At 63.3% G+C, this 56605-nt stretch carries 54 protein-coding genes (2 of these 54 cut by a window edge); 34 read left to right on the top strand and 20 right to left on the bottom strand.

Annotation, left to right across the window (positions count from 1 at the left end; genetic code table 11):
• The 8 genes in view from AAFN55_RS12885 to AAFN55_RS12850 are tightly spaced (at most 41 nt apart) and all read left to right on the top strand, a layout consistent with a single transcriptional unit that may run on beyond the window.
• Positions 1-540 carry the 3' portion of a fumarylacetoacetate hydrolase family protein gene (locus AAFN55_RS12885; protein ID WP_347799233.1) on the top strand. The gene continues 180 nt to the left of window position 1, outside the view, so 540 of the gene's 720 nt are visible here — the last part of the coding sequence; its start codon lies beyond the left edge, outside the window; the stop codon is at positions 538-540.
• A 40-nt stretch (positions 541-580) separates the two neighbouring features.
• Positions 581-964 (top strand): VOC family protein, encoded by a 384-nt coding sequence (locus AAFN55_RS12880; RefSeq protein WP_347799232.1) that lies wholly within the window; start codon positions 581-583, stop codon positions 962-964.
• 27 nt (positions 965-991) lie between these two features.
• A complete protein-coding gene (locus AAFN55_RS12875; protein ID WP_347799231.1) occupies positions 992-1969 on the top strand; it encodes an ABC transporter ATP-binding protein in 978 nt (325 codons plus the stop codon).
• Positions 1962-2987 (top strand): dipeptide ABC transporter ATP-binding protein, encoded by a 1026-nt coding sequence (locus AAFN55_RS12870; protein WP_347799230.1) that lies wholly within the window; start codon positions 1962-1964, stop codon positions 2985-2987. The genes AAFN55_RS12875 and AAFN55_RS12870 overlap by 8 nt, the downstream gene beginning before the upstream one ends.
• Entirely contained in the window at positions 2984-4585 is a 1602-nt protein-coding gene (locus AAFN55_RS12865) for an ABC transporter substrate-binding protein (protein ID WP_347799229.1), read from the top strand. Before AAFN55_RS12870 ends, AAFN55_RS12865 begins: the two co-directional genes overlap by 4 nt.
• 41 nt (positions 4586-4626) lie before the next feature.
• Positions 4627-6207 carry an ABC transporter substrate-binding protein gene (locus AAFN55_RS12860; protein ID WP_347799228.1) on the top strand — a complete coding sequence of 527 codons (1581 nt, stop codon included), beginning with the start codon at positions 4627-4629 and terminating at the stop codon, positions 6205-6207.
• A gap of 41 nt (positions 6208-6248) precedes the next feature.
• Positions 6249-7220, top strand: a complete 972-nt coding sequence (locus tag AAFN55_RS12855) for an ABC transporter permease (protein ID WP_347799227.1) — start codon at positions 6249-6251, stop codon at positions 7218-7220.
• Positions 7221-7228: 8 nt separating this feature from the next.
• The gene (locus tag AAFN55_RS12850) at positions 7229-8077 is read left to right on the top strand and encodes an ABC transporter permease (RefSeq protein WP_347799226.1); all 849 of its coding nucleotides are present in this window, start codon (positions 7229-7231) and stop codon (positions 8075-8077) included.
• A 42-nt stretch (positions 8078-8119) separates the two neighbouring features.
• On the opposite strand, the gene AAFN55_RS12845 is transcribed toward AAFN55_RS12850, so the two are convergent.
• The 6 genes from AAFN55_RS12845 to AAFN55_RS12820 form a co-directional block, all read right to left on the bottom strand.
• Positions 8120-9709 carry an FAD-dependent monooxygenase gene (locus AAFN55_RS12845; RefSeq protein WP_347799225.1) on the bottom strand — a complete coding sequence of 530 codons (1590 nt, stop codon included), beginning with the start codon at positions 9707-9709 and terminating at the stop codon, positions 8120-8122.
• 31 nt (positions 9710-9740) lie between these two features.
• Positions 9741-11192 carry an aldehyde dehydrogenase family protein gene (locus AAFN55_RS12840; protein ID WP_347799224.1) on the bottom strand — a complete coding sequence of 484 codons (1452 nt, stop codon included), beginning with the start codon at positions 11190-11192 and terminating at the stop codon, positions 9741-9743.
• 10 nt (positions 11193-11202) lie between these two features.
• A complete protein-coding gene (locus tag AAFN55_RS12835; RefSeq protein ID WP_347799223.1) occupies positions 11203-12219 on the bottom strand; it encodes an amidohydrolase family protein in 1017 nt (338 codons plus the stop codon).
• Between the two features lie 93 nt (positions 12220-12312).
• Complete coding sequence (locus AAFN55_RS12830; protein ID WP_347799222.1) at positions 12313-13083, bottom strand: IclR family transcriptional regulator; 771 nt, start codon at positions 13081-13083, stop codon at positions 12313-12315.
• Positions 13080-15029: a TRAP transporter fused permease subunit gene (locus tag AAFN55_RS12825; protein ID WP_347799221.1), complete on the bottom strand. Its 1950-nt coding sequence runs from the start codon at positions 15027-15029 to the stop codon at positions 13080-13082. Before AAFN55_RS12825 ends, AAFN55_RS12830 begins: the two co-directional genes overlap by 4 nt.
• Before the next feature lie 6 nt (positions 15030-15035).
• The gene (locus AAFN55_RS12820) at positions 15036-15992 is read right to left on the bottom strand and encodes a TAXI family TRAP transporter solute-binding subunit (protein ID WP_347799220.1); all 957 of its coding nucleotides are present in this window, start codon (positions 15990-15992) and stop codon (positions 15036-15038) included.
• 248 nt (positions 15993-16240) lie between these two features.
• On the opposite strand from AAFN55_RS12820, the gene AAFN55_RS12815 reads away from it, so the two are divergent.
• The 12 genes from AAFN55_RS12815 (at position 16241) to AAFN55_RS12760 (ending at position 27966) form a co-directional block, all read left to right on the top strand.
• Positions 16241-17971, top strand: a complete 1731-nt coding sequence (locus AAFN55_RS12815; protein ID WP_347799219.1) for a thiamine pyrophosphate-requiring protein — start codon at positions 16241-16243, stop codon at positions 17969-17971.
• Positions 17972-17980: 9 nt separating this feature from the next.
• Positions 17981-18739, top strand: a complete 759-nt coding sequence (locus AAFN55_RS12810; RefSeq protein WP_347799218.1) for a sulfite exporter TauE/SafE family protein — start codon at positions 17981-17983, stop codon at positions 18737-18739.
• Between the two features lie 360 nt (positions 18740-19099).
• Positions 19100-19237 carry a hypothetical protein gene (locus AAFN55_RS12805; protein WP_347799217.1) on the top strand — a complete coding sequence of 46 codons (138 nt, stop codon included), beginning with the start codon at positions 19100-19102 and terminating at the stop codon, positions 19235-19237.
• A gap of 44 nt (positions 19238-19281) precedes the next feature.
• Positions 19282-20346: a sn-glycerol-3-phosphate ABC transporter ATP-binding protein UgpC gene (ugpC, locus tag AAFN55_RS12800; RefSeq protein ID WP_347799216.1), complete on the top strand. Its 1065-nt coding sequence runs from the start codon at positions 19282-19284 to the stop codon at positions 20344-20346.
• A 107-nt stretch (positions 20347-20453) separates the two neighbouring features.
• The gene (locus tag AAFN55_RS12795; RefSeq protein WP_347799215.1) at positions 20454-21773 is read left to right on the top strand and encodes an extracellular solute-binding protein; all 1320 of its coding nucleotides are present in this window, start codon (positions 20454-20456) and stop codon (positions 21771-21773) included.
• 107 nt (positions 21774-21880) lie between these two features.
• Positions 21881-22828 carry a sugar ABC transporter permease gene (locus AAFN55_RS12790; protein WP_347799214.1) on the top strand — a complete coding sequence of 316 codons (948 nt, stop codon included), beginning with the start codon at positions 21881-21883 and terminating at the stop codon, positions 22826-22828.
• A 58-nt stretch (positions 22829-22886) separates the two neighbouring features.
• On the top strand, positions 22887-23732 hold the full coding sequence (locus AAFN55_RS12785) for a carbohydrate ABC transporter permease (protein ID WP_347800255.1): 846 nt from the start codon (positions 22887-22889) through the stop codon (positions 23730-23732).
• 159 nt (positions 23733-23891) lie between these two features.
• A complete protein-coding gene (locus AAFN55_RS12780) occupies positions 23892-24920 on the top strand; it encodes a LacI family DNA-binding transcriptional regulator (RefSeq protein WP_347799213.1) in 1029 nt (342 codons plus the stop codon).
• A gap of 67 nt (positions 24921-24987) precedes the next feature.
• The gene (locus tag AAFN55_RS12775) at positions 24988-25659 is read left to right on the top strand and encodes an amino acid ABC transporter permease (RefSeq protein WP_347799212.1); all 672 of its coding nucleotides are present in this window, start codon (positions 24988-24990) and stop codon (positions 25657-25659) included.
• A gap of 9 nt (positions 25660-25668) precedes the next feature.
• On the top strand, positions 25669-26325 hold the full coding sequence (locus AAFN55_RS12770; RefSeq protein ID WP_347799211.1) for an amino acid ABC transporter permease: 657 nt from the start codon (positions 25669-25671) through the stop codon (positions 26323-26325).
• A 54-nt stretch (positions 26326-26379) separates the two neighbouring features.
• Positions 26380-27177: a transporter substrate-binding domain-containing protein gene (locus tag AAFN55_RS12765; RefSeq protein ID WP_347799210.1), complete on the top strand. Its 798-nt coding sequence runs from the start codon at positions 26380-26382 to the stop codon at positions 27175-27177.
• Between the two features lie 24 nt (positions 27178-27201).
• Positions 27202-27966 (top strand): amino acid ABC transporter ATP-binding protein, encoded by a 765-nt coding sequence (locus tag AAFN55_RS12760; RefSeq protein WP_347799209.1) that lies wholly within the window; start codon positions 27202-27204, stop codon positions 27964-27966.
• Between the two features lie 10 nt (positions 27967-27976).
• On the opposite strand, the gene AAFN55_RS12755 is transcribed toward AAFN55_RS12760, so the two are convergent.
• Both AAFN55_RS12755 and AAFN55_RS12750 read right to left on the bottom strand, forming a co-directional pair.
• Entirely contained in the window at positions 27977-29146 is a 1170-nt protein-coding gene (locus tag AAFN55_RS12755; RefSeq protein WP_347799208.1) for a pyridoxal phosphate-dependent aminotransferase, read from the bottom strand.
• A gap of 186 nt (positions 29147-29332) precedes the next feature.
• Positions 29333-30040, bottom strand: a complete 708-nt coding sequence (locus tag AAFN55_RS12750) for a GntR family transcriptional regulator (RefSeq protein WP_347799207.1) — start codon at positions 30038-30040, stop codon at positions 29333-29335.
• A 310-nt stretch (positions 30041-30350) separates the two neighbouring features.
• Here AAFN55_RS12750 and AAFN55_RS12745 point away from each other — a divergent pair, with 310 nt between their 5' ends.
• The 4 genes from AAFN55_RS12745 (at position 30351) to AAFN55_RS12730 (ending at position 33871) form a co-directional block, all read left to right on the top strand.
• Positions 30351-31142 carry an ABC transporter substrate-binding protein gene (locus AAFN55_RS12745; protein ID WP_347799206.1) on the top strand — a complete coding sequence of 264 codons (792 nt, stop codon included), beginning with the start codon at positions 30351-30353 and terminating at the stop codon, positions 31140-31142.
• Between the two features lie 61 nt (positions 31143-31203).
• Positions 31204-31881: an amino acid ABC transporter permease gene (locus AAFN55_RS12740; protein WP_347799205.1), complete on the top strand. Its 678-nt coding sequence runs from the start codon at positions 31204-31206 to the stop codon at positions 31879-31881.
• Between the two features lie 15 nt (positions 31882-31896).
• Positions 31897-33042: an aminotransferase class V-fold PLP-dependent enzyme gene (locus AAFN55_RS12735; RefSeq protein WP_347799204.1), complete on the top strand. Its 1146-nt coding sequence runs from the start codon at positions 31897-31899 to the stop codon at positions 33040-33042.
• Between the two features lie 40 nt (positions 33043-33082).
• Positions 33083-33871 carry a cyclase family protein gene (locus AAFN55_RS12730; RefSeq protein WP_347799203.1) on the top strand — a complete coding sequence of 263 codons (789 nt, stop codon included), beginning with the start codon at positions 33083-33085 and terminating at the stop codon, positions 33869-33871.
• A 127-nt stretch (positions 33872-33998) separates the two neighbouring features.
• On the opposite strand, the gene AAFN55_RS12725 is transcribed toward AAFN55_RS12730, so the two are convergent.
• Entirely contained in the window at positions 33999-34916 is a 918-nt protein-coding gene (locus tag AAFN55_RS12725) for a GntR family transcriptional regulator (protein ID WP_347799202.1), read from the bottom strand.
• Positions 34917-35053: 137 nt separating this feature from the next.
• Between AAFN55_RS12725 and AAFN55_RS12720 the strand changes: the two genes are divergently transcribed.
• Genes AAFN55_RS12720 through AAFN55_RS12695 form a run of 6 tightly spaced genes read left to right on the top strand, consistent with a single transcriptional unit; the run spans position 35054 to position 41261 of the window.
• Entirely contained in the window at positions 35054-36184 is a 1131-nt protein-coding gene (locus AAFN55_RS12720) for a C45 family peptidase (RefSeq protein WP_347799201.1), read from the top strand.
• A 35-nt stretch (positions 36185-36219) separates the two neighbouring features.
• The gene (locus tag AAFN55_RS12715; protein WP_347799200.1) at positions 36220-37161 is read left to right on the top strand and encodes an ABC transporter permease; all 942 of its coding nucleotides are present in this window, start codon (positions 36220-36222) and stop codon (positions 37159-37161) included.
• Between the two features lie 17 nt (positions 37162-37178).
• Complete coding sequence (locus AAFN55_RS12710) at positions 37179-37991, top strand: ABC transporter permease (protein ID WP_347800254.1); 813 nt, start codon at positions 37179-37181, stop codon at positions 37989-37991.
• Between the two features lie 5 nt (positions 37992-37996).
• Complete coding sequence (locus AAFN55_RS12705; protein WP_347799199.1) at positions 37997-39655, top strand: ABC transporter ATP-binding protein; 1659 nt, start codon at positions 37997-37999, stop codon at positions 39653-39655.
• Positions 39652-40527 (top strand): alpha/beta hydrolase, encoded by an 876-nt coding sequence (locus AAFN55_RS12700; RefSeq protein WP_347799198.1) that lies wholly within the window; start codon positions 39652-39654, stop codon positions 40525-40527. The genes AAFN55_RS12705 and AAFN55_RS12700 overlap by 4 nt, the downstream gene beginning before the upstream one ends.
• Positions 40524-41261 (top strand): MOSC domain-containing protein, encoded by a 738-nt coding sequence (locus AAFN55_RS12695; RefSeq protein WP_347799197.1) that lies wholly within the window; start codon positions 40524-40526, stop codon positions 41259-41261. The genes AAFN55_RS12700 and AAFN55_RS12695 overlap by 4 nt, the downstream gene beginning before the upstream one ends.
• On the opposite strand, the gene AAFN55_RS12690 is transcribed toward AAFN55_RS12695, so the two are convergent.
• The 8 genes from AAFN55_RS12690 to AAFN55_RS12655 all read right to left on the bottom strand — a co-directional run bounded on the left by AAFN55_RS12690 (position 41242) and on the right by AAFN55_RS12655 (position 50906).
• Positions 41242-42324, bottom strand: coding sequence for a C45 family peptidase (locus AAFN55_RS12690; protein WP_347799196.1), 1083 nt, complete (start codon positions 42322-42324; stop codon positions 41242-41244). The genes AAFN55_RS12695 and AAFN55_RS12690 overlap by 20 nt on opposite strands.
• A gap of 76 nt (positions 42325-42400) precedes the next feature.
• On the bottom strand, positions 42401-43966 hold the full coding sequence (locus tag AAFN55_RS12685; protein ID WP_347799195.1) for an ABC transporter substrate-binding protein: 1566 nt from the start codon (positions 43964-43966) through the stop codon (positions 42401-42403).
• Between the two features lie 110 nt (positions 43967-44076).
• Positions 44077-44928: an alpha/beta hydrolase gene (locus AAFN55_RS12680; protein WP_347799194.1), complete on the bottom strand. Its 852-nt coding sequence runs from the start codon at positions 44926-44928 to the stop codon at positions 44077-44079.
• 474 nt (positions 44929-45402) lie between these two features.
• Positions 45403-46533, bottom strand: a complete 1131-nt coding sequence (locus AAFN55_RS12675; RefSeq protein WP_347799193.1) for a substrate-binding domain-containing protein — start codon at positions 46531-46533, stop codon at positions 45403-45405.
• Positions 46534-46571: 38 nt separating this feature from the next.
• Positions 46572-47561 (bottom strand): ABC transporter permease, encoded by a 990-nt coding sequence (locus tag AAFN55_RS12670; protein WP_347799192.1) that lies wholly within the window; start codon positions 47559-47561, stop codon positions 46572-46574.
• Positions 47558-48550, bottom strand: a complete 993-nt coding sequence (locus AAFN55_RS12665) for an ABC transporter permease (protein ID WP_347799191.1) — start codon at positions 48548-48550, stop codon at positions 47558-47560. Before AAFN55_RS12665 ends, AAFN55_RS12670 begins: the two co-directional genes overlap by 4 nt.
• Positions 48547-50058 carry a sugar ABC transporter ATP-binding protein gene (locus AAFN55_RS12660; protein WP_347799190.1) on the bottom strand — a complete coding sequence of 504 codons (1512 nt, stop codon included), beginning with the start codon at positions 50056-50058 and terminating at the stop codon, positions 48547-48549. Before AAFN55_RS12660 ends, AAFN55_RS12665 begins: the two co-directional genes overlap by 4 nt.
• Positions 50055-50906 (bottom strand): sugar phosphate isomerase/epimerase family protein, encoded by an 852-nt coding sequence (locus tag AAFN55_RS12655; protein ID WP_347799189.1) that lies wholly within the window; start codon positions 50904-50906, stop codon positions 50055-50057. Before AAFN55_RS12655 ends, AAFN55_RS12660 begins: the two co-directional genes overlap by 4 nt.
• A 283-nt stretch (positions 50907-51189) precedes the next feature.
• Between AAFN55_RS12655 and AAFN55_RS12650 the strand changes: the two genes are divergently transcribed.
• Positions 51190-52233: an AraC family transcriptional regulator gene (locus AAFN55_RS12650; protein ID WP_347799188.1), complete on the top strand. Its 1044-nt coding sequence runs from the start codon at positions 51190-51192 to the stop codon at positions 52231-52233.
• A gap of 69 nt (positions 52234-52302) precedes the next feature.
• Here AAFN55_RS12650 and AAFN55_RS12645 read toward each other — a convergent pair whose 3' ends face one another.
• Complete coding sequence (locus AAFN55_RS12645) at positions 52303-53166, bottom strand: DMT family transporter (RefSeq protein WP_347799187.1); 864 nt, start codon at positions 53164-53166, stop codon at positions 52303-52305.
• A 105-nt stretch (positions 53167-53271) separates the two neighbouring features.
• On the opposite strand from AAFN55_RS12645, the gene AAFN55_RS12640 reads away from it, so the two are divergent.
• Positions 53272-54675, top strand: a complete 1404-nt coding sequence (locus AAFN55_RS12640) for a PLP-dependent aminotransferase family protein (protein WP_347799186.1) — start codon at positions 53272-53274, stop codon at positions 54673-54675.
• 57 nt (positions 54676-54732) lie between these two features.
• On the opposite strand, the gene AAFN55_RS12635 is transcribed toward AAFN55_RS12640, so the two are convergent.
• Both AAFN55_RS12635 and AAFN55_RS12630 read right to left on the bottom strand, forming a co-directional pair.
• Complete coding sequence (locus AAFN55_RS12635) at positions 54733-55560, bottom strand: hypothetical protein (RefSeq protein ID WP_347799185.1); 828 nt, start codon at positions 55558-55560, stop codon at positions 54733-54735.
• Between the two features lie 87 nt (positions 55561-55647).
• Positions 55648-56136 carry a hypothetical protein gene (locus tag AAFN55_RS12630; RefSeq protein ID WP_347799184.1) on the bottom strand — a complete coding sequence of 163 codons (489 nt, stop codon included), beginning with the start codon at positions 56134-56136 and terminating at the stop codon, positions 55648-55650.
• Positions 56137-56241: 105 nt separating this feature from the next.
• Here AAFN55_RS12630 and AAFN55_RS12625 point away from each other — a divergent pair, with 105 nt between their 5' ends.
• Positions 56242-56568, top strand: a complete 327-nt coding sequence (locus AAFN55_RS12625; protein ID WP_347799183.1) for a metalloregulator ArsR/SmtB family transcription factor — start codon at positions 56242-56244, stop codon at positions 56566-56568.
• Positions 56565-56605: the beginning of a DUF4166 domain-containing protein gene (locus AAFN55_RS12620; RefSeq protein ID WP_347799182.1), read on the top strand. It continues 631 nt past the right edge of the window; 41 of the gene's 672 nt are visible here — the first part of the coding sequence; it begins with the start codon at positions 56565-56567; the stop codon falls past the right edge of the window. The genes AAFN55_RS12625 and AAFN55_RS12620 overlap by 4 nt, the downstream gene beginning before the upstream one ends.

The raw sequence follows: 56605 nt of genomic DNA, 5'->3' as shown, positions 1-56605 counted from the left end.
CCTTTCTTCTTCCAGAAAAACCCGGACAACATCCTTCCCGCCGGCGAGGACTTCCCCTACCCGCCGCAATCGAGCGACGTGCATTTCGAAGCCGAACTCGTGATTGCGATTGGCAAGGGCGGAAAGGATATTCCGCTTGAGCAGGCTCTGGATTGCGTTTTCGGATATGGCGTCGGCCTCGACATGACCCGGCGCGATCTTCAGGGCGAGGCGAAAGACCTCAGGCGCCCCTGGGAAGTGGGCAAGGCGTTCGAAAGCTCCGCTCCGTGCGGCGCCATCGTGCCGGCCTCCGCGATCGGCCATCCCGATGCGGGCGAAATCCGCCTCGATGTGAACGGCAAACGCCGCCAGACCGGCGACCTCAACCAGATGATCTGGAAGACGCCGGAAATCATCTCGTATCTGTCGGGCCTTTTCACCCTCGCACCCGGCGACCTGATCTTCTCAGGCACCCCCTCCGGCGTCGGCGCAATCGAGCGCGGCGATGTGATGCTGGTGCATATCGACGGCGTTGGCGAACTCGAGGTCAAAGTCGTCTGACCGACAACCAGGCCGAACACCAATAGTGGAGAGCATACCGATGATTGTTGGAATCGATCACATCGAAATCATTGTTCGCAACGTGAAGGCTCATGTCGCGTTCTACGAGAAAATGGGCTTCAAGCTGCTGACCTGGACCGACCATCATGGCGGCTCCGCCGAGCTTCAGCTTCCCGGCGAAAACCAGCCGATCATCGAAATCCATGAGCTGCTCGCCGAAGAGAACCCCGGCATCAACCACATGTCCTTCAAGGTGCGCGATATCGAGAGCACCCACAAGGACATGGTGGACAAGGGCATCAGCTTCTACAAGGACGTTCACGCCTCCCCCAGCACCGGCCGCAAAAACGCGCTGTTCCGCGACCCGGACGGCTGGCGCCTCCAGTTGAGCGACGAAAAGCGCGGAACGCCGCAACCCGAATAGGACGATCGTCAACGGAGGAGGTGAGCGATGTCCCAAATGTCTGAAGCGATCGACATACGCGGGCTGCACACCTACTTCTTCACGCCGCGCGGCGTGTGCAAGTCCGTCCGCGGCGTGGACCTGACGATCAGGTCGGGGGAAATCGTCGGGCTGGTGGGCGAATCCGGTTCCGGAAAGAGCGTCACCGCCCATTCCATAATGCGGTTGATCCCGTCGATCGGCCGGATCGTCGAGGGGCAGATATCCTTCGACGGCATCGACCTGGCCACGGCCGGCGAGCGCGAGGTGCGGCGCATTCGCGGAAACCGCATCGCGATGATTTTCCAGGAGCCGATGACGTCGCTCAACCCGGTGCTGCGTGTCGGGCGGCAGGTCGCCGAAGTTCTCTTGCTTCACAGGTCGCTGTCGCGCGCCGAGGCCCTCGAGCGGGTCGTCGAACTCTTTGCCCTCGTGGGCATTTCCGATCCTTCATCCCGCGTGCATGCGTATCCGCATGAAATGAGCGGCGGCATGCGTCAGCGCGTCATGATCGCCATGGCATTGGCCTGCGATCCCGCGCTCATCATTGCCGACGAGCCCACGACTGCGCTGGATGTAACGATCCAGGCTCAGGTGCTTGGGTTGCTGAGCGATCTGGTACGCAATTCCGGGTCGTCCCTTCTCCTCATCACCCACGATCTGGGCGTCGTGTCGGAGACGGCCGACCGGGTTGCGGTCATGTATGCGGGACAGATCGTCGAAACGGCGCCCGTGGAAAGCTTCTTCGACAAGCCGCTGCATCCCTATTCCATCGGCCTCATGAATTGCGTCCCGAAGATGGGCCACGCCCTGAGCGATCGCATGCTCCCCACCATGAGCGGCAGCGTTCCCGACCTTTCCGCCCTGCCCGAGGGCTGCGCCTTCCAGTCGCGGTGCCCGCACGTTCACGACCGATGTCGCAATGAGGAACCTTCCTTGCTGAACGTCGATGATAATCATCAGGTGAGGTGCTGGCTGCATGTCTGAAGAACCCCTCCTGAAGGTCGAGAACCTCTCCAGGCAGTTCGACAGCGGACGCGGTTTTTTCGGCGGTCGCGCGGCTCCGATCAGAGCCGTCCGTGATGTGAGCCTGTATGTGAAGGCGGGCGAGACATTCGGCCTGGTGGGCGAGTCCGGCTGCGGAAAGAGCACGCTCGGGCGCTGCATTTCCCAGCTCGACGCCCCCACGTCAGGCCGCGTCCGTTTCGCCGGGGAGGATCTGGTGGGTCTGACGGGGACTGCCCTCCGGCAGGTACGCCGCGACATTCAAGTCATCTTCCAGGATCCCTACGGGTCGCTTAATCCGCGCAAGACCGTTGGTTCGATCCTGTCGCAAGCGTTCCGCATCCACCGCCTCCATCCGCGCTCGCAATGGCGCGAGAAGGTCGCCGAGGTGCTGGAGACCGTGGGCCTGCTGCCCTCCCATGCCGATCGCTATCCGCATGAATTCAGCGGCGGTCAGCGTCAGCGCATCTCCATCGCGCGGGCTCTGACCCTGCGGCCCAAGCTCATCATTGCGGACGAACCGGTTTCCGCGCTGGACGTGTCGGTTCAGTCGCAGGTGCTGAACCTGATGGTCTCGCTGCAGCGCAGCTTCGGCATGGGCTATCTCTTCATCTCGCACGACCTTCGCGTGGTCCAGCACATCGCCGACCGGGTCGGCGTGATGTATCTCGGGCGCATCGTCGAGACGTGCGAGGCCAATGCGCTCTTTGAAGCGCCCCTGCATCCCTATACGAAGTCGCTCCTTTCGGCGGTTCCCAAGATCGGCAGGCGCAAGAACGAGGATCGCATGATCCTCCAGGGAGAGTTGCCGTCTCCAAGCCGGCCACCTTCAGGCTGCGCGTTTCACCCGAGATGCCCTTTCAGCCGGGAGAAATGCGTGCAGGAAACACCGCGCCTGAGAGAGGCGCTGCCGGGCCGCCAGGTGTCCTGCCATTTTCCGCTTTTGCCCCAACCGTACGCGGGCAGTCCTGCCGTCCAGCTCGAAGGGAAGACACAATGAGGGTACGCACAGATGCCACATGGAAAAGTCTCGTTGCAGGTGCGGCCGCGGCTGCATTCCTGATTGCCGGGCTTTTGCCCGATGCCGTCCATGCTCAAGGCGACGGTGTTCTGGTCGTTGCGCTGCCAGGTGATCCTCCGGTCATAAACTCGGGCATCACCACCGACATCTCCTCCAGCAATCTGTCGGGTCAGGTGTACAGCACGCTCGTGCGCCTCGACCCGGAAGGCCAGGTGATCCCGTCGCTGGCGCAATCGTGGGAAATCTCCGAGGACGGCCTGACATACACCTTCAACCTGTTCGAAGGCGTGAAATGGCACGACGGAGAACCGTTCACCGCGCAGGATGTCGCGTGGAGCCTCTGGAACGTCAACAAGGAATTCAATGGGCCGGCTTCGGGTCTGCTCGAGGCCGTCAGTTCGATCGAGGCGGTTGACGATCTGACGGTGGTGTTCAACCTCGAATACACCTATCCGCCGCTGCTGCGCGGCCTGGCCTATTTCAACAGTTCGACGATCCTGCCGAAGCACATCTTCGACAATGGCTCGAGCCCGCAGGAAAACCCTGCCAACCTCGCGCCGATCGGCACGGGCCCGTTCATCTTCAAGGAGTATGTCCGGGGAAGCCATATCGTCTTCGAGCGGAACCCCGACTACCATCTCGACGGCCTGCCGCATATGGACAGGCTGGTCTTCCAGATCATCCCCAACGATTCCGCGCGCGCCCTTGCGCTGCAATCGGGCGAAATCGACTTCATTCCCTACTACGCGATGCCGCTGGGCGAAGTGGACGTGCTTCGCGGCGACAGTCGCGTGTCCGTCGAATTCGCCAAGCGCATGATCGCGGGCATCTTCATGGCGTTCCTCAACACGCGCAACGAACCCCTCGACAATGCGGAGGTTCGCCGGGCGCTCTATCACGCGTTGAACCGAGACGAGATGCTGGAAAAGGCAGGCTTCGGCTTCGGCAAGGTCGCGGCCGGTCCCATCTCTTCGGAACAGCAAATCTTCCACACCGATGCTGTCGCGACCTACGACTATGATCCCGCGAAGGCGGAAGCGATGCTCGATGCGGCAGGATATCCCCGCGGCAGCGACGGCAAGCGCTTTCGCCTGCGCGTTTCCTTCGACCTGAAGGAAGGCCCGATGAACAACACGGCCATGCTGATGCGCGCGCAGTTCAACGCCATCGGCGTCGATCTCGATATCCAGGGCATGGATTCAGGCGCCTGGAGAGACTCGGCCTTCGCCAAGTGGGATTTCGACATCACGATGGGCAGTTTCTCGACCGGTCCCGATCCGGCAGTGGGTGTGGAGCGGCTTTACGTCTGCCGCAACATCGAGCCGCTGATGGCCCGCAACGCCTCCGGTTACTGCAACCCGGATCTCGACGATATCTTCGCCAGAGCCAGCCGGGAGCAGGACGAAGCCAAGCGCATCGAACTCTATCACGAGGTTCAGTCGGTCCTCGCGCAGGACGCGCCGCACTGGTGGTTGTGGGACCGCTTCTACCCCATCGCATTCAACGCCAATCTCGACGGCATTCTCGATGACCTGACGGGGTATGGCGCGTTCGAAACGGTGCGCTGGATGGAGTGAACCGCGAGGGCCTATTTCAATAAAATTGGGGAACAAAACAAATGAAATACCTCATGGGAACTGCATTACGGGCGCTTGCCCTGCCACTGTCTCTCTCTGGATTCGTCGCACTTGCGCACGCCCAGAACGACAGCATCGTCGTCGGTCTTTCCGGCGATCCCACGATCATCAATTCCGGCATCACGACTGAAATCAGTTCCAGCGTGGTCGGAGCGCAAATTTACAGCACGATCGTTCGCCTCGATTCCGCGGGCGATCCCATTCCATCGCTCGCGGAAAGCTGGTCGGTCTCGGAAGACGGTCTCACCTACACCTTCAATTTCCACGAAGGCATCAAGTGGCACGACGGCACGCCCTTCACGTCGGATGACGTGGCGTGGAGCCTGCTCAACATCAACAAGACCTACAACGGACCGGCTGGTGGTCTGCTGGCGGCTGTCGATGCCATCGACACGCCCGACGAGAATACTGCGGTGTTCCGATTGTCGCGGCCATATCCACCGCTTCTGCGCGGGCTCGCCTATTTCAACAGCTCGACGATCCTGCCGCGCCACGTTTTCGACAACGGTCAGGATCCACGGGAAAATCCCGCCAATCTGAAGCCGATCGGCACAGGCCCCTTCGTGTTCGGGGAATTCAGGAAGGGCAGCCACATCACGCTCAACCGCTACGAGGACTACCATCTCGAAGGGCCTTATGTGGACCGCCTGATTTTCCAGATCATCCCCAACGAGGCGGCGCGGGGGCTGGCGCTGGAGACCGGCGAGATCGACTACATTCCCTACCACGTCATGCCCCTTGGCGAGGTCGACCGGCTCGAAGGCGCGAGCGACATTACCGTCGCCTTCCAGAAGCGGTCGATCGCGGGCCAGTACCAGGCATTCCTCAACACGCGCGAGGGGCCTCTCGCGGACACGGCCGTCCGGCAGGCGCTTTATTTTGCAATGGACAGGGAAGACCTGCTCGAAAAAGCAGGTTTCGGCCATGGCAAGGTGTCGGATGGCGGACCGTTCTCGTCCGAACTTCCGATCTTCTACAGCGCCGACGTGAAGCAGTATTCGCACGATCCCGATCTGGCCAACCAGATGCTCGACGACGCCGGATATCCGCGCGGCAGCGACGGCAAGCGCTTTACGCTGCGCATTTCCTACTCGCTGGCGGAAGGGCCGATGCAGAACGTATCGCGCCTGCTGAGGTCGCAGTTTTCGGCGGTCGGCGTGGATCTGGTCGATGAAGGCATGGAGACGTCCGCGTGGCGCGACAGGTCCTTCGTCCAGTGGGACTACGACATCACCATGGGCTCCTATGCAAGCGGACCCGACCCTGCGATCGGCGCTTCGGCGTTCTTCACCTGCGACCGCATCCAGCGCATCTCCGGCCACAACGCATCCGGCTATTGCGACGAGAAGGTCGACGCCTTGTTCGAAGCCGGAGGCCGCGAACTCGACGACCGGAAACGCATCGATTTCTATCGCCAGGCTGCGACCGCCATCACGGAAGCCGTGCCGCATTGGTGGTTCTGGGATCGCTACTACCCGATCGCCTTCCGGTCCAATCTCGAAGGGATAACCGAGGACATCACCGGCTACGGAACGCTCGATCGCGTCCGCTGGGTCGAATAGCGCGACGCACCGAAGACGCGCCCAGCAAAGAGGTCAGCGCAGTGTCAATCCATATCTACCTGCTCAAGCGGCTGCTCTACACGCTGCCGCTGCTCGCGGGAGCCATCACGGTCATCTTCATTCTCATCCATGCCGCACCCGGCGATCCGGTCGACTATCTGATCGGTGAAGCGGGTGCGGATCAGGAGATGATCGACCGGATGCGCTCGCAGATGGGTCTCGATCAACCGCTGGTGACCCGCTTGTGGCTTTACGGGCTGCAGGTCGCGAGCGGGAACCTGGGGTACTCGGCGGTCTCCGGCGCGCCGGTCCTGACGCTGATCCTCGAGCGTTTTCCCGCCACTCTTCTGCTCATGGCGACCCAGTACACGATGGCGGCCGTCGCAGGCATCGCGCTGGGCGTCCTTGCCGCGCGCAACCCCCGCTCTCGCACCGACAACGTCATCACGTTCCTCTCGCTGGCGAGCTTCGCGATACCCGTCTTCTGGCTCGGTCAGATGATGATCCTGGTGCTCGCCTATCATCTCAACTGGTTTCCCATTCAGGGCATGACCAATCTCAGGCGCGGCTACACCGGCTACGCCTACGCCATGGACGTCGCCTATCACCTGACCCTGCCCGCATTGACCCTCGCGCTTTCCAATCTCGGCCTCATCACCCGGCTGACGCGCAGCAGCATGATCCAGGTGCTGGGGCAGGATTACATCAAGGTGGCGACCGCGAAGGGGCTCAGCGAGCGCGCGGTGCTGCTGCGGCATGCGCTGCGCAACAGCCTTCTGCCGGTCATCACCGTGATCGGGGACTCGCTTCCGGGACTGATCGCCGGCGCGGTCATCGTCGAGACCGTATTCGGCTGGCCGGGCCTCGGCCGTCTCACGCTCGATGCCATCAACTCGCGCGACTACCCCCTGCTGATGGGAATGTTCCTGTTCATCAGCGTCTTCGTCATCCTCATCAACCTGATCGTGGACCTGCTCTATGCCGTCCTCGACCCGCGCATCCGCTACCAGTAGGAAACAGCATGTCGATCACGATCGCAGCGTCGCCGGCCACTTCGCGCGCCTGGATCAGGTTTCGCGCCAACACGGGGGCCATGGTCGGCCTTTTCATAACCACGATCATCGTGCTGACCGCGGTCTCGGCGTCCTACCTTCCGCTCTATGACCCGATGGAGATGGGCAGGGCTTTCCTGCCGCCCTCGGTCGTTCACTTCATGGGAACCGACAGCCTCGGCTCGGATATTTTCAGCAACATCATCCTGGGCGCCAGAACGTCGTTGATCGTCGGGCTGTGCGCGGTGCTCACGTCGACGCTCGTGGGCGTCGCCGTGGGCGCGGCGGCGGGATATTTCGGCGGCACGGTCGATACAGTCCTGATGCGCATCACCGAAATGTTCCAGATTCTGCCGCAGTTCTTCCTGGCGATCGTGATCGTCGCTCTGTTCGGCTCCAGCATCTGGAATGTGGTTTTCGTGATCGGCGCGCTCACATGGCCCGTCACGGCGCGCCTGCTGCGGGCAGAGTTCCTGACGCTCCGCAAGCGCGACTTCGTCGATGCCGCCCGCAGCCTCGGCATGTCGCACAGCGACATCATCTTTCGCGAGATGCTGCCCAACGCCCTGCCGCCGATCATCGTCAATTGTACGCTGCAGATTTCCAGCGCCATCCTGTTGCAGACCAGCCTTGCCTTTCTCGGACTTGGAGACCCCAACGCCATGAGCTGGGGGACCATGCTGCATACCGCGCAGGACTATTTCAGCCGCGCATGGTGGATGGCTGCTTTCCCCGGCATCGCCCTGTTCCTGACGACCCTGAGCCTCAACCTCGTCGGCGATGGCTTGAACGACGCGCTCAACCCGAAGGCCAACTGATCCTTGCTGGCCGGGTATCAAGGATCGCTTGGACGAAAGATATCAGGGCCGGCCTGATACGAGCGCCAGCAATGCGGCGGGATCGGGCGGCGTATCGTCCGACGTCCATGCGACGAACTGGTCCGGCCGGACGAGCACCAAACGCGCGCCATATTTCTCGCGCCCGCCGGCGGCCGTGTCGCTGACGATTGCCAGCGGCAGCCCCGCGCGCTCGGCCGCCGCGCGCATCCGCCCGACCGCCTCCTCGTCCGCATCGAACGCCAGAAGCGTGAATCCATTGCCGAGCGCCTCGTAGACATCGCGACCGTCCGAGAGAGGTTGCGGCGCGAGATGGTGCCCGGCGCGGGCCTCGAAGCGATGGCCGCCGGCAGCGCTGGGCATGGCGCCGGGTTCGCCGGCCACAACCGGTGAACCGCGATAGTTCGGCTCGAAAGAATCGACTTCGCCCGCCGCGCCCGAGCTCCGCGCCGCCCACTCAGCCTCGAAACCCGCGCGGTCGCGCAGCGGATCGTAAGCGGCAAGGAAGGCGCGATCGCTTTCGATCGCCTTGCCGATGAAATCGCGCGCGGTCGAGATGAAGACCGGTCGGCGCTCGGCGTCGTAGCTGTCAAGCAAATCCGCCCCACCCCAGCCGCCGAGGGTCGCGGCAAGCTTCCAGCCGAGATTGCACGCGTCTTCAAGCCCGGTGTTGATGCCGTAGCCGCCATAGGGCGGATGGCTGTGGGCGGCGTCGCCGGCAATGAAGACGCGGCCGCTGCGGTAGCTGTCGGCAACGGCGAACCTCAGATCCCAGAAGCCGACATGCTCGAACTCGACGTCGAATTCGGCGCCGACCGCCCGGTGGAGATAGGAGGTGAAGTCGAAATTGTCCTTCGTCGTTCCCGGCGGCACGGGGGCGTGGAAGAACCAGCTATTGCCGAGATCGACCCTGCCGAAGAACTGCCAGTAACCCTTCAGGTCCGGGTGCAGGACGTTGTAGAAGGACTTGCCGGGAAACCGCTTCAGAAGCTCGTGCAAGCCGGTGGAGCGGAAGACGAGCAGCACCATCAGCCGATCATGGTCCGACCGCGTCTGGGTGATGCCGGCAGCCTCGCGCATGACCGAGCGGCTGCCGTCGCAGCCGACGGCATAGTCGGCGCGGATGCGGATGCGTTCGCCATCCGTGCGCCTCAGCGCCGTCACCGTGACGCCGTCGCCGTCCTGCTCCAGGCCCTCGCCGGTGTAGCCATAGAGCAGCTCGACGGAATCCAGTTGCGCGGCCCGCGCGCGCAGCACTTCTTCGGTGGCATATTGCGGCAGGCGCTCATTGTCGGTGAAGTAATACGGGCGGACCAGTTCGCGTTGCAGCCAGTCGTAATGATAGTCGCCCAGCAGCGTGCCATATGCGGTCAGCCCGCCGATGCCATATTCCTTCGGCACGGTGCGCGCGGCGCGCAGCTCCTTTTCCGCGCCCCAGAAATGGAAATGCTCCATGGTGCGCTGGGTCAGGTTCTGCCCCTTCGGAACCGGCTGGGGCGTTGGATAGCGCTCGACCACCACGACGCGGACGCCGCGCTGGCCCAGCTCGATGGCCAGCCCCATGCCGACGGGGCCACCGCCGACGATGACCACCTGTGCCTGTTGTTCCTGCATGAAACTGCTCCCCAAACCCGTGGCGGGCGGTTTAAACCGCGCCCGCCTCCAGGTAGACATGCTTGGTTTCGAGGAAGTCGTTGAGACCTTCCACGCCGTGGAGCCTGCCGAGACCCGACTGGCGATAGCCCCCGGTCTCGCCCTCCGCGAACAGCCGGCCATGGCAGTTGAGCCAGACCGTGCCTGCACGGATCGCGCGCGATATCCGCGTCGCCCGGTTCAGGTCGCGCGTGAAGACACTTGCGGCGAGGCCGTAGCGTGTGGCGTTGGCCTTGGCGACAGCCTCCTGCTCGTCCTCGAACGTCTCGATGGAGACGATGGGGCCGAACAATTCTTCCTGAACCAGCGAAGACCTTATGTCGTCGATCCTGAAAAGCGTCGGCGTCAGGAACGAACCGGCGGCGAGCGCGCCACCCGGCGCACCGCCCTTGAGGATCAGTTCACCCTCGTCGGCGGCCTGCTCGATCAGCCCTGCCACGCGTGCCTGGCTGGGGCGATCGATTAGCGACCCCATCTGGCTCGCCGGGTCGGCACCCGGCCCCGTCTGGACTGCCTCGAATGCCGCCTTGATCCGTGCCGTGAATTCTTTCTCGAGCGGCTTGGCCACCAGAAAGCGCGTCGCCGCCACACAGATCTGGCCCGCCATCATCAGCGACGCACCGGTGAGTTCACGGACGGCCTGATCGAGATCGGCATCGTCGAAGATCACCGCCGGCGCCTTGCCGCCGAGTTCCAGCGACAGCCGCTTCAACGTCGGTGCGGCGCCCGCCATGATGCGCTTGCCTGTCGCGCTGGAGCCGGTAAACGAGATGACATCGACGTCATCGGAGGCAACCAGCGCCTCGCCCACCTCGATGCCGTTTTCATTGACCGAATTGACGACACCCTTCGGCAATGACGGGCATTCGTGGATGCAGCGCATGACGAGGGCGTGGATCAGCGGCGTCTGTGGCGCCGGCTTGATGACGACGGTACAGCCTGCCGCCAGCGCTGGTCCGAGCGAACGCACCAAAAGCGTGACCGGCGCGTTCCACGGCACGATGATCGCCGTCACGCCGGCAGCCTCGCGGTTCATCATCGAGAAATTGCCGGGCGCGGTCTCCAGCGTGCGGCCAAGCACGGTCCGCGCGAGGCCGGCGTAATAGCGCGTTTCGGAAATCGCGCCGATCATCTCGCCGACGGCTTCCCGCTTCAGCTTCCCATTCTCAGCGACGATCAGGTCGGCGAGTTCGTCCTTCGCCGCCTCCAGCCGGTCGGCAAGTTCGTAGAGCGCGGCGGCACGCTGGCGCGGCGAGGAGGACCAGCCCGTCCGGTCGAATGCCTCGCGGGCAACCGCGACGGCCTGGTCGGCAAGGCCCCCACTGCCCGGCCGGTAGGAGCCGAGAATGGAACCATTGGCGGGGTTGAGGCTGTCGGCGGCCGGTTCGCCACCGATCCACTCTGCGCCGATGTAGTTCAGTGCTTCAGGATATGTCAGGCTCATTGTCAACGCCTCACTGCTTCAGGCCGAGCAGCTTCGTGGCGTTGCCATTGTAGATCTTCGCCCGCACCTCCTCGGAAACGTCGAGGGAATCGAGGATTTTGATCGTCTCGCGGATGTACATCGGCCCGCCTTCTGGATCGAAGGGCGCGTCCGAGGCAAAAAGAATGCGATCCTCGCCGAAGAACTCCATGGCGTGCTCGATCGCCTTGCGGGAGCCGAAGGAGGCGGTGTCGGCGTAGAATTCCTTGAAATAGTCGAGATGCGGCCGCTTGAGCGCGGTGCGCACCGCAGCGAGGTCGCGGTCCGTCGTGCGCTTGCCCATCTGGTCCCAGCCCGGACCGACGCGCCCCTCGAAGAACGGCACCATGCCGCCTGCGTGGTGGGTCACGACCTTGAGGCCCGGATATTTGTCGAACAACCGCGAGAAGACCATGCGCGCCATGGCCACCGACGTCTCGTAGGGCCAGCCGAACGTCCACCAGATCTCGTATTCGGACCGCGCCTCGTTCTTGTAATCCGAGAAATTCTCGCCGCGGGCGGGATGCAGGAACACCGGCTTGCCGGTGCTGGCCATGAATTCGAAGAACGCCTCATACTGGGGCAGATCGACCGGATCGCCGGCAATGTTCGTGAAAATCTGCATGCCCACCGCGCCGAGGTCCTCGATGGCACGCCGGCATTCCTCGATCAACGCGTCGGGATTGTTCATCGGCGCCGTGCCGATGAAGCCGGGAAAGCGCTCCGGGTATTTCTGAACCAGTTCGGCCATCGCGTCGGACCCGATCTGCGACAGTTCGAGCGCCTTTTCGGCACCCGCCAGCTTCTCGAGGGGCGGCGATGCCAGCGACAGCACCTGCTGGTAGTCCCCGCCGAACATGTCCATCACCTCGAAGCGGCGGTCGAGTTCGGTCATCATCGGCACTGCGCCCGAGCGCATGGCGATGTCGGTCATCGCCCCGATATGGTCGATCAGCGCGTCGAAGAAAGGCTTCGGCCAGATGTGATTGAACGCGTCGATCTTTTTCATTGGGGTTCCTCCATGACTGCACCAGATGAGACGCCAAAATGCGCACCCCATCCAATGAAGTCAATGATAATCTCATAACTTGAGATTGCAGGATTACTCTTTGTGCCTGCTGCGGGACATTTCCTCGGTAATATCCGCTGCGACCTGCCGCACATTCCGACTGATTTCGTCGATGACCGTGCCGTCGACCAGATTTCCGGCTATCGTCGTGCAGACGCTGGCGACAGGGCTTTGCCCGGTGTCGAAAATGGGTGCTGCGATGCCCACGACACCGGGCGTCACCTCTCCGTACGCCACTGCGCAGCCGGCCTTCCGTACCCGGCGCAGGCTCTCCACAACGTCCTCAAGCGTGTCTCCAAGCCCGACCGAGCGAAACTCCGCCATGCTTGCCTCGACCAGCGGAACCATCCGCCGTTTGGGCAGGAAGGCGACGATGGAGCGCGCAATGGCGCCGCGCGCCAGCGGCATGGGCCGACCGCGCGGGTAGCTGGATATGGGGTTTTTGGTAGACGAGACCGAATCGACGCAAAGGATGCGGTTGCCGTACCAGCGAACCAGAAGCGCCGTGCAGGAATATTTCTTGGTGAGATTTTCGAGATGCATGTGCCCGATCTTGATGACCGGGTCCGACTGGCGCATCAGGTAGTCCATCTCGACGACCTTGGGTCCCAGCGTGAACCCCGCATTGGGCATCGAGACCAGCAGCCCCGCTTCTTTGAGCGTCTTGAGATACCTGTAGAGGGTGGGCCGACTATAGCCCAACTCCTCCATAAGTTCCTCGGGCGTCCATTCGAGCCGTTCCTCGGTAAAGACCTGCAGAACCGAGAGAACACGCTCGAGACTATTGCCCGCCTTTTCGCTCAAACCAAGGCCTCCTTGCCCCTTTGCTTTATCTGCCGGGCCTTGCGCACTTCCATGACGAACAACACCATGCCACCCAGCACTCCGATGATATCGGTATAGCCGGCACCATGGAATGCCTCCGCCGGGACCAGCGCCAACAATCCGAAGACGATGAAAAGCGCCCGCGAAAGACGCGACAACCGGGTGAAAAGGTAGCCGGCGAGACCCGCCGAAACCATCCACACGCCGACCACCGCCGTCACCAGCGCCTGCGCGATGCTCGCCGGTTCGCCGATCAGGATCAGCGTCGGGGAGAATACGAACAGGAACGGGATGATGAAGGCGGACCAGCCGAATTTCACCGAAGCCATCGCGGTCGCCATCGGCGGGGCCTTGGCGATGCTGGCTGCCGCAAAGGCGGCGATCGCGATCGGCGGCGTGATCATCGACATCATCCCGAAATAGAGGATGTAGAGATGGGCGGCGATCGGATTGAAGCCGACTTCCACCAGCGCCGGGGCGACGAGTGCGGCGAGCAGCACGTAGACGCCCAATGTCGGCAGGCCCATGCCGAGCACGATGCAAACCGCAGCCGACAGCACCAGCAGTACGAGCGGGTTGCCGCCGCCGAGTTGCACCAAAGCATAGGTCAGGTTGAAGGACAGACCGGTGACGTTGAGAACTCCGATGACGATACCGGAAGCGGCCGAGATCAGGATGATTTCGACGACCGACTTTCCCGTTTCCGGGAATGCGTCGAACAGCGCCCTCAACTTTGGCCGCACCGCCTCGTAGCCGAAGATCGCCGAGGTGATCACGACGCACAGGCAGGCGACCAGTGCTGCCCGCTCCGGCTGCCAGCCCAGCGTGAACAACGCATAGATCAGCACCACGAAGGCGAGGCCGAAATGCCAGCCGCTGAGCACGCTCCTGCGGTCGGGGATCTCCGACTTCGCCAGCGGCGCGATACCGAGACGGGCGGCATCGAGGTCGGTCTGGATGAAGAGCGCGGCATAATAAAGCAGCGACGGCACGAGCGCGGCCATCGCCACTTCCGCATAGGAAATCTGCAGGAATTCGGCCATCAGGAAGGCGGCCGCTCCCATCACCGGCGGCATCATCTGTCCTCCGGTCGAGGCCACGGCCTCGATCGCGCCCGCTTTGTGGGCGGGATAACCGTCGCGCTTGATCATCGGGATCGTGACCACGCCGGTGGCCACCACGTTGGCGACCGCCGAGCCGGAGACCGAGCCGAACAGGGCCGAGGCCACGACGGCGATCTTCATGGAGCCTCCACGAAAACGGCCCATGGCGAGAAGTGCGGCGTCGGTGAAGAATTTGGTGCCGCCGGTGGCCGCAAGCAGCGCGCCGAACAGGATGAAGGTCACGACGATCGTTGCCGCTACGACCATCGGAAGGCCGAGAATGCCGTTGCTGTCATAGGCCATGTAGCCGGCCAGCATCGTCCAGTCCTGCGCGCGTCCGGCAAATCGCCCGGGCAGATAGTTGCCGAACAGCCCGTAAAGCAGGAAGGCACCGATGATGAAGACCAGAGCCCAGCCCGTCGCACGACGCACGGCCTCGAGCAGCAGCACGATGATGATGGTACCGGGGATCCAGGCGCTTGCCGGCTTGGAAAAGATCAGGTTGACGACCTGCGGATAGCGCACGGCCATGTAGACCACGGCGCCGAATGAGAGAGCGGCGGCGAGGCAGTCATACCACGGCACCACGTGGCGCACCTCGCCACGCCGGGCCGGCAGCATCAGGAATGCGATCGGCATCGCCAGTGCCAGCATCATCGCCATATATTGCTGGGGATAGAAGGCTACCCCGGCCATGCGAGGCACGCCGACCGCCCACGCAATGGCAAGAAAGGTGAGGCAAAGCGCCAGAAACTCGATGAGCGGCCGCCCAACGGCAGCGGAAAGCCCGAAACCGGGCTTTCTTTCATATACCGACACCATGGACCTCTACTCGCTCAGGAGACCGGCTTCCCGGTAAAAGCGCAACGCACCGGGATGGAACTCGGAAACCCCCGTATCGCCAGCCATTTCGGCTGGGTCGAAAGCATTGAACGGCGGGAAGGTCTGCGTCATCAATTCCTTGCTCTCGTGAATGACCTTGGTGAGTTGGTAGACGACCTCGTCGTCGACGCCGGCATGGGTGAAGATCACCTGCGGGTAGGCGAAGAAGTTCGCCGTCTCCTCGACGCCCGGCGAATTGGGACCGGGCGACATCTGCGAGAAAAAGGCCACCGGCCAGAACTTGCGCGCCAGTTCCAGGTTCTCCGGCGTGTTCTCGATCGGCAGCGCGCGCAGCCCGCCGACCGAGGCGTCCGCCTCGCGAACCTTGCCGGCACCGTGAGCGAAGATGAAGCCGACCGCGTCGCCGGCGATGAAGGCATCAGCACCGGCCACCACGCTCGGCACCTGCACCGGCTGCATGTCGGCCCGCGTCATGCCGACGGTCGCATACATCGCGTCGAGCTGCGGCAGGATGGTGTTCTGGGCGGTATAGCCGTCCACCATCGGACGGCCGCGCAGATCCGCGATCGAACGGATGTCGGAATCGGCGCGCACGAAGATCGCCTCGACCAGCGGCATGACGAGGGCGACGATCCGCAGGTCGGGATTGACCGACCCCTCGAACCATTCCTTGCCCTCCAGCGCATAGTTGACTTCCTGGAGGTTGGCCGCGCCGAACTCGATGCCACCAGACGCGACATAGGGAATATACTGGTTCGGGCTCGTCGCAGGCTGAATGGTGGCGTTGAGACCGGCCTGGTTGGCGGCGTTGGCGACGGCTGTGCCGATGTTGTGGAAGATCGAGCCGGGATTGGACGTGGCGATACCGACAGTCTGGGCCGACGCCGCGCTGCTCAGCGCAAATCCTGCCGCGAGCATAACGGATGCAAATATGGCTTTCATGGATTCTCCTCCGGTAGAATGTTGCTGAATCGCCCGCTCCCTTGGCGACTAAAATCCCATAAAGAGAGATTATTGCATCAATATGCACTTGCAATTGCGGTCATTACAAGGGCAATTTCGTGCTGTCGTGCATGGAATTGCCGGCGCTGAAGACACGGCGCTTGTCCTGCGCTGCTTTGGGAGGCCAAACGGAGTGGCCGATCGCCGCAAAATTCCAGCAAAATGAGATTATGGAGGAGTTCTATCCGATGGTGAAGCAGGATGCCGGCGATCCCGGCGAATGGACGCGCGAAGGCCTGACCGGGGCCGAGACATTGCTTCTGGGGCTCAAGCGCGCCGGGATCGACTACATCTTCGCCAATGCCGGCACCGACTTCCCGCCGATCATCGAGGCGTTCGTCGCGCTCGACGCCGACAGCGTGCCGGAGCCGGTGACGGTCCCGCACGAAACGGCCGGCGTGGCCATGGCTCATGGTTATTACCTTATGACCGGCGCGCCGCAGGCGGTGATGGTCCACGTCAATGTCGGGCTCGCCAATTCGGCGATGGGCGTCATCAACGCGGCGAGCGACAACATCCCCCTGCTGATGATGTCGGGGCGGACACCGATCACGGAAAGCGGGCGGCTCGGTTCCCGGATGACGCCCATCCAGTACGGTCAGGAGATGTACGACCAGAGTTCGCTGGTCAGCGACGTCGCCAAGTTCAGCTATGAGATGCGTTATCCCGAGCAGGGCGACATGCTGGCCGTACGGGCGACCAGCCTCGCCATGAGCGAGCCGCGCGGACCGGTCTATGTCGCCCTGCCGCGTGAGCCGCTGATGGAGAAGGTGGCGGCGAAGGCGGCACGGCCGGCGGCGCATCAGGTGCCCGCATCCGCACCCCATCCCGATCCCGAGGCGACGGCGCTGGCTGCGGCATGGCTTGCCGCGGCCAAGAAGCCGCTGATCCTCTGCCAGCGCGGCGATCCCGAAGGCCGGCTTGCCGAAGCCTTGGCGGCGCTCGCAAGCACCCATGGCATTCCGGTCATAGAGCCCTTCCCGATCCGCAATCTGATGCCTTCGGACCATCCGATGTTCCTTGGACACGACGTCAAAGGTCCCCTCTCGGAGGCGGATGTCGTCCTCGTCGTCGACAGCGGAGTGCCGTGGATGGAGGCGGTGCATCGACCGGCTGACGGGACGAAGATCGTCCATATCGGTACCGATCCGAACTTCCAGCGCATGCCCGTCCGTGGCTATCAGGCGGACCTCGCGATCACGAGCGACCCGGCGGCCGGCATTGCATCGATCGCGCGTGCGATGGGCGAACCGGGTCCGGCCGTAGCGGAACGGCGCGCCGACGCCGGGCGCCGCAGCGCGCAAAGGCTCGCGGCGGCGGAAGAACTCGCCCAACAGGGGCGCACCGGCCCGATGAGCGCGGAGTGGCTCAGCAAGTGCATCTCCGACATCATGGACGAGCGCGCGGTGGTCTTCGGCGAGCTCGGTGTCGTGCCGGGCGCCATGCGGGTGAGCGGGGCCAACCGCGTCTTCATAAACCCCCATTCGGGTGGCTTGGGCTGGGCGATGCCCGCGGCGCTCGGCGCGCAACTCGCCGACCGCGAACGGCTCGTCATCGCCTGCATCGGCGATGGATCCTACATGTTCGCCAATCCCATCGCCTGCCACCAGATTGCCGAGGCACTGGATCTGCCCATCCTGACGATCGTCAAGAACAACGGCATATGGAACGCTGTGCGTCGCTCGGTGGTCAACAGCTACCCGGACGGCGCTGCGGCGAAGGCCAACGCGATGCCGCTCGTCTCGCTCGAGCCCGCGCCGGACTATTGCATGGTCGCCGCCGCCAGCCGCGCCCATGTGGAGCGGGTCGAGCATGGCGACGATCTGCCCGCGGCGCTCGAGCGGGCGCTGTCGGTGATACGCAACGAACGCCGGCAGGCTTTCCTGGAAGTGCGTGTGGCTTTGTCCGACAGCCACTGAACGAGCGCCATGACCATCGACCCCGCCCAGTTCCTGCTCGTTTTCATCTGTCTTGCGCTGGGCGGGGTTCTCAAGGGCGCGACCGGAGCCGGCGCGCCCATCCTGGCCGTTCCGGCGCTGGCCGCCGTCTTCGACGTCAAGCTGGCGGTCGTCATCATGATGATGCCGAACCTGCTGACGAACCTGTGGCAGGGCTGGCAACATCGCACGCACCGCCTCACCGGACATCTGGGCTGGATATTCGCAGCGGCAGGCGCGGCGGGGGCACTGGCGGGGACCTTCATGCTCGCCTGGCTGCCGCACGAGACGCTGTCGATCATCGTCGCGCTCGCCGTTCTCGGCTACGTGATGATACGCCTCTCCCGGCCGGGCTGGACCCTGAGCCGCCGGGCCGGCTCGCGTCTGGCGGCACCCGCGGGTCTCGTCGCCGGCATACTTCAGGGGTCATCGGGCATATCGGCGCCCGTCTCGATCACCTTCCTCAATGCCATGCGCCTCGAGCGACACGCATACATCTTCACCATCTCCACCTTCTTCGTGGCGATGACAGTGGTCCAGATTCCGGCGCTTGGTTATGTCGGCATATTGTCCCTGCCCCTGATAACCCTCAGCCTTGCAGCCGTCGTTCCCATCCTTGCCTTCATGCCCGTCGGCGCGGCGCTGGCACGGCGGCTTTCTCCCGCAGCATTCGACCGGGCCATCCTGCTGCTCCTCGTCGGACTGGCGCTGAAACTGGTCTACGAAGCGGTCCCGTTTGCCTCCGGTTAATGCGTCGAGACACTCCCGCGGCACCGGTTTCAAGGCTTGACACACGAATTTGGCAGCGCTGCCATATAAGCCTTGCCAGCCCCCAATCGATGGGTTACCGATTCAGGCAGCGCTGCCATTCCGGCTTGGCGGCGACCCGAAACTGTCTCTGGGAGGAGATCGCATGGGTTGTAACTGTCCGGGCTTGAATGCACGGCTGACGCGCCTTCGCGGACGCGATCGGTCGTGCTCGTGACGGGCGTTGGCCGCGCCATCGGGCAGGATTTCGCCGGTGCGGATCGGCAGGCGACTGTTACTGCACGCTGTAGCGACATAATTGAAAAGACTGCGGCAGTGTCGAGCGAAGGCGGGTGGGCCGTCATGGCGTTCAAGGCGCAGTCGCCTTCCAGGCGCTTCATCGACAACAGCTCGATCTTGGCCAACACGGCGCGGCCCAACTCCGCGCCCCGTGCCACCAATCACGACATCGCTGGCCTGCCGTTCACCGGGAAGGGATGAGACGCGGATTTCCTGCCTATTGGGCGGATTGAGGAGGAGACAACATGGCGTCAGTCGAGATCGACGACGTACGCAAGACATTCGGGACACACCCTGTCATCAAGGGCGTGAGCGTCGATATCGAGGACGGCGAATTCGTCATCCTGGTCGGTCCGTCGGGCTGTGGAAAGTCCACCCTTCTGCGGATGCTGGCCGGGCTGGAGCACATCAGCGGCGGCCAGATCCGCATCGGTGGCCGGGTCGTGAACGACCTTCCGCCGAAAGACCGCGACATCGCGATGGTGTTCCAGAACTACGCGCTCTATCCGCACATGACGGTCGCGGAAAACATGGCCTTCTCGCTGATGCTCAACGGCGCCTCGAAAGCCGAGATCGAGAAACAGGTAAAACCGGCGGCCGAAATCCTCGGCCTTTCGAACCTGCTGGAGCGATACCCGCGGCAGCTTTCCGGCGGTCAGCGCCAGCGCGTGGCGATGGGCCGCGCGATCGTCCGTGACCCGCAGGTCTTCCTGTTCGACGAGCCGCTGTCCAATCTGGACGCCAAGCTGCGCGTCTCGATGCGCACCGAGATCAAGAACCTGCACCAGCGCCTCACCACGACCACGGTCTACGTCACGCACGACCAGATCGAGGCGATGACCATGGCCGACAAGATCGTCGTCATGAATGACGGCCTCGTCGAACAGATCGGCGCGCCGCTCGACCTTTATGACGAGCCGGCAAACCTGTTCGTCGCTGGCTTCATCGGCTCACCTGCGATGAACATGCTCAACGGCAAGCTCGACGACGCCGACCCCTCCCGCTTTGTCACCGGCGACGGCATCGTTCTGCCTGCGCCCCCCGGCATCGCGTCGGCGCGCGGGCGCGAGCTCGTCTACGGCATCCGGCCGGAAGGCGTCACGCTCGGCGGTTCGACCGAGCTCAAGGTCCTGGTCATCGAGCCGACGGGCTCGGAGAGCCAGGTCGTCGCCGCGCTCGGCCAGACGCAGGTGACCTGTGTCTTCCGCGAGCGGGTGCTGTTGAAGCCCGGCGAGATTCTCAACGTGTCGATCGATCCGAAGGCGGCGCATCTGTTCGACGCCGTTACGGGCAAGCGGTTGACTGACTGATCGGCCGTAAGGGCCGTGCCGGTGAAGGCGCCGCAAGATGCCTGCCGGGTGGAGGAATGGCAAAGCGGGCCCCTGCCCGTTCTGCCTTGTTCAACGGAGGAGATGACATGTCGATCAATCGCAGACAGATACTTGCAGGCACTGCAGGCGTTGCCGCCACGGCGGCCTTCGGCAATCTCGCAATGCCCCGCCGGGCCTTCGCGCAGAATGGAGTGCCGACATTCACGCCGGAGGAAGGCGCGAGCCTGAGGCTCCTGCGCTGGGTTCCGTTCGTCAAGGCGGAGGAGGAAGCCTGGAACGCGAACACCCGCGCCTTCACCGAGGCGACGGGCGTCGAAGTCCGCATCGACCAGGAAAGCTGGGAGGACGTGCGCCCCAAGGCAGCCGTCGCGGCCAATATCGGTTCGGGACCGGACATGGTGATGGGCTGGTTCGACGACGCGCATCAATATCCCGACAAGCTGGCCGATCTCACCGACCTCGGCACCTCGCTGGGCGAGGCCCATGGCGGCTGGTATCCAGGCATCGAGGGCTATGCCAGGCGCGGTGACGCCTTCATCGCCCTGCCGCTCTGCGCGATCGGTAACGCCATCTGCTACCGCCAGAGCCATATGGAAGCGGCTGGCTTCACGGAGTTTCCGAACGACACCGACGGCTTCCTCGAACTCTGCAAGGCCATGCAGGCCAAGGGCACGCCCGCTGGCTTCCCGCACGGCAAGGCGGTCGGCGACGGCAACAACTACGCGCACTGGCTTTTGTGGAGCCATGGCGGAAAGATGGTCGACGAGCAGGGTGTTGTCGCTATCAACTCGCCTGAAACGCTCGCCGCGATCCAATACGCGCAGGAACTCTACAAGACCTTCATCCCCGGCACCGAAAGCTGGCAGGACATCAACAACAACCGTGCCTTCCTTGCCGGCCAGGTGTCGCTGATCGCCAACGGCGTTTCGGTCTACTATGCGGCGAGGAACGATCCGGCGATGCAGGAGATCGCCGACGACATGCGGACCAGCAACATGCCGATCGGCCCGGTCGGCGAGTCGGTCGAGTTGCACCAGACTTCGACTATTTCGGTCTTCAACCACTGCCGTTATCCGGAGGCGGCGAAGGCCTACCTCGCCTTCATGTACCAGTCGGACAACATGAATGCCTGGATCGAAGGCGCCAGCGCCTATTGCTGCCAGCCGCTGAAGGAATACGAGGCGAACCCCGTCTGGACATCGAACCCGATCCACGAGCCCTATTCGAAGGCATCGGCGAGCCTGCGGCCCAACGGCTATGCCGGCCCGCTCGGCTACGCCTCCGCCGGCGTCATGGCAGACTACGTGCTGGTCGACATGTTCGCCGAAGCCGTCACCGGACAGCGCTCGCCTGAAGAGGCGATCCAGAACGCGGAGCGTCGCGCCAACCGCTACTACCGCGTCTGACACGGGATGCCGCCTTCGGGCGGCATCCTCACCGCCGCGCGCCCTCCCCTTGGTGGGGCGCGTGGTACGGTCTTTCGAGAACCAGACTCTGAGGAAAAGGGCTCCGCATGAGCGTTGTACGAGCAGACGAGAAGGACACGCCGCGCGCCCGGACGTTCCTGGAGCGCCTGTCGCAGAGCCGCAACGGGCTCGGCATCCTGTTCATGCTGCCGGCGGCCGTCTTCCTGCTCTGCTTCCTGACCTATCCGCTCGGGCTCGGCATCTGGCTCGGCTTCACCGACACGCAGATCGGCCGGTCGGGCACCTTCATCGGGCTGGAGAACTACCAGTGGCTCTGGGACGATTCCGTCTTCTGGATGTCGGTGTTCAACACGCTGCTCTACACATCCGTCGCCTCGGTGCTGAAATTCGTGCTCGGCCTGTGGCTTGCACTCATCCTGAACGAGCACATGCCGTTCAAGAACCTGTTCCGGGCGATCATCCTCCTGCCCTGGGTGGTGCCGACCGTGCTGTCGGCGCTCGCCTTCTGGTGGATTTTCGATTCCCAGTTCTCGATCATCTCGTGGGTGCTGATGCAATGGGGCGTCATCGACCGGCCGATCAACTTCCTCGGTGATCCCAACAATGCCCGCGCTGCGGTCATCGCCGCCAATGTCTGGCGCGGCATCCCCTTCGTCGCGATCTCGCTGCTGGCCGGCCTGCAGACCATCCCGCAATCGCTCTACGAGGCGGCCGCGCTCGATGGCGCAACAGGCTGGCAGCGGTTCCGGCGCATCACGCTGCCGCTGCTGACGCCGATCATCGCCGTGGTGATGACCTTCTCGGTGCTGTTCACCTTCACAGATTTCCAGCTCATCTACGTGCTGACGCGCGGCGGGCCGGTGAATGCCACGCATCTGATGGCGACGCTCTCCTTCCAGCGCGCCATTCCCGGCGGCCAGCTTGGCGAGGGTGCGGCGATCGCTGTCGCGATGATCCCCTTCCTGCTCGCAGCGATCCTGTTTTCCTTCTTCGGATTGCAGAGACGCCGCTGGCAGCAGGGCGGGGCGGATTGAGGAGCATGCGATGAGCCAGCCACCCGCCACCACGCCCCCGCAGGACGACATCGTCGGCATGCAGCAGTTCAACACGCTGCCGCGCAGGATCGTCGTCATCTACCTGCCGCTCGCGATCTTCCTCTTCGTGCTGCTGTTTCCGTTCTACTGGATGGCGATCACGGCGGTGAAGCCGAACCACCAGCTCACCAACTACTCGACCTACAGCCCGTTCTGGGTGGTGCAGCCGACGCTCGACCACATCCGCTTCCTGCTGTTCGAGACCTCCTATCCGGGCTGGTTGTGGAATACGATGATCGTGTCCGTCTTCTCGACGATCATTTCTCTGGCGGCGTCCGTCCTGGCCGCCTACGCCATCGAGCGCATCCGGTTCACCGGCGCGCGGGTCACCGGGCTGATGATCTTCCTCGCCTATCTGGTGCCACCGTCGATCCTGTTCATCCCGCTCGCCTTCATGGTGTTCCAGTTCGGCATCTTCGATTCCCGACTGGCGCTGATCTTCAGCTATCCCACCTTCCTGATCCCGTTCTGCACCTGGCTCCTGATGGGCTATTTCCGCTCGATCCCGTTCGAGCTGGAGGAAAGCGCGCTGGTCGACGGCGCGACACGCTGGCAAATCCTGACCAAGATCATCCTGCCGCTGGCCGTTCCGGGGCTGATCTCGGCCGGCATCTTCGCCTTCACCCTGTCGTGGAACGAGTTCATCTACGCGCTGACCTTCATCTCCTCCTCGGAGAACAAGACCGTGCCGGTGGGCGTGCTGACGGAACTGGTGCGCGGCGACGTCTACGAATGGGGTGCGCTGATGTCCGGCGCGCTGATCGGCTCGCTGCCGGTCGTCATCCTCTATTCGTTCTTCGTCGACTACTACGTCTCGTCGATGACCGGCGCCGTGAAGGAGTAACGGGCGTTTCCGCTCCGGTGACCGCGTTAAAGCGCCTCGCTATCTTTCGGATTCGCCCGCCACCAGCGCCATTCGACGGGACTTTACCGGACCAGGCTCATTCCGTATGATGTTTAGATCGATCTAAACGAAATTTGGCACCAGTCGAGCCGGGCGAAGATGAAACGGATTACGCTTCTGGACGTCGCGCAACATGCCGGGGTTTCGCGCGCCACGGCGTCGCTCGTCGTGCGCGGAAGTTCGCTGGTCAGCACCGCCACGCGCGCCAGCGTCGAAGCCTCGATGGTCGAACTCGGCTATGTCTACAATCTCGGCGCGGCCCGGATGCGGGCGTCCCGCAGCCGCACCGCCGGCGTCATCATCCCCAATCTCACCAACCCGTTCTTCGCCGTGCTCCTGGCCGGCATCGAAAGCGTGCTGGAGACTGCGGGACTGGCGGTCATCCTCGCCAATTCAAACGAGAGCGCGCCCAAACAGGACGGCTTCGTCAACCGGATGCGCGAGCACGGCGTGGACGGGCTGATCGTCTGTCCCGCCGAGGGAACGGAGCAGCGCTTCGTCGAAGACGCCCACAGATGGGACATCCCGATGGTGCAGACGCTGCGCATGGTTCCCGGAACCTCGGGCGATTATGCCGGCATGGATCCCGAAGGCGGAATGCGCGAAGCGATTCAATGCCTCGCCGATTTCGGCCATCGGCGGATCGGCTACATAGCCGCCGACACGGTGCACTCCGCACACACCGAGCGTCTCGCCAGCTTCCATACAGCCATGACGGAGAACGGGCTCGAACCGCTCTTCGTCAGGGAACTCCAGTCGACCCATCACGCCGCCCGCATGGCAGCGCCCGACATCATGAACCGCCCAAAACGGCCCACTGCGCTGGTTTGCCACAACGACGTGCTCGGACTGGGCCTGCATCGCGGTCTCTCCGATCTCGGCGTGATGCCCGGCCGCGACGTTTCCCTGGTGGGCTTCGACAACGTCGCCGAGGCCGATCTGGTCAGGCCGGGCCTCGCTTCCGTCGCCACGGAACCCTTCAAGGTCGGGGAGACCGCAGCACGGCTTCTCCTGCGCCGGATCGAAGAGCCGGAAGCGGAGATCGCACGCACGGCCGTGCCCACTTATTTCGTTCAACGCGGCTCCTGCGGGCCACTGCGCTCGGCTGCGATGGCCGTTTCGGCTTGACCCGAGGCGCATAGTTGGATTTAGATCGATCTAAACGGCACCAGCGCGCGCAATAGGGAGGTTCGCCTTGGGCTATCAGTTCAAATTTGCGCCGGTCTTCAGCAATTTCGACCAATTGCTGACCGGCGCGCTGACCACCATCCAGCTTTCCTTCGGCGCGATGCTGCTGGGCACGATCGTCGCGGTCGCCTGCGCCATCGCCAAGACCGCGGGGCCGAAGCCGCTGCGCTTCCTCGTCGACTGCTATGTCGAGGCGATCCGCAACACGCCCTTTCTCATCCAGATCTTCTTCATCTTCTTCGCCCTGCCCTCGCTTGGCATCAGGTTGTCGCCCAATGTCGCCGCACTGACAGCGCTGACCGTCAATGTCGGCGCCTATGCCACCGAGATCATCCGCGCCGGCATCGAATCCATCAGCCGGGGGCAGGTCGAGGCGGGCACCGCACTCGGCCTCAAGCGCATGCAGGTCTTCCGCTACATCATCATGAAGCCGGCGCTGCGCACCATCTATCCGGCCCTGACCAGCCAGTTCATCTACCTGATGCTGACGTCGAGCGTGGTGTCGGTCATCTCCGCCACCGATTTGGCGGCCGCCGGCAACAACATCCAGTCGCAGACCTTCGCCGCCTTCGAGGTCTATCTCGTCATCACAGTCATGTATCTGATCCTGTCGCTGGGCTTCTCGGCCCTCTTCGCGGCGATCCAGCGATATGCCTTCAACTATCCGCTGGCGCGCTAGGAGGATGACATGATCAGGGCTTTCGGAATCAACGAATTCTGGTTCATCGTCATGGCGGTGCAATGGACCGTGGCCTTGTCGGCGGTCGCGTTCGCGGGCGGCGTCGTGGGCGGGCTGGCGGTCGCGCTTGCCAGGGTGTCTTCCATCCCGCCGCTGCGCTATGCGGCGCTCGGCTTCATCCGGCTGTTCCAGGGCACGCCGCTGCTGATGCAGCTCTTCCTCGTCTTCTTCGGGCTCAACATCTTCGGGCTGGGCATCAATCCGTGGCTGGCGGCCGCGATTGCGCTGACGCTGCATGCCAGCGCCTTCCTGGGCGAGATCTGGCGCGGCTGCATAGAGGCTGTGCCGAAAGGCCAGGCCGAAGCCTCCTGGGCGCTGGGATTGCGCTATTACGACCGCATGAAGTCCATCATCCTGCCGCAGGCCGCCCGCATCGCGGTCGCGCCGACGGTCGGCTTTCTCGTCCAGCTCATCAAGGGCACCTCGCTCGCCTCGATCATCGGCTTTGTGGAGCTGACGCGCGCGGGCCAGATCATCAACAACGCGACCTTCGACCCGTTCACGGTGTTCGGGCTGGTCGCCGCACTCTACTTCATCCTGTGCTGGCCGCTGTCGATCGTCGCGCGCCGCATGGAAAACCGCTTCGCCGTGGCGACACGGCGTTGAGACAGCCAACGGCTTCATAAGGCCGAACATTTCAAACAGGGAAGGAACCAGCACATGAACATCTTCGGAAAGATTGCCGGACTGGCGCTCGGCGCAGCGCTCGCGGCAGGCGTGGCGCTCTCGGGCGCGGCAGCGCAGACGGTCGAGGAGATCAAATCGCGCGGCACGATCAACATCGGCATGCTGGTCGATTTCCCGCCTTTCGGCATCATCAACGAGCAGGGCCAGCCGGACGGCTATGATGCCGACGTCGCGAAGCTTCTCGCCGAGGACATGGGCGTCGCGGTCAATATCGTGCCGGTCACCGGTCCGAACCGCATCCCCTATTTGCTCTCCGGCCAGGTCGATATCCTCGTCGCCTCGCTCGGCATCACGCCCGAGCGCGCCGAGCAGGTCGACTTCTCGGACGGCTATGCCGGCATCGAAATCTTCGTCTTCGGCGACGCGAACACCGAGGTGACCGAAGCCGCCGACCTCTCCGGCAAGAGCGTCGGCGTCGCCCGCGCCTCCACGCAGGACACCGCCATCACCGAGATCGCGCCGCAGGACGCCAACATCCAGCGCTTCGACGACGATGCCTCGGCCGTGCAGGCACTGCTGTCGGGTCAGGTGCCGCTGATGGGCGCGTCGAACGTGGTGATCGCGCAGATCAATTCGGTCGCGCCCGACCGGTTCGACACCAAGTTCTCGCTGCGCCGCCAGAGTCAGGGCATCGCCACGCGGCCCGGACAGACCGAGCTGATGGAGCACATCAACGCGTTCGTCGCGAAGGCGAAGGAGAGCGGCCAGCTCAACGAGCTGCACGAAAAGTGGGTCGGCGGTCCGCTGCCCGAGTTCCTCGTTTCCGAATAACGGATCGCAAGAAGGAGTGCGGGTATGTCCGTGACGAACACCAAGAGCGCAGACATGCCCGCCGTCAGGATGGAGGGTGTGGACAAGTGGTACAACACGTTCCACGCTCTCAAGAACATCGACCTCGAGGTCGCACGCGGCGAGAAGATCGTCGTGTGCGGCCCTTCGGGGTCGGGCAAGTCGACGCTGATCCGCTGCGTCAACCAGCTCGAGGCGGTCGGGAAGGGCAGGATCTTCGTCGACGGCATCGAACTGACCGCCGGCCCGAAGAACGTCGAGCAGGTGCGCCGCGACGTGGGCATGGTGTTTCAGCAGTTCAACCTGTTCCCGCACATGACGGTGCTGGAGAACTGCACGCTCGCGCCGATGAAGGTGCGTGGCGTCTCCAGGGCTGAAGCCGAGGAGACGGCCAGGAAGTTCCTCGCCCGGGTGCGCATCCCCGAGCAGGCCGAAAAATATCCGGCCCAGCTTTCCGGCGGCCAGCAGCAGCGCGTGGCGATCGCCCGCGCGCTGTGCATGAACCCCAAGATCATGCTGTTCGACGAGCCGACCTCCGCGCTCGATCCGGAGATGGTCAAGGAAGTGCTCGACACGATGATCGACCTCGCGACGGAAGGCATGACGATGATCGTCGTCACCCATGAGATGGGCTTTGCGCGCAAGGTCGCCGACCGCGTCATCTTCATGGATCAGGGCGAGATCGTCGAGATTGCCGGCCCGGAGGAATTCTTCTCCAATCCGAAGCACGAACGAACCCGCACGTTTCTCGGCCAGATCTCAACCGAATAGCGTGTGGGGATCAAATACGGTTGAAGAAGCCCTGAAGGCGATCCATCGCCTCGTCGAGGCGGGCTTCGGATTGCGAGCCGAAACATACGCGCAAATAGCCCTCCCCGCCCGGGCCATAGAACGAACCTGCCTCGACCGAGACGTTTGCCGTTTCCAGGATGCGCGCGGCTAGCTCGACCGAAGGCAGCCCCGTCGCCCTGACATCGGCAAATGCGTAAATCGTTCCTTCCGGCAGCGCACAGGTCACGCCGGGCATCTGGTTCAGGCGCTGGACGACTAGGTCGCGTTTTCGCCTGTCGGCGGCCACCAGATCCCGAAGCACGGTTCCAGGCCCGGTGACAGCGGCAAGCGCTCCATACTGGATGAAGGTGTTGACGTGGGTCACGTCGTTCATCGTGATCTTCGTCAATGCGGGGAGCAGCGAGGCGTCGGCCGCAATGTAGCCGAGCCGCCACCCGTCCATGGAAAACGACTTCGTAAAAGCGAACATGGAAATCGTTCGCTCCTTCATGCCCGGCAATGACGCGATGCTGACGTGACGGTGTCCGTCATAGACGATTTCCTCGTAGACCTCGTCGGACACCACCAGCAGGTCATGTTCAATCGCGAGATCCGCAAGCGCCTGAAGTTCATCGCGCCCATAGACGCGCCCGGTCGGATTGACCGGATTTACGAGCACGATCATCTTCGTTCGCGCGGTGATCCTGGGCCGGATCAGGTCGGCCGAGATCGAAAAACCGTTCTCGCTATCGAGCGGCGCTGTAACGACCTTCGCGCCGGCGAGTTCGATCTTCCCGACATGCTGCGGGTAGAACGGCTCAAGAAGAATGACCTCGTCACCCGGGTCCAGAAAGGCAAGAAACGCCGCGAAGGACGCATGCGTCAGACCGTTCGTGACCAGGATTTCCGAAGCGTCGACAGACACGTCGTTCGCTTTTCGAACCTTGTCCGCCAAAGCGGCGCGCAGCACAGGCAGTCCCTGCATGTCGCTGTAGTGGACCTCGCCGGCCAGCAGCGCATCGATGGTCGCCTGCTTGATATGATGCGGCGTATCCGCATAGGGGCGGCCAAGTTCCAGCCGGATGACATCATGACCAGCCGCGTGACGCAGCGCGGCCTTTTCGTACATCCCGAAACTTTTCACTGCCGTCTCGGTGACGCGGCGCGACGCGCGTATCATGCTTGACCCCCTTCATGCGTTGGTTCGCATCACACACCCATGCGCTTCCCCGTGACGAGAAACAGTAAGGCACCGCAAAACGACCGGCGGCGATGTCGACCGACTCCACCCTATGAGCATTTGATCAAACAATCAACCGCAGCAAGCCGCTCTCGTTCTCCGGCTCACGAAGACAACCGGCCTTGCTCAGTCGGCAGGGCAAAGCGTGCGCAGAAGTTCGCGCGTCGCATCGATATCGGCGACGATATGCGCGCGTAATGCATCAGCATCCCGCGCCCTGATCGCCAGGATCATGTCGCGGTGATGCTCGGTATACTCGGCCTTGTTTCCGCCATGGGTCTTGAGGTGCTTGCTGAGCATACGCAGATATGGCCCGAAGCGCAGCCAAAGTGCCTCGATCAATTGCAGCATCGTTTCGGATCCGGACGCGCCGTAGATCAGGAAATGGAACTCCTGGTTCTTCTGCAACATCGTCTCGATCTGCTCTTCGGCTCCTGCCGCCGCATGGTCGGCAAGATTGTGCTCGAGCGTGCGAAGCAATGGCGGGTCGATCTTGTCGATCGCGCGCGCCGCGGCGTGCCCCTCCACCACGCAGCGCGCATCGCACAGATCGTCGAGCATCGCGCGATTGACGAACGGAACGATCGAAGAACCCGACGGCGTCGTCTGAAGCGCCTTTTCCGCCGCCAGACGCCGCAACGCCTCACGCACCGGCATATGGCTCGTGCCAAACAGGTCCGCGAGATAGGAAATGGTCAGCGTTTGTCCGGGGTCGAACCGCCCGGCCATCAGGGCGTAGCTCAACCGCTGATAGACGACCTCCTGAATCGTCTGGCGCGGAGCCCGCGGCTCTATGCGAAGGCTGTCGAAGCCCTGAACATTCCCGATCTTCATACCAGACCTCTACCGCCCCTTTGCAAGCTGCGCCGACCCGCACCTTATTTTCTGATGCCTGTATCATCAATCCGATCACGCCGCCGGATATCAGGTTCCCTTTGCGCACCCGTCTTGCGGCGCACTCCGCATGGCCGCCAGCATCCTGACCTACCCCCTGATTGATCTTATCCGAGTTCTATGATCAAGTGATCGTAATGCATTCATTTGCATTTTTCGAGTGGGTGAACAGGTTGGAAAAGAGCGAGAAACGCTCTTCCGAAAAATTCTGCGGCAGCAGATTCCGATCGCTGCATAAGGGGGTTCAGACATGTCATTCAGACGTTCGATTGCTGCTGCGGCGTTGATCGCCACCTTTTCGGTGGCGTCCCATGCGTTCGCCGAAACCATGACCGTGGGCGCCTATCCGTCCAACCCGCCGTGGGAGTTCAAGACGGAAACCGGCGCTTTCGAGGGGTTTGAGGTCGATGTCGCGCGCGGGGTTGCCGAACGCCTGGGCATGGACGTCGAATTGCAAGACATGGGATTCCAGGCTTTGTTCGCGGCGACCAGTTCAGGGCGGATCGACTTTGCCGTCTCTTCGATCTCCATCACCAATGAACGCCTGCAAAATCAGTCTTTCACACAGCCCTACTACGACAGCGACGGCACGGTTGTCGGCCGGGAGGAATCCGATATCGACAGCCTCGACATGCTCGATGGCAAGGTCATCGGCGTCGTTGCGGGGACGACTGGCGAAGCATGGGCCAATGCGAACAGGGACGAACTGGGCATCGCCGAAATCCGCAGCTACAACGCCCAGCAGGACCTTCTTCTCGACGTGCGAAACGGTCGTGTTGATGGCGGCGCCGGAGAGATAGCGGGCTTCCAATACGCGATGACGCAGATGCCTGGTCTCAAGATCCTCGTGCGAATTCCGACCGGCGAGCGTTTCGCGATGATGACGCGCAAGGATCATCCTTTGCTGGAACGGGCGAACGACGCCGTCTCGGCCATGAAGGAAGACGGCACCATGGCGCAGATTCACGAGAAATGGTTCGGCGTCGCACCCGAGGCGGGCACCAGCACGGTGACGACGATGCCCGTTCCGCAGCCCGAGTAATCCTGGCTTACAGCGCCTGCCGGCCGTCTTCGGTCGTTCTCCTGCCTTGCGATCCTGCCGAATGGAACTCGTCGATACATTCTTCAACTGGGACGTCCTCGTCCGCGCCTTCCCCATGCTTTTGCGCGGGGTCTGGAACACGATCCTGCTCGGCAGCGCCAGCATCGTCTTTGGCGGCGTCGCCGGCATTCTCATCTGTCTGGCGCGCCTTTATGCGCCCAGACCCGTCAGACTGCTGGCGATCGTCTATATCGACGTGCTGCGCGCGATGCCGATCCTCGTCCTTCTGATCCTCATCTACTATGCCCTCCCTTTCGTAGGCATCCGGTTCTCGTCCTTCACCTCGGCCACGCTGGCGCTCTCGATGGTGCTCGCGGCCTTCACGGCCGAGGTTTGCAGGGCGGGCATCGAAAGCATCCCCAAAGGCCAGTTCGAGGCGTCGGCGGCGCTGGGCCTGCCGTTCTGGAGCGCGATGCGAAAGGTGATCCTTCCCCAAGCTCTGCAGGTCGTCATTCCGCCACTGACCAGCAATTGCGTGTCGATCTACAAGGATACCGCCCTCGCCTCGGTCGTTGCCATGCCCGATCTCCTAAAGCAGGCGACCGACGCCCAGGCCCTGATGGCAAATCCCACGCCTTTGATCGGTGCCGCCCTGATCTACCTCGCTTTCCTCTGGCCGCTCGTGCGGCTGGTCAACCATCTCGAAGAACGCGGCAAGGCCGCCATGATCACGCGCTAGGACGCACCAGCAGGCATGACCCGATCAGACGTACAAACCGGCTATTTTCTTTATCATTCGATCGGTCAGTACCCCGGCAAGTCGGAGGATATGGCGCGGGCTTTTTCGGCGTTCAGCGAGAGCTGGGGGCGTTTTGACGACGGGCAATGGCCGGCCGCCCTTGCCTCACGCCAAGCCTTCATCGACCGTTGGACGCAACTGGTAAACGCTCCGGCCGGCACGCTGACTGCGGCCGAAAATGTAACGACCGCCCTCTACAGCCTGATCCGGTCGCTGCCGAAGCGGCATCTGGCGGGACGCAAGCTGCTAGTCGGCGCCGATTGTTTCCCCAGCCTGCATTTCCTGCTGGCGGGACTGGCCGAGCGTCACGATTTCGAACTTTGCACCGTGCCGGTCCGGCAGGGTGAACATTGGGTGCGTGACGAGGATTTCGTCGACCACTGGGGCCAGGATGTCGGCGTCGCGCTGCTCACATGGGTAACATCGACGACGTCGCATCGATGCGACCACGAGGCCCTACTTGCGCATGGCCGCTCGCGCGACACGCTCGTCGGCATCGACATCACGCAGGGCGCCGGCCTCTTTCCGTTCGACGTTCAGAACCCGCAGGTCGACTTCACGGTCTCGACCTCGCTCAAATGGCTCTGCGGCACTCCCGGAGCGGGCATTCTGCACGTCGACCAAGCCTTGCTCGAGACATGCAGTCCCGAACTTCGCGGCTGGTTCAGCCAGGAAAATCCCTTCTCATGGGATCTCGACGGTTTCTCCTACGCCCCTGACGCACGGCGTTTCGACCACGGCACGCCGTCGGTGGTTGCGTGCGTCGGATCTCTTGCAGCCCTGGAATGGCATGCGGCGCAGGACGCAACGGAACTGCTTGCCCACAATCGCGATCTGGCAGATCGCATCATCGCGCAGGCCGATATGCTGGGGCTCGAACTGGTGAGCCCGCGCGAGGAGAGCCAGCGCGGCGGAAGCGTCATGGTGCGGCTTCCCGAAACGCTCGACCCGACGATCCTGATCGACACGCTGAGAAACCAGCAGCTCTATGCCGACTGCCGGGGCCGTACGCTGCGCCTGTCTCCCGGCGTCGTCACTGGCCAGGAGTGCGTCGCGCGTCTTTTCGAGACCCTGGGAGCCGAGCTGAAGAAAGCCCGATAAGGGAAATACAAACGGGAACATCAAACTCGAAGAGGACAAAATGAGCTCATCCAAAATGCTTTCCGATCTGGCGCAGATGTTGCTGTCCGGACAGATAGAGGTCGTCGACCTGTCCGCGCCGCTGGGGCCGGACACGCCGCTGTTGAAGCTGCCGCCGGAGTTCGCCGTCGACACGCCGAAGATCGAGATCCACAAAATCTCGGCCTATGACGACAAGGGCCCGTTCTGGGCGTGGAACTGGCTGAAGCTGGGCGAGCATTCCGGCACGCATTTCGATGCGCCGCAGCACTGGATTACCGGCAAGGATCACGCGGATGGCGGCACCGACACCATCCCCGTCAGCAACTTCGTCGCCCCGGTCAACGTGATCGACTGCTCGAAGGAAGCGGCGGGCGACCCCGACTTCCTTCTGACGGCCGATGCCGTCAGGGCATGGGAAGGCGAGCACGGCGCCATCGGCAAGGGCGAATGGGTGGTCATGCGCACGGATTGGGACCGCCGCAACCATTCGCAAGACGAGTTCCTCAATGCGGACGAGGCCGGGCCGCACTCGCCGGGACCGACCGTTGATTGCATCGAATACATCCTCGAGCGCGGTGCGATCGGCTGGGGCACCCAGTGCATCGGCACCGACGCGGGCGCGGCAGGCGGCATGGAGCCTCCGTTCCCGGCTCACAACCTGATGCACAAGGCCAATCGGTACGGCCTTGCGAGCCTTTGCAATCTCGACAGATTGCCCGCCAAAGGCGCCATCCTGATCGTGGCACCGCTCAAGATCGTCGACGGCACGGGAAGTCCCGTTCGCGCTCTGGCGCTGACGCCCGCGTAACGAAACCCGGCCAGGGGCAGTCAGACCTCGCCCGCCGGAGTACCGGCGGGCTCACCGCGTGATCGACGGCGGCTGTAAAATCTGATCGAACAGGCCCCACGGAACACGGCGCGGAGCTTGTTCGCGCTCAGCCATGCGGCAGGCTGAAATCGGCGGCCTGTCGCAGATGCTGGCGCAGCAGAGCTTCCGCCCAATCGATGTCGCCTGTTTCAACCGCGTCAAGGATCGCAAGATGCTCGCGGCAGGATTGCTCAATACGGTCGGCGGGCAGTTCCTTGAAGGCGGCGGACTCCTGCATCCGGCGCAGATTGTTCTGCTGACGGACAGCCTCCGTCAAAAACCGGTTTCCCGAGCAGGCGGCGAGGTTCTCGTGGAAGGCGGCATTGACGCGAAACCACTCGTCGCCGGCCGTGTTCGCCCCCCGATCGCTCAAAATGCGCTCATGCGCCCGCCGCACCGGCAGAAGCTGCTTTTCGTCGGCATGGAAGCGGGCCGATTTGAGCGCCGCACACTCGATCGCGATGCGGAACTCGTAGCTTTCGCGATAGGCGTCTTCGCCCTCGAGCGAATCGACGAAGCGCCAGCCATGGCCCGGCAGGCGCTGCACAAGCCCTTCCGCAGCGAAGCGCAGCAGGAGCTTGCGAACCAGTCCGCGCGATATGCCGTAGCGCGGCATCAACTCGGCCTCCGACACCTCCTGCGGCAGAACACCTTGCGCACGCTCGCGCATCATCGTGCGATAGAGTTCCTCGACGGGCGAGTTCGGGAGCAGGACGTGCGGATCGATATCGGCCACGTCCACCGCGACCTGCAGGCCACGCGTCGCCATTGGCGCCAGAATGCCTTGCTCGGTCAGAAGATCGAGCGCGGCACTGATCGGAGAGCGCGAGACGCCGAAGGCGCGCGCCAGTTCCGGCGCGGAAACCCGCGCGCCGATGCTTGCCGCCTGATCGATCAGGCGCTCCAGAATCCTGCGCGCGAGATCGATCTGCAATGCGCTCGCGCCCTCGGTTCGTCCGGTCTCCGGGTCCAATCGTGCGTCCATAGGCCTCCCCATCGCTGACGCATTATAACCCAGGGCGAAGTAACTGCATAAGCCCTGTTTATCGAAAATTTATGCTTTTCATTCCAGCAAAATGCATTATCGTGCCTCGATAAGATCGACTTCGGGGTCCTCGTTTCATGACTGTCCAGCCATTTCCGCTCGTTGAAGTCAGTGGCGCGCCACGTCAAAGGGGGCAGTCCTATGGCGAGCAGGCCAAGGCGCGTATCGCGGGCTCCGTCGATCTCTACGCTGGAAATCTCGATCGCCTGGGCTATGGAAAAGCTGATATCGATCGCTTTACCGCGACCTTCGCGCCGACGCTGAAGGCATGGGCGCCGGACCTCGTCGACGAGATGGAGGGCATAGCCGAGGGCGCGGGACTCGACTTTTCGTCGATCATGCTGGTCAACGCGCGGACGGAAGTCCTGCAACTCGCCCGTCGTGAAAAGGGCATTGCCGACGACGAGCCTGACGGGTGCACCGGCGCTGTCGTGATGCCCGAGGAAACGCGCGACGGCGAACTGATTCACGGACAGAACTGGGACTGGAAGGCGGAATGCGCCGAGACGTCCATCGTGCTGCGCATCTTGCGTGACGAGGGCCCGGACGTGTTGACCTTCACCGAGGCCGGCGGGCTTGCGCGCAGCGGGTTCAATTCCGCCGGGATCGGCATTACAGCCAATTATCTGGAATCGGATCGCGACTACCGCGAGCTTGGCATCCCGCTGCCCTTCATCCGGCGCAAGGCGCTGGAGGCGAAGCACTTCGCCCTGGCGCTGCGCGTGGTTGCGGTGACGCCGAAGTCCGGCTCGAACAACATGATGCTCAGCACGGCCGAAGGCTATGCGGTCGATCTCGAATGCGCGCCGGACGAGGCGTTCGCCCTGCACCCGCACAATGGAATGATCGTGCACGCCAATCACTGGCAGAGCGCGGTCGCGCTGTCGAAGCTCAGGGAAACCGGCCTCGGCGAGGTTCCCGACAGCCTCTATCGCGACGCGCGGGTGCGTAAGATTCTGGAGGCGCGCCGCGGCGATGTAACCACGGACGACCTCAAGGCGTCGCTGTTCGACGATTTCGCGACGCCGTTCTGCGTCTGCCGTCCGCCGCTGCGCAAGGAAGGCGGCAATCTCTCGGCCACCGTCGCCATGATCGTCATGAACACCGCGCAGGGCGTGATGGAGATTGCGCCGTTGCCAGCTGTCAACCGAACTTTCACGCGCTACGACCTCGTCATGGACAGGACTGCCGCCGACAAGGCGGCCTGAGCGGAACCGCCGGGACCTCGGGAGAGAAGAGCAGAATGGGACGCTTCCTGATCACCCGAACGCTCAGTGCGATACCCACGCTGATCATCGTCTCGCTGACGGTTTTCGCCCTCATGCGCATGATCCCCGGCGACCCCGCAACGCTCATGCTGGGCGATCTGGCGCAGCCCGGACAGGTCGAGGCGTTGAAGCAGCGCATGGGGCTCGATCAGCCCGTCGTGCTGCAGTACTTCTACTGGATCGGAAATGTGCTGACCGGCGATTTCGGAATGTCGATTTCAAGCCGGCAGCCGGTCCTGCCTCTCATCTGGGACCGTTTCCTCGTCTCCGCCAACATCGTGCTTCTTGCGGTATTTTTTGCCACGCTGATTGCCGTGCCGGCAGGAATGCTTGCGGCCTGGCGGCAGGACAAGCTGACCGACGTCTCCGTTGTCTTTGTCGCGACAGCGCTTCTGTCGATTCCGAGTTTCTGGCTCGGCCTCATGCTGCTTCTCACATTCGGACTTTGGCTGGGCTGGCTGCCCATCGTCGGCTACGTTCCCTTCGGTCGGGATTTTGGACAGGCGGCGATCTACATCGTGCTGCCGGTCGTGACGCTTGTCCTGGTCGAAATCGGATCCATCACACGCATGGCGCGCGCCAGCACGATCGAGGTGTCGCGACTCGAATATATTACGCATGCGCGGGCCAAAGGGCTGTCAGAGCCAGCAATCATGTGGCGGCACGCCTTCAAGAATGCATTTGCGCCGACATGGACGCTGATCGGCCTGATCCTAGGCAGCCTGCTGGCGAACATCGCGATCATTGAGACCGTCTTCACCATTCCCGGCCTCGGCCGCCTGATGGTGGACGCCATTTACGCGCGTGACTATCCGGTGGTGCAAGGCTGCATGCTCTATGTCGCCTTCATGTATGTGCTGGTCAATCTCGTCGTGGACCTCGTCTACCCGCTTCTCGATCCGAGGGTGAAGGCATGATCGCGCGCGCACTGGGACTGCCCCGGCTCAGGTTCAACGCCATCTTCGGCGGCATCGTCGTGTTTCTGGTGATCGCCGTGGCCGTGTTCGGCCCATGGCTGGCGCCTCACGATCCCATGCGGCTCAACCTCGTGGCGCGCATGGCGCCGCTCGGTGGCGACTACTGGCTGGGCACCGACGAATTTGGCCGTGACGTGCTCAGCAGGCTCATGATGGGCGCGCGGACCAGCGCCTGGATCGCTTTCTCGACCGTGCTGTTCGCGCTCGTCACCGGCACCATCTTCGGCGTCCTGTCCGGGTTCCTGCGAGGCTGGGCCGACCGCGTTATCATGATGTTCAACGATGCATTCCTGGCCTTTCCGGGACTGCTGCTCGCGCTCGGGTTCATGGCGGTGTTCGGCGCGAGCCGGAACGGCATCATCATTGCTCTCGGGCTGGCCTACATGCCCGTCGTGGTCCGGGTCGTGCGTTCCACCGTCATGTCGATCCGCGAGCGCGAATTCGTCGAGGCGTCACGTGTCACCGGAAACAGTGAAATCGTGACGATGATCCGTCATGTGCTGCCGAACTGCGTTGCGCCGGTGACGGTTCTCGCCACGACGATGTTCGGCTGGATCATCCTGTCGGAAAGCGCGCTGTCGTTCCTCGGCCTGGGCGTGCCGCCACCCGCGCCGAGCTGGGGCAACATGCTCTCCACCGCGCGCCCCTACATCAACCAGGCACCGCACCTCATCATCCTGCCAGGCCTGTGCATCTCGATCACGTTGCTTGGCGTCAACATGCTGGGTGACGCGGTGCGCGACTGGCTCGATCCGAAAATGCAAGGTTAGGCCGCATGCTGGCAGAGGCAGATCACAAACCCATGCTCAGCGTTCAGGATCTTTCGATCACAGTCGGTCCCAGCGGTCGCCGCATCGTCGATCGGCTCTCGTTCGACCTGTCGGCGGGCGATATGCTGGCGCTGGTCGGCGAGTCCGGCTCCGGCAAGACCATGGCGGCGCGGTCCATCCTGAGCCTGCTTCCCCCGCCGCTGCAAACGACGCCGGAGAGCGCAATCCTTTTCGACGGCCGCGACCTGACCAGGCTTCCGCCCCCCGATCTGCGAAGAACCCGTGGAGCCGAGATCGGCATGGTGTTTCAGGAACCCATGGTCTCGCTGAACCCGTCGATGACGATCGGCGAGCAGATGGCCGAGGGCTTGCGGCTGCATCGCCGCATGGGGGCCGACGAAATCCGGTCACGCTCGCTGGCGATGCTGGATCGTATCCAGATCAAGAACCCCGAACGTTGCCTGGCAGCCTATCCGCACGAATTCTCCGGGGGCATGCGCCAGCGCATCATGCTGGCATCGGTGATGCTTCTCGAGCCGCGCCTGCTGATCGCCGACGAGCCGACGACCGCACTCGACACGCTGGTCCAGCGCGACGTTCTCGATCTCATGGTCGAACTGACGCGGGAAAAGGGGACGGCGGTTCTTCTGATCAGTCACGATCTCGGCATGGTGTCTCATTATGTGCGCGACGTCGTCGTGATGCGTGAGGGCGAAGCGGTCGAGCAAGGCAGGAGCTTGCAGGTTCTGCAAGCTCCGCAGCATGCCTATACGAAGAAGCTCGTCGACGCGCTGCCGCGGCGCAGCGCGGGCGGTTTGCGCAACATCTCCCTGGTCGAACCGCTGGTCGAGCTGCGGGATGTCGTTATCGACTATCCCGGCAGGGCACGTCTGTTCGGCACCACCGACACCATGCGCGCGGTGCATGGGGTCGATCTCACCGTTGGACGAGGCGAGACGCTTGCGCTTGTGGGTGCTTCGGGCTCCGGCAAGACCACGATCGGCCGTGCCATCGTCGGGCTGGTCGAACCGACGTCGGGAACCATCGCGTTTCGCGGCGAGCCGATCGTGGGCGGTCGTGGGGACACGGCACGCGCACAGCGCCGCGACATGCAGATCGTCTTTCAGGACCCTTACTCATCGCTCGATCCGCGCCAGCGCATCGAATCGATCGTCGAGGAGCCGCTGAAGCTCGACCGCGAAATCAGCCGGAGAGAGCGCAAGGATCGCGTGCGCGAGGTGTTCGACGAAGTTGGGCTGTCGCAGGATTTCCTGCCGCGACTGCCCCACCAGCTCTCGGGCGGCCAGCGCCAGCGCGTGGCAATCGCACGCGCCATCGTGCGCCGTCCGGCCTTCGTCGTCGCCGACGAACCGGTCTCCGCGCTCGACATGACGGTGCAGAAGCAGATCCTGCTGCTGATCCGCACTCTGCAGGAACGCTACGGGTTCGCGTGCCTGTTCGTCTCGCACGATCTTGGAGCGGTCGAGCAGGTGGCCGATCGCGTGGCCGTCATGGAGAATGGACGCATCGTCGAGGTCGGCGCACGTGATGACGTGTTCGACCGGCCGCAGCACCCCTATACACGCCGGTTGCTCGATGCCGCGATGCTGCTCGACCGCCGCTTCGGCGGCGAGGGTGTCGCGCAAAAGGTAATCGCATCATGAGCCGCCCGAAGATCGCAGAGGGACGCGAGAAGGGGCGGCTCGGCTACTACGATTTCGGCGCGACGCCGTACTTCGCCTCGCGCTACGACCAGCGCTTCTCCTACTGCCTCTACGTCCCAGACGACTACGATCAGGACGGCGACGAGCAACTCGACCTTGCGGTGATCGTCCACGGCACCGCACGCTGGGCGGAACAATACCGTTCGCGGCTTGCCGGCTTCGCCAGAGAGCACCGCGTGATCGTGCTGGCGCCGCTGTTTCCGGCGGGCATGACGAGCCCCGGCGAATTGTCGAGCTACAAGCTCCTGCGGTCTGGCGGCATTGCCTACGACCTCGTCGCTCTGGACATGGTCGCGGAGGTCTCGGAACGCTATCGGTTGCGCTCGTCGCGGTTTCTCCTGCACGGCTTTTCGGGCGGCGGGCATTTCACGCACCGCTTTTTGTACCTGCACCCAGAGCGCCTTCTCGGCGCTTCCATAGGCGCACCCGGCATCGTGACGGTGCTGGACCATGCGCACGATTTCTGGGTCGGCATACGAAATTTCGAAGCGGTCTTCGGCAAGGCGCTCGATCTTGAGGCCCTCGCCCATGTGCCGGTCCACATGGTTATCGGTCAGAACGACACCGAAACGTGGGAGATCAGGCTGACGCCGCAGGATGACTGGTGGGTAGATGGCGCGGAGACGCTTGCAGAGGCCAATCGTATCGAGCGAATGGCTGCGCTGCGCACCAGCCTCGAGGCCCACGGCGTGCAGGTGGAGCAGGATATCGTTCCGGGATTTGCGCATGACGGTATGGCCATGATGGGCCATGTCGAGGCATGGTTCGCCAAAGTGCTCGCCGCTTCGCGGGCGATGGAGAACGATGCATGACGGTGTTTGGTCGGGTCGCGGAACTCTGGCGCTATCCCGTCAGTTCCATGGGCGGGGAGAAGCTCGAGACTGCCGAGCTGGGCAAAGGCGGTATCTTCGGCGATCGTGTCTGGGGGCTTGTCGATATGCGCGACGGCGAGGTCGCCGCCCCGGAGAAAAGACGCCACTGGCGGCCGGTGCCGAACATCCTCTCTCGGCTCGGTGAACAGGGGCCGGAGATTGGAACAGGCGGAGACGGCTGGATCGGTGCAGGGACGCCGCAGGCGGATGCGCTTGCCTCCGCGTTTCTCGATCTGCCCGTAGCGCTGAAGCCGCACACGCCCTACGAGACGGAACAGGAATCCCACGTTGCTCCGCGTTACGGACGGGCGGATCTCCACATCCTGACTTCCGCCTCAATGGAACGGCTTGGCGAACTCCTCGGCGACCCCTCGGAAATAGACAGCCGTCGCTTTCGGCCCAACATCGTGATCGAGACGGCTGCAGGCTTCACCGGCTTTGCGGAACAGGAACTGGTCGGATCGAAGCTTGCGATCGGCGACGTGATGATCGCCATCGCGGAGCCCTGCTCACGCTGCTCCTTCACTGCGCTGGCCCAGGGCGAACTCGCCTTTGAGCCTGCCGTTCTGCACAAGATCGCCCAGCACGGCGACGGCGGGTTCGGCGTGTTGTGCGCCGTAGAGACCGGCGGTGTCGTCCGCCTCGGTGATGACGTCAGGATCGTGCAGGGGTAACCTGCCGCCACGCTTCGACGCTTGGCGGGCCGGCGCAGACCGAGACCGCAACTTCGTCGCCGATTTCGTAGAGAATCGCGCCGATCGTCATCGCCGTCGTCGCTGACGAGGCCGGGTCGCGCGCGATCGAGACCTCACCGCCTGCACGACATGCCGACAGCGCGATCTTCACCGCATCGGGGGTCACGCGCAGATCTCCGCCCAGGTCCGACCGAAGGCTTTCGAGCCGCTTGCGCGAGTTGTCGCTGAACAAAGGGCTGACCGTGTCCGGGCGCGCTTCCCTGCTTTCGAGAGGATGGTTGGTATGAAGCGAGCGGCCATTTTCGACAGTCAATTGGGTTGCACCGGCGGCGCAGCATTCAAGTGTCGCGATGCCGTCGCGATCGCCAAGCTGGTAGTTCTGCCCGGATGCATGCGGCACCGACCGCAGAAAGGAGACCGCTTCCGAAGCATCGGAGCAGCCCAGCGCGCCGCGCATCACGAAGGCGACGGGCAGGCCCGTCCGGCTGGTTCTCAATTGGGACAGCGTGTTGACGCAGATGCCGAGCCCGCCTGTCGACACGCCCATCAATCCGATCATGCCGGCGGACGTGAACACGAGCGTCTCATTGCCGTCCCGGTCGGGGAACCGAAGCAAGGCTTGTGCGCCGTCATGCCAGCCCGACAGATCCATGGTCTGGGCGACCATCGTCGGCTGGTCCGGGGTCGGTGCGATTGCGAGGCTCGAGCAGTGGCCGTCTCGTGGCTCTTCGCCGAACCACCATTCCTCGTCCATGAGTTGCATCGCGTAGGCTGTGTCTTCGCCGATGGCAGCCCCCTGCGCGATGCCGGAAACCTCTTCGGCAAGCGCCGGCGTGAAGCGCTCGATCGCATCGCGAAAATTGGTGGCTGCGAGAAAGCGCGGCAGGAAGGTATCGGCGGGGATGCCGTATGCATCGCCGATCGCGTTGCGCCACCGGCCGACCTTGTCTGCGATCGTGGTGCGCAAGGTTTCGCCATGAGCCCTACCGCGGGCGCGTGGCGACCCGACACAATCGACTATGGGAAGAAGCTCCGTCCGCATCGCATGCCCTCTGTCACGGAGTGAAGGGCGGGGGTCTCCCCGCCCTTCATTGATTGCAACTCTTCTGCGCGAGTGGCTACTGCTGTTTCCAGACGCCCCATGCACGGGGTTTGTCGCCGGCCCACACGTCGTAACCTTCGACACCCTTCGCGACAGCGTCGGTCACAGGCTCGTAATAAAGGCCGAGGATCGGCACATCCTGCACCATCAGCGCATGGATCTGCTTGAAGAGCGCTTTGCGTTCCTCGAAGTCGGTGGTCTGGGTCGTCTTCAGAAGGAGGGCACGGGCTTCGTCATTCTGCCACTGGCGGGTCGGTGTGGTGGATTTGTCGCCGATCAGGATGCCGTAGAGCTGCGACGGATCGAGACGCGCCGAATAGCCGAAGGACTGAATCTGGAATTTGCCGGCGAGATAATTGTCGAGCTGCGCGGCCCAGTCGAGCGTTTCGAGTTCCGCATTGATGCCGGCCGCCTGCAGCATCGCCTGGACCACGACCGAGTTCTCGTACATGCCCTGGTAGCGCGAATTGGTCTGGATTTTGATCGCTTCGCCGTTGTAGCCGGCTTCCGCCATCAGCGCCTGCGCCTTTGCCGGATCATATTCGGGCCATGCGAGAAAGTCGTCGTCGAAGAAGGCGCTGGCCTGCGCCACGCCCGATGGATTGAACGCCGACAGCCCGCTGGTGCGCGCCTCCGCGATCTGCGCGAAGTCGATCGCATGGGCGATCGCCTGACGAACCTTCACATTCGACATCAACGGATCGTTGGTCTGGATCAGGATGGCCGTCCATGACAGGCCGGGTACGGATTTGACAGCGACCCCGCGGCTCTCCGCTTCCGAAATCCGGCTCGATTCGAGGCTCGGAAGGATGTCGATCTCACCGGCGAAAAGCGCCGTTTCCGACGCCGACGTGTCTGGAATGATCAGGAAATCGACCTCGTCGACATAGGCCGTGCGATCGCCGGCAAGGCCACTCGATTCCTCCGCGAGCGGCTTGTAGTCGGCGTAGCGCTCAAGCTTGATGAACTGGCCCTTCTGCCATTCCTTCAACGTGAAGGACCCGCTGCCGATCGCGGAATCCGCGATCCAGTTGCCGTCCGCGCCGACATTGTCGGGGCTTGCGATCCAGCCATTGCACTGGATGTTGGCAAGCTGGGAAAGGAAGAGCGCATTCGGCTCGTTGATCCTGAACACGACCGTGCGTTCGTCCGGCGTTTCGATGCCCTCGACCTTCAGGCCCTGGCTGCCGTCGAAGAAGGGATTGCAGAACCACTCCTCGCCAGCCGCGATACGGCGATCCCAGTTCCACTTGACGTCCTCAGCGGTGACCGGGTCGCCATTGTGGAACGTCGCGCCCTCGCGCAGCGTGAACGTATAGGTGAGACCGTCATCGGAGATTTCCCACGACTGGGCAAGCACAGGTCCGATGGAGAGGTCATCCCTGAACCCGACAAGCGTTTCGAAGATGTGGTGGAGGATCGCGTCGGTGTTGGCGTCGCGGTTGAGGCCGTCAGTCGCGCGCAGGTCGGAATTGACGCGAATCTTCAGCGTGCCGCCCTGAACCGGCTCCTGTGCGAATGCCGGCGCCGCAAGAAAAATCGCCGCTCCGGCAAGCAGTGCTCGTGTCGTCAGTCTTCCCATTGTCGGTGTTCCCTTTGTTGTTCCCAGTTTCCCGTTCCCGCGAGAACCCGGCCGCTTGTCTTCACGCATGTCGTTGCCCGAAACCGGTGCCCACTTCCGGACGACATGCGTCAGGCGGCCGCGCGGACCTCTTGCAGGGTCCTCGCGAAGAAATCCTTGACGTGCCTGATGAGCTTTCGGTCGTCATGGGCGACGCCCGGCTCGATATCCAGCCGCGCGCTGATGCCTTGTTTTTCCAGGCTGGCCTTGAGCGCACGAATGCGATCGTTGCGGGTTGCGCCGGCGAGATCCGCGCCCGGCTGCCACCAGTCAGCCTCCGGCGTGATCGTGATCTCCCAGGTTTCGAGGTCGTCGGCGCCGATGACCATCTGAACCGCAACGCGGCGCATTGCGTCGAGGTTGATCGACTTGCCGAACACCGTTTCGAAATCACGCACGCCGACCCAGAAATCGTGGTCGAAGTCGAGCAGCGTGACGACGCCCGGGGCGCCGATCGAAGCCGCCAGCATGCGTTCAGGATGGAGGAGCAGAAACCGGTGCGTGAAATGACCGCCGCCGGAGAAACCGTACATCATGACGCGGTCGCCTTCGATACGATAGCGCTCGCGCATCTCCTCGATCATGTCGAGCATCACGGCATCGTAGTGCAGGTCACCGGCACGCAGCATCTTGTAGGAGGACAGATCGCCGGGGAAGCAGATATTGGCCGGGAAAAGCGGGCAGAGCACGATCACGCCATGCTCTTCGGCGAAGTCGGCAAACGCGTCGCGATAGGCGGTCATACCGCGCTCGGTGCCATGGACGATCACAGCCAGAGGATAGGTCTTCGACCCACCCTCGTCATAGTCGTGCGGGACGTAGGCGCAGTAGGGAAACCGCTGATCGAAGCGCGACGCATAGACCGTCGTGTGCCCGAAATCGTAGTAGGACAACGTCTTTCCGTGACCCGCCACCTTGCGCATTCGCACCATCTCCCTGAGCAGATTGATGGACTATTTCATAATTATGTGCGCATGAAAAGCATTCTTCGGGGCCTTATGTTTAGTTTGATGAACTTTTAAGCGCGTTGCGGAACACCGTGAAATCTGGCCAAAGCCGGCCACCATGACGCCAGGGCGTGGGCGGACGGCGCCTGCCGCTCTCTCAATCGGACGGCACAATGGTTCGGGGTGCGATAACGCACGGTGTATCTTCGACGGCAGATTTAAGAGAGCGATCAGCGCGCCATCCCGACGGTCGCGCCGGATGAATCTCGTAGCAGATATCGACGCCGCAGTTTCGGCGTGGTCGAGAATGGGTCGCCAGCGACGCGCAGGCTCATCGAACGCTGTTTCCAGCCGTTCGTAACGCAGACCGCGATCCGCGGCCTATTTCGTGATGCTGTGGGAACCGGCCGCGGAGAAGCGGCCGGTTCCGGTCCGGCGGGATGCCGGATTTTACTCTTTGCCGCCCCACGCCTGCGGGTAGTCCGGCATCTCCTCGCAGCCGCACATCGCGTAGTGCAGCGGCGGCATCTTCTCGTTGATGAAGTCGTCGAGGTTTTCGGCGGTGATCGCCGGCTGCGGCAGAACCCACTCCGGCCCCGGAACGGCCTCACCCTTGAGGATCGAGACGGCGGCGATGATCGGGGTGCGCCACTGGTAGGTCGGATAGGTCGGGGCGATCGCCGTCATGTCGAGCGCGCGCCATTTCTGCAGGAAGTCCTGCTGGTCCTCGCCGACGAAGACCGGAATGTCGTGCCCGCCATCCTCGAAAGCCTCGATGGCCGCGACGGCAGTCGCACCCGCATCCATCCATACGGCGTCGATCGAGCCGCGCTGGAGGTAGTCTTCCACGATCGACTTGGTCTTGGCGTTGTCGCCATCGGTGAACTCGGCGCCGACGACGGTCAGCCCTGCCTCGTCGAGAATGCGGCGGCCGGCCGAGTAGCGGGTCTCCAGCACGTCCACGCCGGGCAGGATGCGCAGCATCAGCACGTTGGCGCCAGCCTCGACATTGTCGACGATGAACTCCGCGCCCTGAATGCCGAAGCCGTAGCCGCCGACGGGATGGATGAAGGTCACCGGGCAATCGGTCTGCACGCCGCGGTCGAAGACGATGACGGGCAGCTTCTCGCACGCGGCTTCCACCGCGGGCGTGAGCGCTGCCGTGGTGTTCGGCGACACGATCAGCACGTCGCAATTGCCGCCGGCGAGCAGGTCCTGGATGTCGGCGATCTGCTTGTCGTCGGAGCCTTCGGCGTCGACATGGACGAAATTGCCGATCTCGGGATGCAGCTTCACCTCTTCGGTCATGTTGGTGTAGCCGACGACGCGCCACGGATTGTTGACGCCTGCATTGGAGAAGCAGACCGTGGCTGCGCCGTCCTTCTTGTATTCGGCCGTGTCGGCCATCTTATCGACCAGATACTGCGCCCAGGGCTGGCCCTCGGGACCCTGCGGGGTCATGGAAAGCTGTTCCTGCTGGCGGGCGAATTCTTCGGGATCGTTGAAGTTCTGGGCGTGCGCGACGCCGGCGACTGCCAGCGACATGCCGATTGCGGTTGTCAGTTTCAGGACTTGTCTCATCGTGGTTTCCTCCCTTTCGATGACGGCTGATTGTCGGGCTATTGCCCGGTTCGTTTGCGGCGGGCCATGGCCAGCGCCACCGCAGCGACAAGAATGAGACCCTGCACGACTTGCCGCACCGGCTGCGGCAGCCCCAGGAAGTTGAGCAGCGTGAAGATGGCCGTCAGCGTCAGCGCGCCGGCCATCGCCGCAGGCACGGAGCCGCGGCCGCCCAGAAGCTGCGCGCCGCCGAGCACGGCGGCCGTGATCGCCTGCAGCTCGTAGCCGGTGCCGACATCGGTCGAGACGCCCGCGAAGCCACCGAGCAAGATGCCGGTGATGACCGCGCTGAGCGAAGAGACGACGAAGGCCGTGATGCGCACGCGGTTGACCGGCACGCCGGCAAGCTGGGCGGCGCGCGGATTGTCGCCGATGGCGTGGATCATGCGGCCGAGATTGGTGCGATGCATCAGCCAGTAGAGCGCGAAGCCGACGACGACCATGACGATGACCGCCACCGGCAACATCTGGACCAGGGGAATGTCGCGGAGATTGACGCGGCCGAAAAAGCGGAAGCTGTCGGGAAGATAACCGCGCGGCGCGCCGCCCGACCACATGAAGGCGAAACCGTTCAACGTGATCATCATGCCGAGCGTGGCGATCAGCGACGGCACCTTGAGGAAGCAGACGACCATGCCGTTGACGAGCCCGACGGCCAGTCCGATGCACAGCATCACCGAGATCACCCACCAGGTCGAATTCGGGTCGTTGTTGGAGAGCATCGACGAGCCCACCACCACCAGCGTGATCAGCGAGCCGACCGACAGGTCGAAGCCTCCCGACACGATCACGTAGACCTGCCCCGCCGCGAGAATGGCGAGCGGTGCCGCGCGCTTGAGGAAGTTCATGTAGCCGGTGGGCTCCACAAAATTCGGGTTGTTGAGGATGATCGCGACGATCAGCGCGGCAAGGATGAAGTAGACCGGATTGATGCGCGGCAGCCCGCGCGCCCTCTTCTGCCTGCCCGCCGGGAGGGTCTGGTCGCTCATGCCACCAGCCTCTTTGAGCGAACCGCATAAAAGGCCACGGCCGCGACGATGATGATGCCGCGCAGCACCTGCTTGACGAAGGCGTCGACCCCGAGGACGTTGAAGATCGAGTCGATCAGCGAGAAGATCAGGACGCCCGCGACAGTGCCCCATATCCCGCCGCGCCCACCGGCCAGGATCGTGCCGCCGATAACGACGACGGCGATGGATTCGAGGTCGTAGACCCCGTTCGCCCCGATCCAGGGCGCGCCGGAACGCAGGCGGCTGGCGAGATAGAGCCCGGCCACAGCCGCGCATAGCGAGCAGATCACATGCGCGATGATGATGATCTTCGCCGTCGAGATGCCGGCGAAGCGCGCCGCATCCTGATTGCCGCCGACGGCGTAGACGTTGGAGCCGAAGCGCGTGAAGCGCAGCACGAAGAAGGCGACCAGCGCGAGGCCGAAGAAGAACAGAATGGCAAAGGGTATGCCCAGCACGCTGCCATAGGCGAAGAACTGGAACTCGACCGGAACCGCGCCGGCGAAATTCGACACGAAGGCGGACAGGCACCCCTGTATCACGAGGCTCATGCCGAGCGTGGCGATGAGCGGATTGACGTCCAGCTTGGTGATCACGAGGCCGTTGACGAGCCCGACGAACGCGCCCAGCGCAAGCGAGGCGCAGATGGCGGGAAGGATCATCGCCGGATTGCCGCCCATGATGACGGAGGACAGGACCGCGACCGCCGAGATGAGGCTTGCGACGGACAGATCGATGGACGCGACGAGGATGACGAAGGTCTGGCCGATCGCGGTTATCCCGAGCGCGATCGAACGCCCGAGCACCGCCAGAAGATTGTTCCAGCTCAGATATTGCGTCTGGCCGGTCGTGACGCAGGCGATCACGTAGATCGTCACTGCCGCCAGAAGCAGCAGCGCCGGCGCCCATCGGTCGAAGCGGAAACGCAACGCTCCTGGTTTCATCCTGCCCAAGGTGGCGTCGCTCATGCAGCCGCCTCCTGTTCGCCGGTCGCGTCCAGCATGATCGCGGTCTCGCTCGCGCCTGCCTTGTGTTCGGCGACGATGGTCCCCTCGCGCATGACGAGGATGCGGTCGGCCGCGCCGATCACTTCTGGCAGGTCGGACGAAATCATGATGATGCCCGCGCCGGCGCGCGCGAGGTCGCGCATCAGGTGGTAGATGCCGGCCTTGGCGTTGACGTCGATGCCGCGCGTCGGCTCGATGAAAACCAGCACCTTGGGCTTGAGCGCCAGCCAGCGCGCGACGATTGCCTTCTGCTGGTTGCCGCCGGACAGGAGCCGGATGTCCTGGTCGTAGGAGGCGGCTTTGACGTCCATGCGGTCGAGCAGGCCGTCCATGGCCGAAAGATCGGTGAAGCGATTGCGTTTCTGGCTGCCGAAAAAATTGCCGAAGGCACGCGGCGTCAGCATTGCGTTGTCACGCACGGACTGCATCAGCGTCAGCCCCTCGCCCTTCCGGTCTCCCGGCAGGAGGCCGATCCCGGCGCGGATCGCATCGCGCGGGTGGTTGAAGCGGACGTCCTCGCCGGCCAGTGTCATCGTGCCGGCCTCGAACGGCCGCGCGCCGAAGATCGCCATCGCAAGCGCGACGCGCCCGGCGCCCTGAATGCCGGCGAAGCCAAGTATCTCGCCGGTCCTGAGATCGAAATCGATGCCGCGCAGCGCGGCGTTGCCGCCGCCGCGCACCGACAGCACCGGCGTTCCGATTTCCTCAGGTGTCGCGAAGGGCGCGTAGAAATCCGCGATGTCGCGCCCGACCATCGCGTGAACGATCGCAGCCGGCTCGGGCAGCGTCGAAAACCGAGCCGCGACCTCGCCATCCTTCAGCACGGTCACGCGGTCGGCCAGACGCGTCACTTCGCGCATGCGGTGGGTGATGTAGATCACAGCAGTGCCGTGCTCCTTCAGCGCGTCCACCGTCTCGAAAAGCTCGCGGCACTCGGCCTCGTTGAGCGCCGCCGTCGGCTCGTCCATCACCAGCACCTTGGCGTCGAGCGAAATCGCCTTGGCGATCTCGACCATCTGCTGCGATGCGACGTCGAGATCGACCACCAATGTGTCGGGATCGATGCGCCGGCCGGCCTCGAACATGTCCAGCACGCGCCGCGCCTCTGCACGCATCGCGGCGTCGTCGATGACGAAGTTGCGTGTGATCTCGCGGCCGAGAAAGATGTTCTGCGCGACCGTGCGCTCGGGAAGCAGCGAGAACTCCTGATAGATCACCGAAATCCCGGCCGCCAGCGCGTTGACGGGATGCCGGAAGTGCACCGGCCTGCCCTCGACCAGCACTTCGCCATCGTCGGGTTGATAGACGCCGGAGAGGATTTTGATCAGCGTGGATTTGCCCGCGCCGTTCTCGCCCACCAGCGCATGCACCTCGCCCCGCCGGCAGCCGAAGCTGACGTCGCTGAGCGCGACGACGCCGGGAAAGCGTTTGCCGATACCCTTCATCTCGATGACGGGTGCGTCTGTCATGCCGCAGCATCCCAACCCCGGCGGATGAAGTCTATCGATTCCGCAAACAGCGTGTCGTAGTCGGGAAAGAGCGGCCGCCAGACCCGCGTCGCCGCGGCCAGTTCCGGCAGGCCGCCGCCGAAGGCCTCCAGCGTCACCCAGCCGTCATAGCCGGTGCCGCGTATGGCGGAAAACACCTCGGCGAAGTCGATGTGCCCCCTGCCCGGAATGCCGCGGTCGTTCTCGGAAATGTGCAGCACGCCGACATGCCCGGCGATCGTCGCGATGGCGCGCGGTTGCTTCTGCTCCTCGATGTTGGCGTGGAACGTGTCGTACATGATCGTGAACGCGTCGTGCCCGACCGCGTCCACATAGGCCTTCGCCTGATCCATCGTGTTCAGGAAATGCGTCTCGAAGCGGTTGAGGTGTTCGAGCGCCAGATAGATGCCGTTGGCGCTCGCCTGTTCGGCCATGCGGCGATGGGCATCCGCGCCATGCCGGATCTCGTCGGCCGTGGGACCGGAGCCGGTGAAATGGCCGATCGGCGCGTGGAACGGCCCGCCGACGCATTCCGACCGCAACGCCAGCGCGCACTCCATGATCCAGTCGAGATGGGCAATGCCGCGCCGCCGGATCTCCGGGTCGCTGCTGAGCGGGTTGGCGTCGGGCGAAGGCGTGACGGAGGTCGATGTCCTGCGCAGTCCGATCGCGTCCAGTTGCCCACCAAGCCATTCGTAATGCGCCGGATCGCCGGTAAGAACCGGCACCTCGACGCCGTCATAGCCCAGCTCCTTGAGCTGGCGGATGCGCGGCAGGTGTTTTTCGGTGATGAAACCGGCAAGACACAACAGATTGATGCCGACCTGCATATTCCTCCCCCGGCCGACGTTGCGGCCGACCTGCGTCACGGTGTTCGATTTCTCGCACCGCCGCCGCAGGCCCCTCCCTGTTCAAGTCAATCTGCCGCGTCAGCCGCAGCGAAAACCGCCGTTCCGGCTCATCCTCATCAGCCCGAACAGACAGAAATCATTGACTTTTTCGACTCTCCGCGGCTATGGATGCCGGGAGTTCGATAACAACACCATTGCCGATGTGCGAACACTGTGCGTTCAAAATCTGCAAGTGGTAAAATTTGAACATCGGGAGGGTTCGATGGCGGAATTGGACAAGGCCGGCGCGGTCGCGCGGCCGGCGGTGTTTCGCGAACCCGGCGCGCTGCTCTATGCCGGCAACTGCAAGGACCTCCTGGATGCATCGCTCGCGGGCAAGGTGACGCTCAGCGCCTGGACGCGGCGCGGATATCCCGGCCGCGATCTCGGCGATGCATTGCCCCAAATCTGCTCCGTCGGCGGCTGGGACGCGACGCGCCCGCAGGACTGGGGCCTGAAGGAGCACTGCAACGAAGGCGTCAAGATCGCCTATATGGCGCGCGGCACGCTGACGCTGACGCTCGACGGCGAAAAATACGAGTTGCAGGAAGGGCAGATGTTCGTGGTTCGCCCCTGGCAGTTGCACGCCTTCGGCGATCCCTTCGTCGCGCCCAGCCAGATCGTCTGGGTGCTGTTCGACATGGGAATGCGCCGGCCGCACGAGGACTGGCTCTGGCCCGACTGGATGGCCTGGCCGCAGCGCGACCAGGATCGGTTGACGGACTTCCTGTCGAAGAACGAAGAGCCCTGGTACACGGCCTCCCGTGATGTCGCGCGCAGTTTCATGGACATCGCCGAGATCGTCGCCACCGACGACATCGAGGGCAACGAGACACGACTGCGGCTTTTGATCTCGATGATGTTGCTGCAGTTCAAGAACCAGTTGGAAGCCCAGCGGCCGGCACTCGACCAGTCCCTGGCAGCCTCGCGCCGGACCGTGGATATCTTCCTGAGGCGGCTCTGGCATGCACTCGACGACAACTGGACGCTGGAGAACATGGCGGCCGAGTGCAACCTGTCACGCACGCAGTTCGCGAAGCACTGCATATCCCTGACCAACATGACGCCCACCCGCTACCTGCAAACGGTACGGCTCGAGGCCGCGCGGCAGATGCTGTCGGCGAGCGAAGGCAAGTCGGTGACGGAGGTGGCGTTCGACTGCGGCTTTTCCTCCAGCCAGTATTTCGCCACCTGTTTCAGAAAGCAGTTCGGCATTTCGCCAACGCAATTGCGCGTGACCAGTCCCGCCGCCCGACTTGTGGCCTAGATCGCCGTCGGGGCGCGGGGCGATGCCATGCGCACCGAGGCAATCGACGGCATGACCAGGATACTTTCCTCAAGCCGCTGACGCTCTCGCTCCCCCGACGCACAGCACGACGGCGACGGTCACGACGAGCATGATGGGGCTGACCTGTTCGTGCAGCAGGCCCGCGGCGAGAGCGAGACCGAAAAAGGGCTGGAGCAACTGCAATTGCCCCACGGCGGCGATGCCGCCTTGCGCCAGTCCGCGATACCAGAAGACGAAGCCGATCAGCATGCTGAACAGCGACACATAGGCGAGTGCCGCCCAGGCTGCGCTGCCGATGCCGGCAAGCGACGGCGGCATGGTGATGAGCGTCAGGATCAGCATCACCGGCAACGACAGAACGAGCGCCCAGGAAATCACCTGCCAGCCGCCGAGCCTGCGTGACAGTTTTGCGCCTTCCGCGTAGCCGAGGCCGCAAGCAATGACCGCCGCCAGCATCAGAACGTCCCCGACGGGCGAGACGGCAAGACCCTGCGACAGCGCGAACCCGGCGACGAGGGCACTGCCGAGGCAGGAAAAGAGCCAGAAGGCGGGCCGCGGGCGCTCGCCCCCACGCAGGACACCGAAAATCGCCGTCGCCAGCGGCAGCAGGCCGATGAAGACGATGGAGTGGGCGGACGTGACGTGTTCGAGCGCCAGCGCAGTCAGGAGCGGGAAACCCACCACGACGCCGAGCGCCACGATCAGCAGGGAGAACAGATCGCTCCGCGCCGGGCGCCTCTCCCGAAAGATCAGCAGGAGCCCGACCGCGAGCAGTCCTGCGATGGCTGCGCGCGCCACGGTGAGAAAGACGGGATCGAACTCCATCACCGCCACGCGCGTCGCCGGCAGCGACCCGCTGAAGATGAGCACTCCCACGAACCCGTTGATCCATCCACTCGCATTCTTGTCCACGATGCACTCCGCCATTTTGCGCCTTTATCGGCGGCGGCGACTGGCATCACCAGAGACAATGCAGTACGCTTTTATAAAACTGTTATGGTCGTTGCAGCGATACAGATGGACAATCGGGCCGACATCACCGTGAAAGGCGAGACGCTGATCGGCAGCGTCATGGCGGCGATCCACCAGCGTATCGCCGGACGCAATCTGACGCCGGGTGCGAAACTCCCATCCATCCGGGCATTCGCCAGGACGATGCAGGTTTCCACGTCCACCGTCGTCGAAGCCTATGAACGGCTTGCGGCGGATGGCATCATCCGCGCGCGGCCCGGTTCCGGTTTTTATGTTTGCAGCCCTCTCGCGCCGCTGGCCCTGTCCGAGATCGGCCCGAGGCTCGATCGGGAGATCGACCCGCTTTGGGTGTCGCGCCAATCGCTGACGGCCAGTGACGATGTGCTGAAACCGGGTTGCGGCTGGTTGCCGGCGTCATGGATGCCGGAGGCGGGATTGCGCCGGGCGTTGCGGACACTCGCGCGTGCCGACGATGCAGCACTCACCGACTACGGCACGCCGCTGGGTCTTGCGCCGCTTCGCCAGTTGCTGACGCGGCGGCTGGGAGAGCATGGAATCGAGGCATCGCCCGACCAGATCGTGCTGACGGAATCGGGCACGCAGGCGATTGACCTTCTGTGCCGTTTCCTACTGGAACCCGGCGACACGGTGTTGATCGACGATCCGTGCTACTTCAATTTCCATGCCCTGTTGCGCGCGCATCGCGCCAACATCGTCGGCGTGCCCTACACGCCAACGGGGCCGGATATCGAGATGTTCGCGCAGGCTCTGACCGAACATCGCCCGCGCCTCTACATCACGAACTCGGCAATTCACAATCCGACCGGCGCGACGCTTTCTCCTGTCGTCGCGCATCGATTGTTGAAGCTGGCCGAGCAATCGGGAATGACGATCATCGAGGATGATATTTTTGCCGATTTCGAGCAGACCCCCGCCCCGCGCCTCGCCGCTTTCGACGGCCTCGACCGCGTCGTCCATATCGGCAGTTTTTCCAAGACGCTCTCGGCGTCGGTGCGGTGTGGCTTCATCGCCGCTCCGCGCGATTGGATCGAAGGTCTGACCGATCTCAAGATTGCCACCTCCTTCGGCGGCGGCCGGCTTTCGGCGGAACTAGTGCTGACCCTGCTCAGGGACGGAAGCTATCGCAAGCATATGGAGGTGCTGCGGCAGCGCCTGGCACGCGCCATGAGCGAAACCATCCCCCGCCTGGCGGCGATCTGCATCACGCCATGGCTCGAACCGCCGGCCGGCATGTTCCTCTGGTGCAGCCTGCCCGAGGGCGTGGACGCAGCCGATACCGCGCGCCGCTGTCTGGCGGAAGGTGTCGTGCTCGCGCCCGGCAACGCGTTCAGCCTCTCGCGCTCAGCCAGCGGTTTTCTGCGCTTCAACGTCGCTCAGTCCGGAGACGACAGGATGTTCAAGGTGCTGGCTGCGGCAATGAGGAACTAGGCGAGACCTGAGCGGGTGCGAGCCTGCGTTTAACCGCATTGCAAGTAGGAAACCCCGTCATTCGTAGGTGCACAATGGCGGGCGCGGCATGCCTTTGTTGGTCATGGTGATGCCTTCGATCCAACCTGAACCCATCAGGATGAATCGCATCTCCATGGCCATCCATGCGTTGCTGCTTTCGCCGCCCGTCAGTTCTGGAAAGAGCTGCAAAGCCTGCCAACTGGGAGAGCCGTCGGTTTCGCAGACTGCATTCTCCATATCGGCCCGGATCAGCCGGTCGAAATTTTCGATCAGAACCTGGTGGCTGCGCCTGATCTCGGCCATGTTTGGCACATCCGCACATTCGCCGGATGTTAGCTGAAAGCCCACTGGCGTGCTTAGGCTATCATCCGTGTAGAAGGCCAGTTCGCCAGTCACCAGGTTTTCGGACAGCAGGCGAAGGTGCTCCCGCAAGGCCTTGTCCGGGAGCCAGCCGCGGGTCACCATCAATTCTTCATAGAGAGTGTCGGCGTTAAGGAAGCACCCCGGCTCCCCCTCATCCGCATGCAAGTCGATCGCGGAAATCCGCGACTTGATCTCGGGATCGTCCAGCCTGAGCTCACTTTTCACCCGAGGCGGGCGGATTTTGCAGGAGGCCGCGGACAGGACGACCCAGTCGCCCGTTTCCACACTTTCGGGGTCGGCGCGCGCAGTCTGCGCCAGCGCCTCTATCGCCTCTTCCTCGAAACCGGCCTCGATCGCAAGCGCTCGCGTCGTGGGACCGATGGCGCAACCTTCACCGGCGAAGAAGTCGATAATCTGTGTGTCGTCGGCGTGGGCTGTGGCCGCCGATACCGGAAATGTCATTGCGGCCACCAGCATGCAAAGTTTCAAGTTGCGTTTCATCGTGCCTTCCGCGAATTGCCCACCCCTGCCACCAACCTCTAATTGCACAGCCCTGCGGACCGGTCGAGCGTGAAGCCCCGCGATGATCTATCGAGCGTTCGCTTCCCGGCGATGGATCGCCAACCCCAGATGGACAACGGGGATCCACAAGGTCGGCAAGCTGAAGAGAAGCAGGTCGAGCGGCCTCATGTCGCCAAGCGTCAGCAAGTGGGCTGCAATCAGGCTCAGCACGATATAGGGCACGGCAGCCAGATAGAGGCCGCGCCGGAATTGCGGGCGCAGTTCGGCGGCGCGTCGATAGCCATATCTCACATAGCCGACCGAGGCGGCCACGAAATACCACAGGGCACAAAGGCCCAGAATGGCCAGTGCCAGGCCGGCTCCGGCATACAGCGCCATCTCCGCCTCGATTTCGCCGCGCGGGATCGAGGTCGGCAGGATGAGGAAAAACGCACCGCCCGCGATCGTGCCGAGAATGAGTGCCAGCCATCCCAGAAGAAGAACGGTCGGCACCCCGAGGACCAGGAATTCGACGAAATAGACGGCGCGGCAGAACCCGTCTCGGGTGATGGTCATGGTACTACGCGTACCTCCATTCGATTATTCATTTAGGTAATCGACATATCATGGGAACGTCAACGTTTAATTGATTTCCTAATTGTCTTCCTATAAGATGAAACCATGTCGATCCAGCTCGTCTTCGAGGCACTCGCCTCTCCGGTCCGTCGCAAGATCCTCGCCTACGTCGCGCATCACGAACTGAATGCCGGCGAAATCGCGTCGCGTTTCGATATGTCGAAGCCGTCGATCTCGCAGCATCTGCAATTGCTCGAACATGCCGGTCTCGTGACCAGCGAGAAGCGCGGAAAGTACGTCTATTATCGGCAGGTGCCGGACACGCTCGCCGCGACCCTGACAGGCTTCGTCCAGGACATTTGCCCGATCGGCGGCCCGATCCGCCGGGAAAGCGCGGCTCTGGCGAAATGCGCCTCAAAGGAAAACACATGACCGACAGCGTTGCCCTGGACCTGCCGGAAGCAAAAGC

This window comes from Mesorhizobium sp. CAU 1732, from assembly GCF_039888675.1.
Taxonomy (GTDB): Bacteria; Pseudomonadota; Alphaproteobacteria; order Rhizobiales; family Rhizobiaceae; genus Aerobium.
This window is presented reverse-complemented; position numbering and strand designations above follow the sequence as displayed.

Excerpts from the sequence above, each read along its gene's own strand:
- AAFN55_RS12880 (WP_347799232.1), top strand. The coding sequence starts at position 581 with ATGATTGTTGGAATCGATCACATCGAAATCATTGTTCGCAACGTGAAG.
- AAFN55_RS12875 (WP_347799231.1), top strand. The coding sequence starts at position 992 with ATGTCCCAAATGTCTGAAGCGATCGACATACGCGGGCTGCACACCTAC.
- AAFN55_RS12870 (WP_347799230.1), top strand. The coding sequence starts at position 1,962 with ATGTCTGAAGAACCCCTCCTGAAGGTCGAGAACCTCTCCAGGCAGTTC.
- AAFN55_RS12865 (WP_347799229.1), top strand. The coding sequence starts at position 2,984 with ATGAGGGTACGCACAGATGCCACATGGAAAAGTCTCGTTGCAGGTGCG.
- AAFN55_RS12860 (WP_347799228.1), top strand. The coding sequence starts at position 4,627 with ATGAAATACCTCATGGGAACTGCATTACGGGCGCTTGCCCTGCCACTG.
- AAFN55_RS12850 (WP_347799226.1), top strand. The coding sequence starts at position 7,229 with ATGTCGATCACGATCGCAGCGTCGCCGGCCACTTCGCGCGCCTGGATC.
- AAFN55_RS12845 (WP_347799225.1), bottom strand. The coding sequence starts at position 9,709 with ATGCAGGAACAACAGGCACAGGTGGTCATCGTCGGCGGTGGCCCCGTC.
- AAFN55_RS12840 (WP_347799224.1), bottom strand. The coding sequence starts at position 11,192 with ATGAGCCTGACATATCCTGAAGCACTGAACTACATCGGCGCAGAGTGG.
- AAFN55_RS12835 (WP_347799223.1), bottom strand. The coding sequence starts at position 12,219 with ATGAAAAAGATCGACGCGTTCAATCACATCTGGCCGAAGCCTTTCTTC.
- AAFN55_RS12825 (WP_347799221.1), bottom strand. The coding sequence starts at position 15,029 with ATGGTGTCGGTATATGAAAGAAAGCCCGGTTTCGGGCTTTCCGCTGCC.
- AAFN55_RS12820 (WP_347799220.1), bottom strand. The coding sequence starts at position 15,992 with ATGAAAGCCATATTTGCATCCGTTATGCTCGCGGCAGGATTTGCGCTG.
- AAFN55_RS12815 (WP_347799219.1), top strand. The coding sequence starts at position 16,241 with ATGGTGAAGCAGGATGCCGGCGATCCCGGCGAATGGACGCGCGAAGGC.
- AAFN55_RS12810 (WP_347799218.1), top strand. The coding sequence starts at position 17,981 with ATGACCATCGACCCCGCCCAGTTCCTGCTCGTTTTCATCTGTCTTGCG.
- AAFN55_RS12805 (WP_347799217.1), top strand. The coding sequence starts at position 19,100 with ATGGCGTTCAAGGCGCAGTCGCCTTCCAGGCGCTTCATCGACAACAGC.
- ugpC (WP_347799216.1), top strand. The coding sequence starts at position 19,282 with ATGGCGTCAGTCGAGATCGACGACGTACGCAAGACATTCGGGACACAC.
- AAFN55_RS12795 (WP_347799215.1), top strand. The coding sequence starts at position 20,454 with ATGTCGATCAATCGCAGACAGATACTTGCAGGCACTGCAGGCGTTGCC.
- AAFN55_RS12790 (WP_347799214.1), top strand. The coding sequence starts at position 21,881 with ATGAGCGTTGTACGAGCAGACGAGAAGGACACGCCGCGCGCCCGGACG.
- AAFN55_RS12785 (WP_347800255.1), top strand. The coding sequence starts at position 22,887 with ATGCAGCAGTTCAACACGCTGCCGCGCAGGATCGTCGTCATCTACCTG.
- AAFN55_RS12780 (WP_347799213.1), top strand. The coding sequence starts at position 23,892 with ATGAAACGGATTACGCTTCTGGACGTCGCGCAACATGCCGGGGTTTCG.
- AAFN55_RS12770 (WP_347799211.1), top strand. The coding sequence starts at position 25,669 with ATGATCAGGGCTTTCGGAATCAACGAATTCTGGTTCATCGTCATGGCG.
- AAFN55_RS12765 (WP_347799210.1), top strand. The coding sequence starts at position 26,380 with ATGAACATCTTCGGAAAGATTGCCGGACTGGCGCTCGGCGCAGCGCTC.
- AAFN55_RS12760 (WP_347799209.1), top strand. The coding sequence starts at position 27,202 with ATGTCCGTGACGAACACCAAGAGCGCAGACATGCCCGCCGTCAGGATG.
- AAFN55_RS12755 (WP_347799208.1), bottom strand. The coding sequence starts at position 29,146 with ATGATACGCGCGTCGCGCCGCGTCACCGAGACGGCAGTGAAAAGTTTC.
- AAFN55_RS12750 (WP_347799207.1), bottom strand. The coding sequence starts at position 30,040 with ATGAAGATCGGGAATGTTCAGGGCTTCGACAGCCTTCGCATAGAGCCG.
- AAFN55_RS12745 (WP_347799206.1), top strand. The coding sequence starts at position 30,351 with ATGTCATTCAGACGTTCGATTGCTGCTGCGGCGTTGATCGCCACCTTT.
- AAFN55_RS12740 (WP_347799205.1), top strand. The coding sequence starts at position 31,204 with ATGGAACTCGTCGATACATTCTTCAACTGGGACGTCCTCGTCCGCGCC.
- AAFN55_RS12735 (WP_347799204.1), top strand. The coding sequence starts at position 31,897 with ATGACCCGATCAGACGTACAAACCGGCTATTTTCTTTATCATTCGATC.
- AAFN55_RS12730 (WP_347799203.1), top strand. The coding sequence starts at position 33,083 with ATGAGCTCATCCAAAATGCTTTCCGATCTGGCGCAGATGTTGCTGTCC.
- AAFN55_RS12725 (WP_347799202.1), bottom strand. The coding sequence starts at position 34,916 with ATGGACGCACGATTGGACCCGGAGACCGGACGAACCGAGGGCGCGAGC.
- AAFN55_RS12720 (WP_347799201.1), top strand. The coding sequence starts at position 35,054 with ATGACTGTCCAGCCATTTCCGCTCGTTGAAGTCAGTGGCGCGCCACGT.
- AAFN55_RS12715 (WP_347799200.1), top strand. The coding sequence starts at position 36,220 with ATGGGACGCTTCCTGATCACCCGAACGCTCAGTGCGATACCCACGCTG.
- AAFN55_RS12705 (WP_347799199.1), top strand. The coding sequence starts at position 37,997 with ATGCTGGCAGAGGCAGATCACAAACCCATGCTCAGCGTTCAGGATCTT.
- AAFN55_RS12700 (WP_347799198.1), top strand. The coding sequence starts at position 39,652 with ATGAGCCGCCCGAAGATCGCAGAGGGACGCGAGAAGGGGCGGCTCGGC.
- AAFN55_RS12695 (WP_347799197.1), top strand. The coding sequence starts at position 40,524 with ATGACGGTGTTTGGTCGGGTCGCGGAACTCTGGCGCTATCCCGTCAGT.
- AAFN55_RS12690 (WP_347799196.1), bottom strand. The coding sequence starts at position 42,324 with ATGCGGACGGAGCTTCTTCCCATAGTCGATTGTGTCGGGTCGCCACGC.
- AAFN55_RS12685 (WP_347799195.1), bottom strand. The coding sequence starts at position 43,966 with ATGGGAAGACTGACGACACGAGCACTGCTTGCCGGAGCGGCGATTTTT.
- AAFN55_RS12680 (WP_347799194.1), bottom strand. The coding sequence starts at position 44,928 with ATGCGCAAGGTGGCGGGTCACGGAAAGACGTTGTCCTACTACGATTTC.
- AAFN55_RS12675 (WP_347799193.1), bottom strand. The coding sequence starts at position 46,533 with ATGAGACAAGTCCTGAAACTGACAACCGCAATCGGCATGTCGCTGGCA.
- AAFN55_RS12670 (WP_347799192.1), bottom strand. The coding sequence starts at position 47,561 with ATGAGCGACCAGACCCTCCCGGCGGGCAGGCAGAAGAGGGCGCGCGGG.
- AAFN55_RS12665 (WP_347799191.1), bottom strand. The coding sequence starts at position 48,550 with ATGAGCGACGCCACCTTGGGCAGGATGAAACCAGGAGCGTTGCGTTTC.
- AAFN55_RS12660 (WP_347799190.1), bottom strand. The coding sequence starts at position 50,058 with ATGACAGACGCACCCGTCATCGAGATGAAGGGTATCGGCAAACGCTTT.
- AAFN55_RS12655 (WP_347799189.1), bottom strand. The coding sequence starts at position 50,906 with ATGCAGGTCGGCATCAATCTGTTGTGTCTTGCCGGTTTCATCACCGAA.
- AAFN55_RS12650 (WP_347799188.1), top strand. The coding sequence starts at position 51,190 with ATGGCGGAATTGGACAAGGCCGGCGCGGTCGCGCGGCCGGCGGTGTTT.
- AAFN55_RS12640 (WP_347799186.1), top strand. The coding sequence starts at position 53,272 with ATGGACAATCGGGCCGACATCACCGTGAAAGGCGAGACGCTGATCGGC.
- AAFN55_RS12635 (WP_347799185.1), bottom strand. The coding sequence starts at position 55,560 with ATGAAACGCAACTTGAAACTTTGCATGCTGGTGGCCGCAATGACATTT.
- AAFN55_RS12630 (WP_347799184.1), bottom strand. The coding sequence starts at position 56,136 with ATGACCATCACCCGAGACGGGTTCTGCCGCGCCGTCTATTTCGTCGAA.
- AAFN55_RS12625 (WP_347799183.1), top strand. The coding sequence starts at position 56,242 with ATGTCGATCCAGCTCGTCTTCGAGGCACTCGCCTCTCCGGTCCGTCGC.